The organism is Porphyrobacter sp. THAI-01a, from assembly GCF_056868655.1.
This window is the reverse complement of sequence record NZ_CP180579.1, coordinates 1-54,783: the sequence shown is the minus strand read 5'-3', so window position 1 is coordinate 54,783 and position 54,783 is coordinate 1. Positions and strand designations below refer to the sequence as shown.

Here is a 54,783-nt window from a genome sequence, read left to right as displayed (position 1 = left end):
GGAAGATCATCCCGGTGCAGGCCGCGTAGAGCTGGTCGAGGGCCTCGTCGCTGACCCGGTTGGTCCAGAACAGCCGGCGACCGAACTCCGGATGACCTTCGAGCCGCGCGATGAATTTGTCCATCTTCCAGCCCGCGCTTCCCACCAGCAGAAGCCGCGCCTGCGACCCCTTGGCCCAGAGCATCTCCATCGCTGCAAGACTGTCGGCATGGCCCTTGCGGGGCTCGATCGTTCCGACCTGGAGAAGGACGGGTGCGCCGGTCAATCGTTCCAGAAGCTCCGCAAACCCCTCGGGGAGACCGCGGGACGGACGGCTGCCGGACAGATCCCACCCCATGGGAATGACCACGGCCGGGGGACACGCGGCAATGCCTGCGCGGTGATGCATGACGCCGGGCAATTGCCGGGCGACCGGCGCCGAGACACAGAAGAAGCCGTCCGCCGTTCCGGCCATGATTGCCAACCAGTTGGCGAACCGCAGGACGGTCGGCGCCGAGAACCAGCGCGGCTGTGTGAGGGGCAGGAAATCGTGCACCAGAAACCAGAAGCCGACCCCCTCCTGCCGCATCCGCGCAAGTTCCCCGCGCATCTGCCACAGGGAATCGAGTGCAAAGTCGAGCCCGAGGAACATGTCGCCGGCGCGGTAGTCGATCTTCTCGCCGGTAGAGACATAGCCATCCTCGCCAAGCTCAAGGCGGAAATGGCGACCCTCGGCATACTCGACGAACAGGATCGCAACCGGCGCGGTTTGGCGAAGCTGCGCCAGATGCGACGCGATGGCACGGACCACGCGCTGTATGCCCGTGCCTGCATCGTTCCGGCTGATCACGGACAGGTCGACAATCAACCGGCCGGTGAAGGGTGGCGGAAGCGGCACGGCTTCCCGCAGCCGCACGGCATAGCGTTCGCCGCCCAGAACGCGGAACCAGTGCTTCTGCACCTTGTCCGAGAAGCGTGACACAACGCGACCGGCGCGCCTGACGATGCGTTTCACTCTCGGTAACTCCTTATCTGCCGACCAGGCGCCGAACCCGTCCGGACGCGCGGCGGACGGCAACCACCGCTTTTGCCGCTGCATCGAGCGCCGGCGCGCCCTGCGAGAGGCGCTCGACCAGCACTTCAGCCGGGCAGGGCAGGCCGGTCTCGGGATCGAGGTAGCGCGGGTAGACGAGCAGCGCCGCGGCGACCAGTTCGTCGAGCGTGCGGCGCGCGGTGCGGCGCGGCGGCACGGGGCCGCGGTCGGTCGTCAGGCCCCAGCCGGCGTAGAACGGCACCCCGTGCACCGTCACCTGCTTGCCCCGCATCAGCGCCTCGAACCCGGCGAGCGAGCTGTTGACGTGAAGCTCGTCAACCATCGCGATCAGCGCGGCCATCGGGCTGCCGGTCTCGACCCGGTCGGCGAGCGCGGCGACCTCGCGTTCGGGGATCATGCCACGGCGGTGGCCGGCGAGCACGTCGGGGTGCGGCTTGTAGATGACGTACGCCTCGCTGCCCGCCTCGGCGCGGGCGCGGCGGAGCAGTTCGAGATTGGAGGCGAGCGCGCCGCCGCTGGTCACCGCGCGGTCATCCTCGACCTGCCCGGGCACGAGCACGTGGCGCCGCGCGCCGCCGAAGCGGGGGAGCGCCTCGGTCCTGCCGGTCTCGTATTTCGAGAGCCCGCCCGCGATGATCGCCTCGCGCAGCCGCCGGGCGCGGGCGAGCAGTTCGGGCGGGAAGGCGCCCTCCTGCAACAGGGTCTCGAGTTCGCTCGGTGCGCCGGGCGCAAAGTGGGGGCCCGAGGCATCGGCGATGATCGAGAGCGGCGGCACGCAATCCGCCCCGAGCCCGGCGGAGCGGATGAAGCCGTCCTCGATCTCGATCACCGGCGGATCGCGCTGTTCGAGGGCGCGCTCCTGAGCGGAGGTCAGCCGGGCGCGCCAGATCGCCACCGCACCGCCCTCCGGCAGGTCGTCGAGCGTGCGGCCATAGGGAACCTTCGCCCCCGCCCAAAGCAGCGGGGTCACGGTCGGCTTCTTCCAGTAGGCGATGCCCAGCACCGAATGGATGCGCCGGTTGGCATCGATCAGTCGGCGCCACATGCCGCACAGCGCGATGGCCTCGGCAGGTTCAATGGGCTGGCCGGTGAAGGGGTCGTGCCACTGCCAGCCGGTCAGCCCCGCGACGAGCAGTCGCTCGCAATCGGCCTCGCCCGCTTCCCGCTCCACCCCGTCATCGGCGACGAGCGTAAGCCGCACCCCGGCAGCGAGCGCCAGCAGCCCGCGCGGGTCGCCCTCGGGCAGGCGCACGCAGGCGGCGACATCGAGCGCGGGCCAGGGGTCGCAGGCGCGGTCCCACACGGCGGCATCAGGAAGCGGGGCGGCGGTGCCGTCGAGCACCACGGCCCCGTCCGGCAGGTCCGGCGCGCGGCCCCAGTAGCAGCCGCCGACGCGGTGCTGCGCGAGGGCCGCGAGCAGCGCCGCGCCATCGCTCCCGCCCGCGCCGCCCGCCGCCGCGAAACGCGATGCGCGCGCGCCGGGAAACGGCGGGATGGCAAGGAGCGGTGCGGGCGTCATCTCAACCGAGCGCGGCGATCGCCACGATCCGGGCGAGCAATCCTTCCAGGTGGTCGAGCGGGACCATGTTGGGCCCGTCGGACAGGGCGCTGTCGGGATCGGGGTGGGTTTCCATGAAGAAGCCGTCGACACCGACCGCCGCCGCCGCACGGGCGAGCGGCTCCACGAACTGGCGCTGGCCGAGCGAGCGGTCGCCCCCGCCGCCGGGCAGCTGGACGCTGTGGGTCGCATCGAACACCACCGGCGCGCCAAGCTCGCGCATGATCACGAGGCCGCGCATGTCGACCACGAGGTTGTTGTAGCCGAAGCTCGATCCGCGCTCGCACAGCATGATCTGCGGTTCGGCGATGCCCGCCGCCTCCGCTGCCGCGCGTGCCTTGCCGAGCACGGCGGCCATGTCGGCAGGGGCCATGAACTGGGCCTTCTTGATGTTGACCGGCCGCCCGCTCGCCGCGGCCGCCATGATGAGGTCGGTCTGGCGGGCGAGGAAGGCCGGGGTCTGGATCATGTCGACCACCTCGGCCACGACCGGGACCTGATCGGGCAGGTGCACGTCGGTGAGGACGGGAAGCCCTGTTTCGCTGCGCACCTTCTCGAGCACGCGCAGCCCCGCCTCGACCCCGTGGCCGCGGAAGCCCGTCACCGAGGTGCGGTTGGCCTTGTCGAAGCTCGCCTTGAAGATCACCGGCATTCCGAGCCGCTCGCCGATCGCCTTCAGACGCTCGGCGATGCCGAGGCACAGGGCCTCGCTCTCGATCACGCAGGGGCCGGCGATCAGGAACGGCGGGGCGCCCGGGGCGCGGTGGAAGGTCGGCAGCATCAGGCAGGCTCCGTTTGCGCGCGGCGGACCAGCTCGGCCTCGATCAGCGGAATGTCGCTCGGATTGTTGAGCTCGATCATCTCCCAGGCGGGAGCGGGGCACACCGCCACCCCGACCGGCAGGCCGGCATCGAGGAAGCGCAGCTGTTCGAGCCCTTCCTGCAATTCGAGCGGCACCGGCCCCTGCGCAGCATAGGCGGCAAGCGCGGCGGGTCGATAGGCATAGAGGCCGAGGTGGAGCAGCACCGGCTGCTGCGGCACCGTGCCGGGCGTGACGTGGGGGATGATCGACTTCGAGAAATAGAGCGCGCGTCCGCCGGTGGAGCACACCACAGTGGTCCCGCCGACCCTGCCCGCGGCGGCATCGGTCTGGAGGTGCGCCAGCACGGCCGGGCTCGCCTGGACCGCCGCGGTCGCCATCGCCAGCGCCGGGTCGGACCCGAGCAGCGCGACCACCGCCGCCACCATCGCGGGCGGGGTGAGCGGTGCATCGCCTTGCAGGTTCACCACGATGTCGGGCGCGGCGTCCAGTGCCTCGAGCGCGGCGGCGCAGCGTTCGGTTCCGTTGGCGCAGTCCACCGGCGTCATCACCGCGGCCATGCCCGCAGCCCCGGCAAAATCGGCGATCTGCGCATCGTCGGTCGCGATCACGCAGCGCGCATCGCCGCCCAGCGCACGCGCCGCGGCAAGGCCGGCTTCCCAGGTGTAATGCAGCGCGGGGCGCGCGATTCCGTCAGCGCCGGTCAGGGGCGCGAGGGGTTTGGCCGGGAACCGCGTCGATGCGAGCCTTGCCGGGATGATGATCTGGACGCGGGACATGGCCTCTCAGGGTGCGGCTCCGGGAACGGGCGGCACGGCGATATCATAGATCTGCACGGCACCGAGCGGAATCCGCGGCTGCCGGTCGTCCACCACGAAAAGCACGGTGATCCGGTGCGTGTTCATCAGCTCGAGCGCCTCCTGCACCCGCGCGGTGCGGGCGATGGTGCGCGGGGCGTCGGTCATCACGTCGGCTGCGGTGCCGAACACCACGTTGCGGGCATGGCGCCGCAGGTCCCCGTCGGTGATGATGCCCGCCAGCTGGCCCTCGTCGTCGACCACGCCGGCCACGCCGAGGCGCTTTTCGGTCATGGTCACCAGCACGTCGGGCATCGGCGTCCGCAGGCCGACCAGCGGCAGGCGGTCACCCGAATGCATCACGTCCTCGACGCTGCGCAGGAACAGGCCGATCTCGCCGCCCGGATGCAGCGCCCGGATGTCGGACCCCGACAGGCCGCGCGCACGCATCGCCGCCACCGCGAGCGCATCGCCGAGCGCGAGCATCATCGTCGAGGAGGTGGTGGGCGCGAGGCTCGAGGTGCAGGCTTCCTCGACCTTGGGGAGGAGCAGGCCAAGATCGGCAGTGCGCATCAGCAGCGAGTTGGGATTGCGCGACACGCCGATCACCGGGCAGCCGATGGCCTTGGCATAGATGCACAGCGGCTGCACCTCGACCGTGGCGCCGCTGTTCGAGAAGACGATCAGCACGTCGCCCGAACTGACCATGCCGACATCGCCGTGCGCGGCTTCGGCAGCGTGCACGAAGAGCGCCGGGGTGCCGGTCGCGGCGAGGGTCGCAGCGATCTTGCGCGCGACGTGGCCCGACTTGCCGATCCCCGAGACGATCACGCGCTGGCGGCAGCCGAGGATCATCTCGACCGCGCCGGCAAAGGCGTCACCGATGTGGTCGGCGAGCTGGTGGAGCGCGTCGGCCTCCATCGTGATGACGCTGCGTCCGACCTCGAGATGCCTGTCGCGGGCGGTGGGCGCGGCAAGCGCACCCTCGGCCTCGGCGCGCCGTTCGGAAGATAGATGTTGCAATTACCCCTCCATGAAGTGTCAGAGTGCACGGCGCGACCCGAGGCATCTCAAAAGGCTGGCTTATCGTCCTGTGGTTATCCGGAACATCATTTTCGACCTAGACGGCACGCTGATCGACAGCGCGCGTCTGACCGGAGCGATCGTCGACCGGATGCTGTCCGAACGCGGCGCGTCGGCGCGGGCCGACCGGGCGCTGATCCGGCGCATGGACGCGGTCGGCGGCACGGCGATGATCGCGGCCGCGCTGGGCGCCCATTCGATCGATCCGGCGCGCGAGATCGAGGAGTTCCGGGAAATCCACCGCACCATCGCTGTGCCCGCCGACCTGCCCTTCCCCGGCGTGCCCGAGACGCTGGCAGCGCTGGAGGCGGGCGGCATCGGCATGGCGATCTGCTCCAACAAGCCGCAGTTCCTGTGCGACAGGATCCTGGGCGAGCTCGGCCTTGCGGGGCATTTCGGGGCGATTGTCGGCAGCGCCCCGGAGCGCCCCCGCAAGCCCGACCCGCACAGCGCGATCCTCGCGCTGGAGGGCCTTGGCGGGACGAGCGCCGACACGCTCTACTGCGGGGATTCCGCGATCGACTGCGCCACCGCCCGCGCCGCCGGGCTGGAGCCCGCCCTGGTGGCATGGGGCTACGGAACCGCCGAGGCGCTCGAGCGCGAACCGGGTACGCCGGTTCTCGAAACGATGACGGCCCTGCGTGATGCTGTCCTCGCGCATGGCAGGCTAGGACTTGCGGACCGGTGAGATCCGGGTCGCGAAGATCCGGTCCCAGATCATGCCGGTGATGGCGTAGTTGCCTTCGACCTTGAGATGATGGTGGCGCATGTGATGCGTCTTGAGCATCCGGGCGATGCGGCCCTTCATCGGGAACTGGTGGCAGGCGAAGTGCACCAGGTCATAGGCCACGTAGCCGGTCATGAAGCCGAGCAGGAACCATGTCCCCTGCGGGCCCAGCGCCCAGGCCGACAAGGCCCAGACCGCAAGGCCCACCGGGATGCTCACGACCGGCGGCATGAGGTTGCGCAGCGGATCGTTGGCGTCGGCATGGTGGTTGGCATGGATCACGAAGATCGCCTGCTGCAGCATCGGCGAGCGCGGTTCGAAATGGAAAACATAGCGGTGCAGCGCATATTCGGTGAGGGTCCAGACGATCAGCCCGGCACCGACCAGCGGCGCGGCCCAGAGCGTCGGCGCGACATGGAACCCGACGAGGGCAATCGCGGGGAGCAGCACGGCCCAGACGGCGAGAAAGGCGCCGAGCGGAATGACCGTCAGCTTTTCGAGCCACGGATTGCGGAACAGCCTGAGCCGGTCGGGCGAATTGCGGTCTGACACTTTACTGACCATTTCCATCACCCGCACACGCCGCGACCGGGAGCGGCTGCGACAAAACCGCGGTATCACGATAAGAAGCAAAATGGTTATTCTTTTGCATTCATTTCGGCTCGGTTTTGGAACGGATAATCGCGCGCATTTGTTCCGGCGTCTCCTTCTAACTCAGCAACATACCGCATTTGCGAAACATCATGGTGTGACGGTTCTGTGACAAATTCGGCTTCTCCCTCTGCAGGCGCCCGGGCCCGCGTGCTCGTCACAGGTGCTTCCGGCGCGCTCGGCCGTGCGCTGGCGCTGCGGCTTGCGCGGCCCGGTGCCCGACTGTCCCTGTGGGGACGCGATCCGGCCGCGCTCGACCGCCTTGCCGCGCAGTGCCGCGCGGCCGGGGCCGAGGCCGACGTCTGCGCGCTCGATCTGACAGATACGGATGCCGCTCTCATGGAGTTGCAAACGCGGGACGCGGCCGATCCCTTCGGCATCGCCCTGCTGGTCGCCGGGCGGGGCGACACGCTGCCTCCGGGCGCGCTGGTCGAGCCGCCGGGGCAGATCATCCGGCTGGCGCAGACGAACTTCGTTGCCCCGGCGGCGATGGCCGCGCTGCTGGCGGACCGCATGGCGGCGCGCGGCAGCGGACGGATCGCGCTGGTGGGCACCGCCGCCGCGTCGCATTCCCTGCCCTTCGCGGCGGGCTATGCGGGGAGCAAGGCCGGTCTTGCGCGCTTCGCCGATGCCCTGCGGCTGGCGGTGGCGGGGCGCGGGGTGAGCGTCACGCTGGTCTCCCCCGGCTTCTTCGCCGACGAAGCGGCGCTCTCCCGCCCCGGCGAGATCGCGGCGGGCACGGTGGCGGAGCGGATGATCGCGGCCGTCATGGCCGGCAGGGCCGAGCTGGTGGTGCCCCGCCGCTTTCTGCTGCTGCGCTGGTTCGACCGCTTGCTGCCGCGCCCCTTGCGCGACCGGGTCCTGCTATCCCTCCGCCTCCCCTAGGCGGATCGCATCGAGGATCGCGTGGTGCAGCGCGGCCGGCGCGAGGTCGCGCGCCTCGCCGCTTCCCGCGATCGGCGTGCCGTCGGCGGCAAAGCGCAGTAGGACATAGGGGGTGTGACGCTCCGCCCCGGGCTCGCTCGCGCCGGGGATGCTCGGGCGGTGATCGCCGAAGAAGCACAGCGTCACCGGCCGGCCGAGGCGCGGGAGTTCGTCGAGCAGGCGGGTCAGCATCGCGTCGCTGTGGGCGAGCAGCCTGAGATAGGGCACGATCAGCCGTGCCTCCTCGCCGCGTTCGGCGGGCCAGGGACCGTGGTTCTCGATCGTCACGGCATAGACCAGCCCCGCCCGCGTGCTGTCCTGCGCCAGCGCGAGGATGCGGTCGGTCATCGCCGCATCGGTGACATAGCGCCCCTCGCCGGGCGCGGGCGGCGCGAAGGACTCCTCGCCCACCAGCGCGTCGAAGCCGCTCGCGGGCATGATCCGGTCGCGGCCATAGAAGCGCATGTCGTGGGGGTGGACGAACCAGCGGTCCCACGCGCCGTGGTCGAGCCGGTTGGGCAGCGCCCAACTCGCCTCGCGTGCAGCGGTGAGGAAGGGGTCGAAGCGTCGCATCCCCAGCCGTTTCTCGGGGAGGCCGAACAGGACGCCATATTCGGTCCGCATCGTGTAGGCGCCGAAGCCCGAGACCGCGAGGCGGCCGGCCTGCCACGCCATCGCGCGGGCGCGCTCGAGCCCGGGCAGGGCGAGCGCCGGGTCGCCGAACATCTCGACCGGGTCGGTGAAGCTCTCGCACTGGACGATCACCACCAGCTGGCGCGAATTGCCCGCGAGCGGGGCGGCATCGCAGGGCTGCGGGTCGGGCGAGGCGCGCCAGGCGCGCCAATGCGCGAGCAGGCAGGGCACGAGGCCGAGCCGCGCGACATCGGCCTCGGGATCGGGCACGGTGGCGAACCCCGCGCGGACAAGCCGCGACAGCGCCAGTGCGAGGGCCGTCCCTGCGCCGAGCGCCAGTCCTGCTCCGGCCAGACGGGGCGCGAGCGCCGCGTTCGAGAGCAGCACCAGCGTCACCCCGAGCCCGCCGAGCCCTCCCGCCAGCACCGCCACCTGCCACGGCCTGAGCGCCGAGAGGTAGAACTGGGGATGCTGGAACACCGCGCCCAGCAGCGCGAAATCGCTGAACACCAGCGGCTCGCCGAGCACCCGGCGCTTGATGTTGGAGATCAGCGAGAGCGCCGCGGCCAGGATTCCGACCCCTGCCGCTGCCACCAGCGGCGCGCCGGTGAGGGCCAGCAGCAGGCCAAATCCGCTCAGCGCCGCCAGCAGCAGCGCCGCCCGCCCGCCCGCCCTGCGCCCGCCGGCAAGGCCGGGGCCGCGCGGCGCCGCGAAGGCATCGGCCAGCACCGCCAGCACGGCTGTGAGCAGGAGCGCGAGCATCATGTCGGGCAGCAGCCCGCCCATCATCCTGCCTCTTTCGCAGGGAAGGCCGTGCGCCTGCGGCAAGGCTCCGCCATCCGCCCGGATTGTCCGCTTCTCATACCCGTGCGCTAAAGTCGATTTGTACCCGAAATCAAAACAAAATGTCGTCAGAGCATCGACAAGCCCGCGGCCAAGGGACTAGGGCGGCAGGCAGAAAGACCGTTCACCCGCATGAGCCAGACCCCCGCATGAGCGCCGTTACCGTCCCTCCGCCCGCTGCGGGGCCCGTGCAGGCCGGGCGCCGGGTGATGCTGCTCCAGGGGCTGATGGGGCCCTTCTTCCAGCGACTGGGCAAGGGCCTGCGCAAGGCGGGGCACGAGGTCTTCAAGGTCAATTTCAACGGCGGCGACCGGGCCTATTGGGGCCTGCCGAACGGGATCGACTACAAGGGCACCCTCGCCGATTGGCCCGCGACCTTCGCCGGGCTGCTGACCACGCACCGCATCACCGACGTGATGCTGTTCGGCGACTGCCGCGACCACCACATGGGTGCGGTGGAGATGTGCCGGGCGCACGGCGCGACCGTGTGGGTGTTCGAGGAAGGCTATATCCGGCCCGACTGGGTGACGATGGAGAACGGCGGGGTCAACGGCCACAGCCAGCTCTCGCGCGACCCGCAATGGTATCGCGACCGCGCCGCGCAGCTGCCGCCCGTGCCGCAGCACCGCAAGGTTCCCTCGTCCTTCCGCCGCCGCGCGATCCAGGGGCTGTGGTACAACACCACCGACGTGCTCACCCGCTGGCGCTATCCCGGCTGGGAGACCCACCGCCCGTGGCACCCGCTGGTCGAAGGCGTGGGCTGGGCGCGCAAGCTGATGCGGCGCGACGAGCGCAGGGCGCAGGGCGAGGCGCTGCTTGCGCGCCTGCAGGACGGGCAGGCGGGCTATTTCCTGTTCCCGCTCCAGCTCGATTCCGACGCGCAGATCCGCCTCCATTCGCCCTTTGCCGGGATGATCGAGGCGATCAAGCTGGTGCTCCAGTCCTTCGCCGCGCACGCGCCGGCGGACAGCCGCCTCGTCGTCAAGGAGCATCCGCTCGACAACGGGGTGCGTGACTGGCAGCTCGAGACCGCCGATCTCGCCCGCCGCTTCGGCATCGCCGACCGGGTGGACTACCTCGCCTGGGGCGACATCGAGGCGATCGCCGAGGGCGCGCTGGGGATGGTCACCGTCAACAGCACCAGCGGCACGCTCGCGCTGGCGCGGGGGGTGCCGGTGGTGGTGCTCGGCAAGGCGGTCTACGACCTCGCCGACCTCACCTTCCAGCACGGGCTCGACCGCTTCTGGACCGAGGCCGTCCCGCCCGATGCCGCGACCTTCGCCGCCTTCCAGCGGGTGCTGATCGACCAATGCCTGATCCCCGGCGGCTTCTTCTCCGACGAGGCGCTCGACAAGGTCGTCACCCATGCCATCGCGCGGTTCGAGGGCCGGCCGCTTATGCCGGATTGAGGGCCGGACGATGGACTTCAGCCTGTTCGAGCACGCGCTGGTCGCCGCCATCGTCCAGATCCTCATCGGCCTGCTGACCGGCAAGTGGTGGGCGGGCGGCGCGCTGCCGACCGGCTATTTCATCGGGCGGGAGATGGCGCAGGCGGAATATCGCTGGATCGAGCAGCTGGGCACGGGCCTGCGCGCCGACATGCCATGGAACGCCGCCTTCGACCCGCGGGTGTGGCAGACCGCCGACCAGACCGCCGACTGGCTCGGCCCACTCCTCGTCACCCTCGCCATCGCCCTGATCGCGCCGCGCATCACCGCCCATCGGGGTGGCGGCGCGCTTGACGACACTCCGCATCGCCCATAGCCGCCGGATCAGGCACCGCACAGGAGACCGCCGCGCGTGAGGACCATTCTCGTCACCGGATCGGCCGGGTTCATCGGCTTTCACCTCTCGCAGTTGCTGCTGGAGGAAGGCTTCCGCGTCGTCGGCTATGACGGGATGACGGACTATTACGATGTCCGGATCAAGCAGCGGCGCCACCAGATGCTGCTCCAGCACCCGCACTTCACCTGCACCGAGGGGATGCTCGAGGATTTCGACCGCCTCCACGCGCTCGCGCTGGCGGAGAAGCCCGACGTGATCGTCCACCTCGCCGCGCAGGCGGGGGTGCGCTACAGCCTCGAGAACCCGCGCGCCTATGTCGATGCGAACCTCGTGGGCACCTTCAACGTGATGGAGTGCGCGCGCGAGCTCGGGGTCGATCACCTGCTGATGGCCTCGACCTCGTCGGTCTACGGCGCCAACGAGGACATGCCCTTCACCGAGGTCCAGAAGGTCGACACGCCGCTGACGCTCTACGCCGCCACCAAGAAGGCGAACGAGACGATGGCGCATTCCTACGCGCACCTGTGGACGCTGCCGACCACGATGTTCCGCTTCTTCACTGTCTACGGGCCGTGGGGCCGACCCGACATGGCGCTGTTCAAGTTCACCCGCGGGATCCTCGAAGGCACGCCGATCGACATCTACAACGCCGGCGAGATGTACCGCGATTTCACCTATGTCGCCGATCTGGTGCGCGGCATCCGCCTGCTGATCGACGCCGCCCCGGTGCGGCCCGAAAGCCCGGACGACATCGCCCCGGGCGACAGCCTCTCGCCCGTCGCGCCCTTCCGCGTGGTCAATATCGGCAATGGCGAGAAGGTGCGCCTGATGGACTTCGTGGAAGCCATCGAGGCCGAGTGCGGGCGCGCGGCGGTGAAGAACTTCCTGCCGATCCAGCCGGGCGACGTGCCCGCGACCTGGGCCGATGCCTCGCTGCTGAAGTCGCTCACCGGCTACGCGCCGCAGACCCCGTTCCGCGAAGGGGTCGCGCGGTTCGTGGCGTGGTACCGGGACTATTACGGGGTGTAGGGCCTACTTCGGCGGCGGCGGGAGCTGGCCTTCGCCGGGCAGCTCGGCCTGCCGCTCGCGCTCGAGGCGCTGCATGTATTCGCGCTCGATCATCTCGACCCGCTCCTGCTCGGCGGCGGCCTCGGTGTCGATGGTGGAGAGACGCTCGGCCCGCGCCTTCTCGATCAGCTGGCCGAAGCGCACGCCCTCCGCCTCCTCGCGGTCCTTGGCCCAGGCCTCGACGAACTTCTGGGTGCAACCCGTGAACCCGCCCGCACCCGCCGGCGAGCAGCTCATCGTGCCGAAATCGCCGACATACTTGATCTGGTCGACCTGCCGCGCGAGCGACTGGTTCTTGGGGTTGTCGGAATAGCGCAGGTTGGAGGGGATGCGGTACCGCTCCTCCTCGACGAGGATCTCGCACACCACCACTTCGCCTTCCTTGGCGACGGGGCATTCGGATTCGCTGTAGGCGATCACCATGTTGATCTTCTCGTTCGCGCCCTGCGCGGCAGCGGGGCCGGCCGCGACGAAAGCGGCGAAGGCGGCGACGGGGACGATCAGGTGCTTCATGGCGCGGGGATCCTCTGGCGGTGCGCGAACGGCGCGGACAGACCATTGCCCGCGACCGGGGGCGCTTGTCTAGCCCGCGAGGGCTGAACCGGGCGTGAAGCGGGCGCGTTATGCGTGGTTAGCGAAATCTTGAGGCCTCGCCGCCTATGCCCCCGCGCATGGAAGAGAAAATCGCAGTCGTGGGCCTCGGCTATGTCGGGCTGCCGGTCGCCGTGGCGCTCGCCGAGCGGCTGCGACCCGAGGGCGCGCGCGTCATCGGCTTCGACATTGCCGCCGCCCGCATCGCGCAGCTCAGGGCCGGCGAGGACGCGACCCGCGAGATCGACAGTGCGCGGCTGACGTCATGCGGCCTTGAAGTCTCCGACGATCCCGGGGTGCTCGAAGGCGCGGGGGTGATCATCGTCACCGTCCCCACCCCGATCACCGACGAGCGCCGCCCCGATCTCACCCCGCTCGAACGCGCCTGCGCGACCATCGGCCCGCGCCTGTCGAGGGGCGCGCTGGTGGTGTTCGAATCGACCGTCTTCCCCGGCGTGACCGAGGACATCTGCGGGCCGTGGCTGGCGCAGCATTCGGGCCTGGTGCAGGGCGAGGACTTCGCGCTCGGCTACAGCCCCGAGCGGATCAATCCGGGCGATCACGTCCACCGGCTCGAGACCATCACCAAGATCATCGCCGCCGACAGCCCCTCCGCGCTCGAACGGATGCGCCGCGTCTATGGCGCGATCGTCGATGCCGGGCTGCACGAGGCGCCCTCGATCAAGGTCGCCGAGGCGGCCAAGGTGATCGAGAACACCCAGCGCGATCTCAACATCGCGCTGATGAACGAGATCGCGCTGATCTTCGACCGCATGGGCCTCGCCACGCGCGACGTGCTGGCGGCGGCGGGGACGAAGTGGAACTTCCTGCCCTTCACCCCCGGACTCGTCGGCGGGCACTGCATCGGGGTCGATCCCTTCTACCTGACGGCGGCGGCGGAGCGGCTCGGCTACCGGCCCGAGGTGATCCTCGCCGGGCGGCGGATCAACGATTCGATGGGGCAGGCGATCGCGCAGAAGGTGGTCAAGCTGCTGATCGCGAACGGCGTCTCCCCCTGCCGCGCGCGGGTTGGCGTCATGGGGCTGACCTTCAAGCAGGACGTGCCCGACATCCGCAACTCCAAGGTGCCCGACATCCTCGCGGAGCTGCGCGAATACGCGATCGAGGCGCTGGTGAGCGACCCGCTCGCCGATCCGGCGGCGGCGGCGCACGAATATGGCATCGCCCTCAGCCCGCCAGAGGAGCTTGTGCAGCTCGACGCGCTGGTGCTGGCGGTGAACCACGCGGTCTACCTCGCCGACCCCGCGGACCTCGTCGCCCGCGTGCGCGAGGGGGGCGTGCTGGTCGACGTCAAGAGCGCACTCGACCGGGCGATGCTGCCCGGGGAACTGGTCTACTGGAGCCTCTAGGGCGGCGGCAGGTGTCCGATCCCGCTGGTATCGTTGACCTTCGCACCCGCCCTTCGTAGATGGCGCGGGTGAGTAGTCCTGCATCCCGAGGCCTGATGGCGCGTGCCGGAAGAGTGCTGCTGACGCCGGTCTGGGCGCTGCAACTGGCGACCGGGTACAAGAGCTTCCTCGACAATCCGCTGATCGGATCGCGCCGCCTCAACGGCCTCGGCCTGCACGTCGGTCGGGTGCGGCTGGCGGACGCCATGTGCCGCTGGCGGCGGCGGCGGCTGGCGCGCAAGGTCCGGCCCGAATGGCGCGAGGCCTTCGACCGTGACGGCTTCGTGGCGATCCCCGATATCGTCCCCCCGGCCGAATTCGCCGCCCTGCGCGAGGCGCTGCTCGCCTATCGCGGCCCGGCGCGCGAGATGCGGCAGGGCGATGCGATCACCCGGCGCATGGCGATCGACCCGCCGATGCTCGACGCCGTCCCCGCCCTGCGCCGCCTGCTCGCGCGCGAGGACATCGTCGCCCTGTTCCACTACGTCGCGAGCTACCGCATCGCCCCGCTGCACTACATCCAAACCATCGTCAGCAAGGCGGGCGGGAACGAGCCCGACCCGCAGGAGACGCTGCACGCGGATTCCTTCCACGCCTCGCTCAAGGCGTGGCTGTTCCTCAATCCGGTGAGCGAGGAGGACGGGCCCTTCACCTATGTCCCCGGCTCGCACCGCTTCACGCCCGAAAGGCTCGCCTGGGAACGCGGCCGCAGCCTTGCCGACCCGAAGGCGATCGACCGGCTCTCGGCCCGCGGTTCGCCGCGGATCGGCGAGCGCGACCTCGCGGCGATGAAGCTGCCCGCCGCGCGCGCGCTGGCGGTGCCGGGCAACACGCTGGTGGTGGCCGATACGGTCGGCTTCCACGCTCGCGGCCCGTCGAGCCGCGCGGGCGAGCGGGTGGAGCTGTGGTCCTATGCCCGGCGCAATCCCTTCCTGCCGTGGCTCGGCGGCGATCCGACCAGCCTTCCCGGCATCGCCGAGCGCCGCGTGGCGGTGGTGTGGGCCGCGCGCGACCGGCTCGCCAAGTGGATCGGCCAGCCCTGGCACCCCGTCGGCGAGCGGACCCCCACGGACCAGACCTGAAGAACCGTCCCACGGCCCGCAGGGCCGCGAGCGCACGCGCGCGAGCCGCAGGTGCCCGGGGAGCCGGGCAGAAAATCAGAGTCTTTCGCTGACCTTGATCGCGATACGGCAGCCCAGCCGGATCGCGCCGGCGAGCAAGGGATAGGCGGGCGCCCGCTCGGCGCCATTGGCGAGCGCCGAATCGCGGTGCTCGCGCTCCTCCTCGCGGAATTCCTCGATCATCGCGGCGAGCTCGGGATCCGCGCCGGTCGCCTGAAGGCGATCAAGCTGCTCGGAATAGTGCTTGTCGATCTCGGTCTCGACCGCGGCGGTGCAGGCCATCGCCGCCTCCGGGCCGAGCAGCGCGGTGCCCGCGCCCAGCGCATAGCCCGCCGCCGACCAGAAGGGATGGAGCGCCGTCGGGCGCACCCCGCGCTTGGCGAGCAGCGCATCGAACTTCGCGCGGTGCTCGGCCTCCTGCGCGGCCATGTGGCGGATCTCGGCCGAGTGCGGCCCGCGGTCGCCCATCACGGCAAGCTGGCCTTCATAGATGCGGGTCGCGCCGAATTCCCCGGCCTGGTCGACCCGGATCATGCGGTGGAGTTCGTCCCTGTCCATCATCGGCTCCTTTGCTGGGCGGCCTGTGCTGTGCCCGACCCTACTTCCGATACGCGGCGAGCGCCACAATGGCCGCACCCGCGATGCTCGAAATCAGGAAATTGAAGCCCGCAAGGCTGATGCCCCACAAGGTCCAGGGTGCCACGTCGCAGCGGATCAGCGGCGCCGCTTTGAAATCGAGCACGTCGGTGCCCGAGACCGGCGCGGCGCATCCGGTGATGCCCTGCCACCAGCCATATTCGACCCCGGCGTGGAAGCCGCCGATCAGCCCCGAGGTCAGGATCGCTAGGCCTGCAAGCGCGGTCCACACCTGCGGCGGCTTCGCCACGAAGGCGACCAGTCCCAGCGCCACCGCCGCGAAGTGGGGATAGCGCTGCCACCAGCACATCTCGCAAGGGTAGAGGCCGAAGCCGTATTGCGACACGTAAGCCCCGCCCAGCAGCGCCGCCGGCACCAGCACGGCGAGCGCGCGGGCCACACCCAGTCTGTCCGTCATCGCTGCCTCAGGGCTTGGCCGGAGCCTTGGGTGCCCCGGGGGCCGGACGCAGCGCCACGGTGCTCTTGGTGGTGCGGCGCAGCGTGTCCAGCGCGTAGTTCAGCTGGAAATCCTTGATTCCCTGCTCCTCGAGCTGCGCGGCGGTGAGCTGGAAGCGCGGATCGGCGATCTTGTCCGCCTCCATCTCCTCGTCCTTGATGCCGAGCTCGTTGATGAGGTGGCCGCGCAGGTCGCTCTCGCGGGTCTGGTACTTGGCGCGCAGCGCGTAATCGGGGTCGGAGATCTGCGGCACCGCGATGTCGGGCTTGATCCCGCCCTCCTGCACCGACTTGCCCGCCGGAGTGTAGTAGCGCGCCGTCGTCAGCTTGAGCGCGGCGTCCTTGCCGAGCGGCAGCAGCGACTGGACCGAGCCCTTGCCGAAGCTGCGCTCGCCCATGATCAGCGCGCGGCGGTGATCCTGCAAGGCGCCCGCGACGATCTCGGAGGCCGAGGCCGAGCCCGCGTTGATCAGCACGATCATCGGCACGCCTTCCGCCATGTCGCCGCGATAGACGGTCTCGGCATCGTAGAGCATCGTCTCGCCCCGCGCGCGGCCGCGCTGGCTGACGATCCGGCCATTGCTGAGGAACAGGTCCGACAGCGCCACCGATTCGTCGAGGCTCCCGCCCGGGTTGTTGCGCAGGTCGAGCACCAGCCCGTTCACGCGCCCGCCGGGGGCCTTCTTCCGGATCTCGGCCCAGGCGGCATAGACATCCGCGCCGACATTGGCCGAGAACTCGTTGACGGTGATGACGCCGATATTGCCCGCGGCGAGTTCCGAGGTCACGGGTTCGAGCTCGATCACCCCGCGGGTGACGGCAAGCTCGAGCGGCTCGGTGCGGCCCGGACGGAAGATCGTCAGCGTGATCGAGGTGCCCTTGGGCCCGCGCATCTGCGCCACGGCGTCATCGAGCTTGGTGTCGACGATCAGCTTGCCATCGAGATGCGTGATGAAGTCGCCGGCCTTGATCCCGGCGACCTCCGCCGGGCTGCCGCGGAAGGGCGAGACGACCTTGACCGCGCCGTCCTCCATCACGACCGACAGGCCGAGGCCCGAATATTGCCCGTCGATCATCGTCTCGAGCCGCTGGAGATCGCTGCCGTCGAGATAGGCCGAGTGCGGATCGAGCGCCGCCAGCATCCCGTCGATCGCGCCGCGGATCAGTTTCTCGTCCTCGACCGGCTCGACATAGCTCGCCTTGACCCGCTGGAAGACCGCGAAGAGCTTGGCGAATTCCGGCCCGGCCCGGCCATCGACCTGCGCCATCGTGGCGGTGGTGGCGGGGATCAGCGCGACGGCGGTGACCAGCGCGGCGCTGCGCAGGAGAGCGGCGATGTTCATGAGGCGGGAGGCTCCTTTGTCGCACGAATGTATAGGTTTGCCGAGCTTAACGCCAGATAGACACGCCTCGACGCGTGCATGTGCTCCGGCGAGGGACAGGCAGGCCGCGAAACCTTCCGTGCCCGGCGGGATTAGCGCAGGTATTGCAAGGGGTTGACCGGCTTACCGCCCTGGCGCAGCTCGATCGTCACGGGCTCCTTGCCGCCGCTCGCCCGCCCGAGGGGGCTGCCGCCGATCACCGTGTCGCCGACCGCAACCTCGACCTCGGCGAGCCCGGTGACGAGGCTGGTCCAGCCGCCGGCGTGCTCGATGATGACGATTCGCCCGAAGCCGCGATAGGCCCCCGCAAAGGCGACGCGCCCGCGCGCGGCCGCGACGACCTGCGCGCCCGGGGCGGGGGCGAGCGTGAGGCCGGTCGAGGCGAGGCCGCTCTCCCGCCGCGCGCCGAAGCCGATCAGCGTGCGGCCCTGCACGGGGAGCTGGAAGGCGGCCGGCGGCGGGGCGCTGGCGCTCGGGGCGGGGACGGGCGCCGGGTCGACGGGAAGCGCGGCGGCGAGGTCCGTGGGGCGCAGCACCGGCCCCGGCAGGGCGGCGAGTTCGCTGCGCAGCGCCGCCACCTCGCCGAGCTTGCCGACCAGTCCGTCGAGATCGCGCGCCTCCTCGGCCAGCGCCAGCGCGCGCTCGGCCTCGCGCAGCGCCGCCCCCCGCGCCGTGCGCGAGGCGAGGCGCTGGCGGCTCTCGAGCGCGGCGAGTTCGCTGCGGCGCTGGCGCAGCACGTCCTCGCCCTCGCGCAGCTGGTCGAGCGCGGCGGCGGCCTGACTTTCGAGCGCGCGGCCCCGTTCGAGCTCGCTGCGCAGCGCCGCGGTGCGCCGGCGAATCTGCGGCACCGCGCTCGCCATGACGGCACGGACATGGACGACGTCGGTGAGCGATCCGGGTTGCAGCGCGGCCAGCGCCAGCGGGCGGCGGGCGGCGGTCTGGAGTGCGGCGGCGAGGCGGGCGGTCGGCTCCTGCTTGGCGGCGAGCCTTGCCGTCAGGCGGGCGCGCTGGTCCTTCGCGATGGTCAGGCGGGCGCGCGCGGCCTCGATGTCGGCTTCGGCCTGCTGGATGCGGGCGGCGAGCGCGGCGGCCTCGCTGGCGGTCTTCTGCGCGGCCTCGGTCGCGGCCTCGGCCTCGGCGGTGAGCCGCGCGGCGCGGCCCTCGGCGAGGCGGCTTTCGCGGGTGGCGCGGGCGAGCGCGGCCTCGGCCTCGGCCGGTTCGAGCAGCGCAACCGCCGGCGCGGCCAGCGTCGCGGGCAGCGCGAGGCCCAGCGCCGTGGCCGCGGCGCAGATCGCCGTGAGGGTCAGGAAGTTCGCGCCCCGCATGGCGACGTCATGCCCGATGATAGGGATGGCCTGCAAGGATCGTGGTGGCGCGGTAGAGCTGCTCCATCAGCATCGCCCGGGCCAGCATGTGCGGCCAGGTGGCGGGTCCGAAGGCGATCAGGAGGTCGGCGGCGGCACGTTCGGCGTCCGAATGGCCGTCCGCCGCGCCGATCAGGAAGCGGGTCTCGCGCACGCCCTCATCGCGCCACTTGCCGAGCAGCTGCGCGAAGGCTTCCGACGTCATGGCCTTCCCCCGCTCGTCGAGCAGGACGGTGCGGTGGGGGGTGAGCGGGTCGGCGGCCTTGCCCGCGCCAGTATCGGGCCATTCGGTGAGCTTCACCGGCCATGTCAGGCGCTTGGCATAGCGATCGACCAGCTCGCCCTCCGGCGACCGGCCGATCTTTCCGCGCGCGATGATGTGGAGGAGAATAAAGCCCACCCTCTAACTTGCAGAGCGATTTCGGTCCGCGTGCGGACCGCAAGGGCGAACGCCCGCCCGCAGCGATGCGGCCCTCAGGCCGCGTGAGCGAGGATTTCGCAGCCCGGATGGGCTGCGGAACACAAGGCTCACCGGGGACGGGCGCGCGGAGGCGCCCCCGCAAAGAAAATCAGTTTCTACCCAGCATCGACGTTTCCGACCCCTCGAAGCTCCACATCCGCTCGAGGTTGTAGAAGCTGCGCACCTCGGGGCGGAACAGGTGGATCACCACGTCGCCCGCGTCGATCAGCACCCAGTCGGCGGCCGGAAGCCCCTCGACCCGCGCGTGGCCATAGCCTGCCTGCTTGATCTTCTCGGCGAGCTTCTGCGCCATCGACGCCACCTGGCGGGTCGAACGCCCGCTCGCGATCACCATGTGATCGGCGATCGAGCTCTTGCCCTCGAGCGGGATCGAGACGACGTCCTGCGCCTGATCATCGTCAAGCTGGGCGAGCACGAGCGCGTGCAGCGCGGCCGGGCCCATGTCAGAGCGCGCCAGCGCGTTGGCCGCACCGGCGGCGGCCTGCACGGCCCCCTGCGGCAGGGAGGCGATCAAGGCTTCGGTCATCGGCAATCGGGTATCTCCAGAGTTCGGGGCGATGAAGGCGTCCATCATGCAGGCGGGCCGGGGAGGCTGCCCAAACGCATATGGTGCGCCTCATGCGTCCTCCCAAGACCTGATGCTGCGGAATGTCAGCCGATCGCGCACGGGCGCGTCCTGATCCGGGGTCAGCAAACCTGCGGCCCACCCGGCATTGGCACGGCGGATGGCCGTGGCCGAGCGGTGATCCGGATCGAAACGCAATAACACCAGGGCCGGTGCGCTCCATTGCCCCCGTTTCCGAATGCTGGCGGCGGGCACGATATAGCGCCGGAGCCAGGCCATGGCGGGGCTCGTCATGGCTTGCGCATCATAGCCCGGCCTTGCAACAACCGCAATCGGCATTGTCCGCGCGATCCTCCGCCAGTCGCGCCAGAGGTGGAACTGGGCGAGATTGTCGGTCCCCATCAGCCACACGAAGCGCCGCCGCGGATAGCGCCGGACGAGCTTCCCCAGCGTGTCGACCGTGAAGCGCGTGGCAAGCTGCCGTTCTATCGCCGTGGGCACGATCCGCGCGCGGCGCGCCTGCTGCCGGGCCGAGCGCAGCCGCGCCTCGAGCGGGGCCATGCCCTTGACGGGCTTCAGGGGATTGCCGGGCGAGACCAGCCACCAGGTCTCGTCCAGCCCGAGCGCGTCGGCGGCGAACAGGGTGATGCGCCGGTGCCCGCCATGCGCGGGATTGAAGCTGCCCCCGAGAAGCCCGGTCAGGTAGGGTCGGGACATCGGGGTCAGGGGCGCGTTTGCCCGCTCCCGCGCACCTGCCACTTGTAGGTCGTCAGCCCCTCGAGCGCGACCGGCCCGCGTGCATGGAGCCGCCCCGTGGCGATGCCGATCTCCGCGCCCAGCCCGAACTCGCCCCCGTCGGCGAATTGCGAGGAGGCGTTGTGCATGACGATGGCGCTGTCGACCTCGGCGAGGAAGCGTTCCGCCACGCCCTCGTCGGCGGTCACGATCGCGTCGGTGTGGGCCGAGGAATGGCGGGCGATGTGGGCGAGCGCCTCCTCCAGCCCGTCGACCACCGCGACCGAGAGGATCGCGTCGAGATATTCGGTGTCCCAGTCGTTGGCGCTGGCAGGGATGACCCGCGCATCGAGCGCCTGTGCGCGGGCATCGCCGCGCACCTCGCAGCCCGCATCGATCAGCGCCGCCACCAGCCCGGCGCCATCGGGAAAGGCCGAATCGATCAGCAGCGTCTCCATCGACCCGCAGATCCCGGTGCGGCGCAGCTTGGCGTTGAGCGCGATGCTGCGCGCCATCGCCGGATCGGCGGCGGCGTGGACATAGGTGTGGTTGATCCCGTCGAGATGGGCGAGCACGGGAACGCGCGCATCGGCCTGCACCCGCGCGACGAGGCTCTTGCCCCCGCGCGGCACGATCATGTCGATAAGCCCGCTCGCGGTGAGCATCGCGCCAACGCAGGCGCGGTCCTGCGAGGGGACGAGCTGAACCGCCTCTGCCGGAACCCCGCCCGCCACGAGGCCCTCCACCAGCGCGGCGTGGATCGCGCGGTTGGAATGGACCGCCTCGCTCCCCCCCCGCAGCAGCGCCGCGTTGCCCGCGCGCACGCACAGGGCGGCGGCATCGGCGGTGACGTTGGGGCGGCTTTCGTAGATGATCCCGATGGTGCCGATCGGCACCCGGATGCGCTGGAATTTCAGACCATTGGGCTGTTCGCTACGGTCGATCACCTGACCCACCGGATCGGGCAGGCCGGCAACCGCCGCGACCGCGTCGGCGATCCCCGCGAGCCGCTTCTCGTCGAGCGCCAGCCGGTCGAGCATCGCGCCCGAGAGACCGTTCGCCCGCCCGGCCGCTACGTCCTTCGCATTGGCCTCGAGCACCGCCGGCGCGGCCGCGCGCAGGGCATCGGCGGCGCGGTGCAGCGCGGCGGCGCGGGCCGCGCTCGGCATCGCGGCGAGCGCGCGCTGGGCCTTGCGGGCAGCCCGGGCCAGCCCGGTTACGAGCGCTTCGGGATCGGCGGCGGAAAGGGTGGCGGTCTGCGTCATGAGGGACGGCTCTAGCACCGCCGCGCCCGCCTGTCAGGCCTCTCGCCGCAGGGGCGATTCGCCCAACTTGGGCCGAATCTCCGGGTGCGCGAGAGAGCCGCGCCCCCGCCCCTTTCGCTTCGCCGCGATTCCCTTTCGATTCACCTGCGAGCGCCACATAGGATTCGACCATAGGTGATCGGCTTGATAGCGGCCTCGCCCGGGGCATAGATAGAAAATCGGGGCCGCAATTGTCACACAGGAATAGCGCACAGGCGTGGGGGGACCGGCTGCGACAGTGGTTCCCGGATCGCGAGTTCTTCATGCGCGCCGACGGGCAGGTGCGCTTCATCAAGGTTTCTGCAAAGCTCCAGATGCGCGTCGCCGCCGGCGTCGTGGCGATGGCCTTCCTGTGGCTGGTGGCGCTCGCGGTGATGGCCTGGGGCCAGTATCGCGCCGAATCCGATCTCGCCTCGCTCGCGCTGGAAAAGGCCCGCGTGGCTTCGGCGAGCGAACGGCTCGAAGCCTATGGCGGCGATCTCGACAAGGTGGTGGACGATCTCCAGCAGCGGCAGGAATTCCTCGAGGAAATGGCACGGATGCTGCCCGAGGACATGGTCGCCGAGGGCGCGGCGACCGGCACGGTGAGCGATTCGACCGCCGCAGCGAGCGAGACGGTCAAGAAGGTCAGCGCCCTCATTCCGCAGGCGCGCGGCCTCGCCGAGATCGAGGCCCGCCAGATCGCCTTTGCCGAGCGTCTCACCCGTTTCGCCGATGCCCGCGCCCGCCGCGCCGAGGCCGCGATCCGCAAGCTCAATCTCGATCCCAAGTTCCTCAGCCGCCAGGCCCAGCAGGCGATGGGCGGTCCCTTCGAGGCGATCCTCGACGCCGACGACATCGACCCGCGCTTCGAGCGGCTCGGCCTCAGCCTGGCGCGCATGGCCGTGCTCGAGCGCGCGATGGACGGCATCCCGCAGGTCGTTCCCGCATCGGTCGAGAACATCACCTCGGGCTTCGGCTATCGCCGTGATCCGATCAACGGCCATGCCGCGATGCATTCCGGTATCGACTTCCGCGGCGCGATCGGCTCGCCGATCTTCGCCGCCGCCGAGGGCCGCGTGACCTTCGCCGGGTGGAAATCGGGTTATGGCCAGGCGATCGAGATCACCCATGGTAACGGAATGTTGACCCGCTACGCGCACCTCTCGCGCATCGGCGTGCGGGTCGGGCAGGAGGTTGCTGCCGGGGCCACCATCGGCGGGCTCGGCAACACCGGGCGCTCGACGGGGCCGCACCTGCATTTCGAAGTCCGCATCAATGATCGCGCGGTCAATCCGCGCCCGTTTCTGGAGGCCGCCCCCGATGTTCTCAAGGAAGTCCGCCGAGCCGGATCTGTCCAGCCCGCCGCCCGCGCGGCCCGTTAGCAGGAGCAGCACGATGGCATCGGGTTCGACCTTTTCCGTGATCGGCGCGGACGTGACGATCAAGGGCAACATCGGCGCCTCGGCCGATCTGCACATCGACGGCTCGGTCGAGGGCGACATCACCTGCGCCGCGCTGGTGCAGGGCGAGAAAAGCACCATCAACGGCGCCGTAACCGCCGAGAGCGCCCGGCTTGCGGGGCGCGTCACCGGCTCGATCACCGCGCGCGAGCTGGTGATCCTCAAGAGCGCCCGGATCGAGGGCGATGTCCATTACGACGCCCTGACCATCGAGCAGGGTGCTGAAGTCGACGGCCGCTTCGCTCCCAACGCCCGCCAGCCGGTGAAGGCCGTGCCGAGCGCGCAGGTCGAAGCCGCGGAGTAAGTCCGGGTCAGGCCGCCTGTCCGGTCATGGGCTGGGCGGCTCCGGGGGTGCCGCTGTCATCGCGCGGTCGTGCGATGGTGGTGCGATGGTCGTAGCGAGGCGGTTGCCGCGCCTTTTCCCCGCGTCACCGGCGCTTGCGGCGATGTTTCACGTGAAACATTCGGTGAACGGGAAGGCCTTCAGAGCACCTCGGCCCTCAGGGTCTTGCGGTCGAGCTTCCCGATCATCGTCTTCGGCAGGCTCTCGCGCACCACCACCATGTCGACCCGCTCGTGCTTGCCGATGCGGGAATTGAGCCAGCCCGCCAGCTCCTCGCCCGTGGCGGTCGCGCCCTCGTTCAGGGTGACATAGGCGCGCGGCACCTCGCCGCGATATTCCTCGGGCACGCCGATCACCAGCGCCTCCTTGACCGCCGGATGTTCGAGGATCACGTCCTCGACCACGCTCGGGAAGACCTTGAACCCGCCCACCGCGATCATGTCCTTGATGCGGTCGACGATCTCGAGGAAGCCGTCCGCGTCCACCCGCGCGACATCGCCGGTGCGCAGGTAGCGCTTGCCCTCGATGGTGACGAAGGTCTCCGCGTCGGTCTCGGGCCGGTTCCAGTAGCCGCGCATCACCTGCGGGCCGTGGACCGCCAGCTCCCCCGGCTCGCCCTGGGGTGCGAGCTTCGTCGGGTCCTCCTTGTCGAGCAGGATCACCTCGGTTCCCGGGATAAGCTGGCCGATGGTGCCGCGCTTGCGGGTGCCGTCATAGGGATTGGCCGAAACAACGCCCGCGCTTTCCGTGAGGCCATAACCCTCGCAGATCCGCACCCCCGTCACCGCCTCGAACCGCTCGTGCACCGGCCCCGGCATCGGCGCGCCGCCCGAGATGCAGACCTTGAGGCTGGAAAGGTCGGTCTTGGCGAGGTCGGGGTGGTCGAGGATCGCCTGGAACATCGTCGGCACGCCCGGGAAACCGGTGCAGCGATACCGCTCGATGGTTTCGAGCACCTGCTTGGTCTCGAAGCGCGGCACCATCGCGATCGAGGCGCCGGTGACGCAGGCATGGTTGAGCAGCGCGGTGTTGGCGAAGACGTGGAAGAAGGGCAGCGCGCCCATGAACACCTCGCCCGCCGGATTGCCGAAGGGGTTGAGCGCGGCGACCTGCTGGGCGTTCACCGAAAGCTGGTCATGCCCCAGCATCGCGCCCTTGGGCCGGCCGGTGGTGCCGCCGGTATATTGCAGCAGGGCGAGATCGTCGGGGGTCACCTCGACCGGCGCGGGCGCGCGGTCCGGCGTCATGTCGGCCCAGCTGCGGATCGCGGAACCATAGGCGACCTCGGCGATCTGGCTGCGCTTCAGCAGCTTGAGTGCGAGCCCCTTGTACCACGGCAGCATCTCGGCGAGGCTGCCGACCACCAGCGTCTCCAGCGCGGAGGCTTCCAGCACCTTCGACGCCGTCTTGTAAAGTTCCGGCACGTCGAGCGTCACCAGCACCTTCGTGCCGCTGTCGGCGACCTGCCAGGACAGCTCCTCGACCGAGTAGAGCGGCGAGAAGTTCACCACCACCGCGCCCGCCATCATCGCCCCGTAATAGGCGGCGGCGTAGATCGGCACGTTGGGGAGGAACAGGCCGACCCGGTCGCCCTTGGCGATGCCGAGCGCCTGAAGCCCGGCGGCGAAGCTGCGCGCCTGGTTGTGGATGTGGCTGTAGCTGTAGGTCCGCCCGAGGAAATGCAGGAACGGCGCCTGCGGGTTGCGGTGCAGGGTGCGCTCGAGCATCGCCGGCAGGCTCATCGGCGCGAACCGGCTGTCGAGCGGGACCGGATGGTGATAGGCGGCTTCGGGGCGGGCGATGCTACTGACAGTCATGTCAGTTAGTGTGGCGCACAATGGCTTGGCGCACAAGCGAAACTCGCGGAAAATTCGCGGTTTCCGCCGCCCCGCAAACAGCGTCGCCCCGGATCAGGTCCGGGGCGACGAATTGTTCCTTCGAAGCTCAGCTTCTCAGATGAACCCGCTCTCGGGGTCGATCTTCTGTTCCTCGGCCTCGGCGGCGCGGCGGCGGGCGAGCCAGGCTTCGGCCTCGGCTTCCTGCGCGGCCTCGCTGGCGGCCTTGGCCTGCGCGTCACGCTCGGCACGCAGTTCCTCGATCAGCTTCTCGCGATCGTTGCGCTCCGGCTTGCCGGCGGCGTCGGCGTCCTCGGTGATCCCGGCGCGCTTGGCCGCCTTGGCGACCATCGCGTCGAGTTCGCGCTGCGAGCACAGGCCGAGCGTCACCGGGTCCTTGGGGGTGATGTTCTGGATGTTCCAGTGCGAACGATCGCGGATCGCGCCGATGGTGTTGCGGGTGGTGCCGATCAGCTTGGAGATCTGCGCGTCCGACACCTCGGGGTGGTTGCGCAGGATCCAGGCGATGCCGTCGGGCTTGTCCTGGCGCTTCGACACGGGGGTGTAGCGCGGGCCCTTGGTGCGGGTCACCTCGACCGGGGCCTTGTGCATCTTGAGCACATAGGACGGGTCGTTCTGGCCCTTTTCGATCTCGGCCTGGGTCAACTCGCCCGAGTGGACGGGGTCGCGGCCGGTATACTTGCTGCCCGCAAGGTCATCGGCCATCGCCTGCACTTCGAGGATGTGGAGGCCGCAGAACTCGGCGATCTGCTCGAAGCTGAGCGCGGTGTTGTCCACCAGCCAGGTCGCGGTGGCATGGGGCATCAGCGGCTTGGGCTGATCCTTGGTCGCCATGGGGGAATCTCCGTTGAAAATGAAAGGGCCGCCCCTTTCGGAGCGGCCGTCTTGGAGTCTCAGATAGGCGAAACGGGGCGAAACGGCAAGAAATGGATTCAGAAAGCGGGCATGGCCTGAAGGCTGACTGCCTCTTCCTCCTCGAGCGCCACGAGCCCTGCGAGGAACTGCCGTGTCGCGGCCTCCCACGAGTAGCTTGCCCCGTAGGCGGCGCAGGCGGCGCGGTCGCAGTAGCGGGCGGCGTCGATCGCGCGGGTGAGGTCATCGTGCAGCGCGCCGACCTTGCTCGTCACGATGTCGAGCGGCCCCGGCACCGGGAAGGCGGCGACCGGGGTGCCGCAGGCAAGCGCCTCGATCATGACGAGGCCGAAGGTGTCGGTGCGGCTCGGGAATACGAACACGTCCGCCCCGGCATAGCAGCCCGCGAGCTCGACCCCGCTCTTCTTCCCGAGGAACAGGGCCTGCGGAAACTTCGCCTGCAGGGCCGCGCGCGCCGGGCCGTCACCCACCACCACCTTGGTGCCGGGATAGGGGCAGGCGAGGAAGGCCTCGATGTTCTTCTCCACCGCCACGCGACCGACATAGAGCAGGATCGGCCCTTCGATGCCGGCATATTCCGTCGGGGGCGGCGCGTCGGGCGAGAAGCAGGCGAGGTCCACGCCCCGGCTCCAGTGGGTGAGCTGGGTGAGGCCCTGTTCGCGCAAGCAGGCGCGGATCGTCTCGGTCGCGACCATGATCCGCTGCGCCGGGCGGTGGAACCAGCGGATATAGGGCCAGAAGACGCTCGCCGGAAGGCCGGTGCGGCGCGCGAGGTAATCGGGGAACTGGGTGTGGTAGGCGGTGGTGAAGGGCACCTTGCGACCGAGGCAATAGCGCCGCGCGGCAAAGCCGAGCGGGCCTTCGGTGGCGATGTGCACCGCCTCGGGCGCGATCCGGGCAAGCTGCCGCCCGACCGCACCCGGCGCCGTCAGGGCGAGGCGGATCTCGGGATAGGTCGGCGCGGGGATGGACGGGTAGCCCTCGGGGCTGATCACCGTGACCTGGTGCCCCCAGCCGCGCAGCACCTCGCAGGTGGTCGACAGCGTGCGGACGACCCCGTTGGTCTGGGGATGCCAAGCGTCGGTGACGATGGCGATCGAGGCCGGGACGGGTCCTCCCGGCTCGGCGCCGTCAGGAAGAATCGTCGTCAGGCGGTTCACGCCGCCTCCCGGGCCGGGCGCAGAGGCGCCTCGACCTCGACTGCGGCTTCCCCGTCGCGGCGCTTCATCTCTTCGGGCCAGTGCAGGATTTCCATGCGCCCGTCGTGATGCTCGACGAGGGCATTGCATCCTTCGACCCAGTCGCCGTCGTTCCAGTATTCGATCGGCCTGCCGTTGTGCTGGAAGGTGCGGAATTCGGCGGTGTGGATGTGCCCGCACACCACCCCGTCGACCCCCCGCTCGCCGGCGGCGCGGGCGACGACTTCCTCGTATTTGCCGATGAACTCGACCGCGTTCTTGACCTTGTGCTTGGCCGCCTTGGAGAGCGACCAGTAGGGCTTGCCCATCCAGCGGCGCACGGTGTTGACCGCGAGATTGCACTTCATCATCAGGTGGTAGGCATGATCGCCCACGAAGGCGAGCCAGCGGTGCGAGAGCATCACCGCGTCGAACTCGTCGCCGTGGAGCACCATCAGGCGGCGGCCATCGGCGGTGTCGTGAAAGGCGGCGCGGCGGATCTCGATCCCGCCGAAGTTCAATCCGGTGAACTGGCGGAACATCTCGTCGTGGTTGCCGGGGATGTAGACCACCCGCGTGCCGCGCCGGGCGCGCTTCATGATGCGCCACACGATGTCGTTGTGCGCGGCGGGCCAGTAGAACTTCTTCTTGAGACGCCAGCCGTCGATGATGTCGCCGACGAGGTACATTGTCTCGCTGTCGACGGAGTCAAGGAAGTCGATCAGCAGGTCGGCATTGCAACCCTTGGTGCCGAGGTGGACGTCACTGATCCAGACCGTGCGATAGGACCGCCGCGCGCGTCCCTCGGGTTCGGGGGTGCGCGGGCCGCCGAGCGGGAAGCTGGCGATGTTGTCGCTGATCAGGTCGTTGATTTCGGCACCGGTCATGAAGATCCCTCGCGTGTGATCTCTCGCGTCCCCTCCCCCATGACAGCGAAATGTTACAGCGGACTCACAAGCAAATGACGGTTTCGCGTCACTTTCCGAAAGGCAAAGGCGTCGAAGATGACCCTGTGCAACCTGCTGGCGACCAGCTTATGACCGCCGTGCGACAAATCAAGACGCTCGCACGCGGGTCTGCCGCAGCGCGGGGTCAGTCCATCGGGACGAAGCCGGGAAGCCCCTCGATCCGCGCGATCCAGCCGGTGACGTGCCGGTAATCGCCCAGGGCGAAGCCACCCTCGTCGGCGACATGGGTGTAGGCGAACAGCGCGATGTCGGCCAGCGTCGGGGCCGCGCCGCAGAAGAAGGCGTTGTCGGCAAGGTGCCGGTCCATCAGCGCAAGCGCCGCCTCCCCCGCCTCGTGCTTGTAGGGCAGGATGCGGCGCTGGTCGTCGGTGAGGTTCGCCTCGCCCAGGATGCTCATCCAGAAGCGCAGCGTCGCGACGTTGGGTTCGTGATTGTACTGCTCGAAGAACATCCACCGCAGCATATCGGCCTGCGCGATGCGCTCGGCCGGGATCAGCTCGGAGCCATGGGCGAGATACCAGCAGGCGGCGTTGCTTTCCGGGAGAAAGCGCGCTTCCGGGCCCTCCCCGATCTGGAGCACCGGAATGCGCCCGTTGGCGTTGATGTTCGCGAGGAAATCGGGCGTCCGCGTCTCGCCGCTGGTGATGTCGTACTGCCGGGTCGCCAGCGGCACCCCGAGCAGAGCGGCAGTGAGCTTGATCTTGTAGCAGTTCCCGCTGCGGGGATCTTCGTGAAGGGTCAGGGGGGCCATGCGGTGCTCTCCGGTGGTTGTGCTCGGGACAGTCTGTTGCTTCGGGCAGGCCATCGTGACAATTGGCCGGATTGCCATTCACAAAAAGGATTCTGCCAATGCACGCGCCAGCGCCCGGTGGGCCGATGGTTGTCGCACTCGGCTTCGACGGCGCGCCGATGTTCGAGCTCAGCCTGCCGGCCGAGATCTTCGGACTGCGGCGGCCGGAATTCGGTGCGGAATGGTACCGCTTCGCCCTCGCCTCGGTCGACGGTCAGCCGATCCGCACCTCGCAGGGCTGGAACCTCTCGGTCGATGGCGACCTGGCGCTGGTCGAAGCGGCGGACCTGATCGTCATACCGGGGTGGAAACCCGCCGACCCGTCCGTCCCCGAAAGCCTCCGCGATGCCCTGCTCGCCGCCCATGCCCGCGGGGCGCGTTTCGCCTCGATCTGCTCGGGCGCCTTCCTGCTCGCTGAGCTCGGTCTGCTCGATGGCAAGCGCGCGACGACGCACTGGCTCCACGCACCCCTGCTGGCGCGGCGCTATCCGCAGGTCACGGTGGCGTCGGACATTCTCTACGCCGATGGCGGCGCGGTGCTGACCTCGGCCGGATCGGCGGCGGGGATCGATCTGCTGCTGCACATCGTCCGGCAGGATTACGGCGTGGCGCGCGCCAACGCAGTCGCCAAGCGGCTGGTGCTCCCGGCACAGCGCGAAGGCGACCAGCGCCAGTTCGACGATTCGATGCGCGCGCCGCAGCAGACGGACCGGCTGGCGGCGCTGATGGCGCAGATCCTGTCGCGCCCTGCGGAGCACTGGCCCGTCAGCCGGCTCGCCGCAGAAGCGGGGATGAGCCTGCGGACCCTGGCGCGGGCCTTCTCCGCCCGGGCCGGCTGCGCGCCCGGCACCTATGTGCTGCGCGCCAGGATCGCCCGTGCGCGCGAGCTGCTCGAGACCTCGAGGCTGCCGGTGGAACGGATCGCGGAGCTATCGGGCTTCGGGTCGGCGACCAGCCTCCAGCAGAACTTCCGCAGGCAGCTTGGGTGCTCGCCGACAGCATACCGGCGCAACTTCGCGCCGGCCGAGGCTCACGCCTGATCGCCCGCGACCTCCAGCACGATCTTGCCGACATGTTCGCCCGCCTCCATCCGGGCATGGGCAGCGGCGGCCTCGGCGAGCGGGAAGGTCGTGTCCATCACCGGCGCAAGCTCCCCGTCGGCGAAGAGCGGCCAGGCGTTGTCGGCGATCTCGTCGGCGAGCGCGGCCTTGAAGGCATCGGAACGCGGGCGCAGGGTCGATCCGGTCAGGGTCAGCCGCTTCATCATCACCAGCGCCATGCTTAGTTCCGCTTTTGCGCCGCCCAGCACCGCGATGGTCACATGGCGGCCATCCTCGGCGAGGCACTTGAGGTTGCGCGCGACATAATCGCCCGACACCATGTCGAGCACCACGTTCACGCCCTTGCCCTCCGTGTGCGCCATCACCGCCTCGACGAAGTCCGTCTCGCGGTAGTTGATCGCGAGGTCCGCGCCGATGCGGGAGGCGGCAGCGCACTTGGCGGTGTCGCCACAGGTGACGATCACCTCCATCCCGAAGGCCTTGGCGAGCAGGATCGCCGTCGTCCCGATCCCGCTCGTGCCACCGTGGACCAGCACACGCTCCCCGTCGCGCGCGAGGCCGCGCTCGAACAGGTTGTGCCACACGGTGAACAGGGTCTCGGGCAGCGCGGCGGCCTCCGAGAGCATCATGCCCTCGGGTACCGGCAGGGTGTGCTGCCAGTGGGCGGCGCAATATTCGGCATAGCCCCCGCCCGGGGTGAGCGCGGCGACATATTGCCCGATCATCTCGCGCGGGACCTCGTTGCCGACCGCGACGACCTCGCCTGCAACCTCCAGCCCGAGCAGCGGCGAGGCGCCGGGAGGGGCGGGATACATGCCGGCACGCTGGAGGCAGTCGGGGCGGTTGACCCCGGCATAGGCAACGCGGATCAGCACGTCGTCCGGGCGCAGGCGCGGCAGGGGCGAGGTCTGGAGCTTCAACACCTCGGGGCCCCCGGGTGCGTCGAAGCCAATCGATTGCATGACCTCGGGCAGTTCCGCCCCGTTGCTCGCGACCATCAGCTGCGCCCCCAACCCCACAATTTAACCATCTTGCAGCTGCGAATAACCCTCTCGCCGATTGACAGCAAGCCGCTTGGGGCGGATGCTGCGGGCGCAATGGAAGAACCCGATCGCCCGCGGCCTGTCGGAGATGCAGCGAGTCGCCTCGCACGCGAGGACCTCGGCCCCTATTCGCAAGCCGAGCTGGACGAGCGGATCGCGCTGCTCGAAGCGGAGATCGCGCGGGTCAGGGCGCACAGTGCCAAGGCCGCCGCCCACCGCGCCGCTGCCGATGCGCTGTTCGCGAAGGGGCCGGGATGATCCGGACAGGGGCTTCCTTCGTATTGCCACACGGGGATTCGCAATTCCTGTCCGTCCCCCCATATTGTCGGAAAATGGCTCTCACCGTCCGCTCGCCACGGGCATCCTCTCTCCGCTGAAAAGGCCTCCCCCATGCCCAGCTTCGCCCAGAACCTCGAACGCACGCTGCACAACGCGCTCGGCAACGCGTCGGAACGGCGGCACGAATACGCCACGCTCGAGCACCTGCTGCTCGCGCTGATCGACGATGAGGACGCGGCGCAGGTGATGGCCGCCTGCGGGGTCGACCTTGCCGAACTGGGCGAGGTCGTGAAGCAGTATCTCGATCAGGAATACCAGAGCCTCAAGACCGAGGACGGCGCCGATCCGCAGCCGACCGCCGGCTTCCAGCGGGTGATCCAGCGCGCGATCCTGCATGTGCAGTCCTCCGGGAAGGATACCGTGACCGGCGCCAACGTGCTGGTCGCTCTGTTCTCCGAGCGTGATTCCTACGCGGTCTATTTCCTCCAGCAGCAGGACATGAGCCGTCTGGATGCGGTGAGCTACATCAGCCACGGCATCGGCAAGGGCGGCCGCCAGATCGAGAGCAAGACGCCGCAGGGCACCGACAAGGCCGAGGAAGCCGCACAGACCAAGGAGACGGGCGGCAACAAGAAGGAAACCGCCCTCGACCAGTTCACGGTCAACCTCAACGCCAAGGCGGAAAGCGGCAAGATCGATCCGCTGATCGGCCGCGGGCCCGAGGTCGACCGGACGATCCAGATCCTGTGCCGCCGTTCCAAGAACAACCCGCTCTATGTGGGCGATCCGGGCGTCGGCAAGACGGCGATCGCCGAGGGCCTCGCGCGCAAGATCGTCGAGGGCGATGTGCCCGAGGTGCTCGCCGAGGCGGTGATCTACTCGCTCGACATGGGTGCGCTGCTTGCGGGCACGCGCTATCGCGGCGACTTCGAGGAGCGGCTGAAGCAGGTCGTCACCGAACTCGAGGCGATGCCGAACGCGGTGCTGTTCATCGACGAGATCCACACCGTGATCGGCGCAGGCGCGACCAGCGGCGGGGCGATGGACGCCTCGAACCTGCTGAAGCCCGCGCTGTCGAGCGGCGCGATCCGCTGCATCGGCTCGACCACCTACAAGGAGTTCCGCAACCACTTCGAGAAGGACCGCGCCCTGCTGCGCCGCTTCCAGAAGATCGACGTGAACGAGCCGACCATCGAGGACACGATCAAGATCCTCAAGGGCCTCAGGACCGCCTTCGAGGATCACCACAAGGTCAAGTACACCCCCGACGCGATCAAGACCGCTGTCGAGCTCTCGGCTCGCTACATCAACGACCGCAAGCTCCCCGACAAGGCGATCGACGTGATCGACGAGGTCGGCGCGATGCAGATGCTCGTGCCGCCCAGCCGCCGCAAGAAGACCATCACCGCGCGCGAGATCGAACAGGTCATCGCGACGATGGCGCGCATCCCCCCCAAGTCGGTCAGCAAGGACGACAAGAAGGCGCTCGAGAACCTCGAACGCGATCTCAAGCACGTCGTCTTCGGGCAGGACGAGGCGATCACCCGCCTCGCCACCGCCATGAAGCTGAGCCGCGCAGGCCTGCGCGATCCGGACAAGCCGATCGGCTCGTTCCTGTTCAGCGGGCCCACCGGCGTCGGCAAGACCGAGGTCGCCCGCCAGCTCGCCACGATCATGGGGATCGAGCTCAAGCGCTTCGACATGTCCGAATACATGGAGCGCCACTCGGTCAGCCGCCTGATCGGTGCGCCTCCGGGCTATGTCGGCTATGATCAGGGCGGCCTCCTCACCGATGCCGTCGACCAGAACCCGCATTGCGTGCTGCTGCTCGACGAGATCGAGAAGGCCCACCCCGACCTCTACAACATCCTGTTGCAGGTGATGGACAACGGCCGCCTGACCGATCACCACGGCAAGACGGTCGATTTCCGCAACGTGGTCCTGATCATGACCACCAACGCGGGCGCGGCCGACATGGCGCGGCAGGGTATCGGCTTCGGCGACGTGTCGAAGGAGGATGCGGGCGACGAGGCGGTGAAGAAGATGTTCACCCCCGAATTCCGCAACCGCCTCGATGCGATCGTGCCCTTCGCCTACCTCGGCAAGAGCACCGTGGCGCGGGTGGTCGACAAGTTCATCCTCCAGCTGGAACTCCAGCTGGCCGAACAGAACGTCCACATCCAGTTCGACAGCGACGCGCGCGGCTGGCTCGCCGACAAGGGCTACGACAAGCTCTACGGCGCCCGCCCGATGGCCCGCCTGATCCAGGAGAAGATCAAGCAGCCGCTCGCCGAGGAACTGCTGTTCGGCAAGCTGTCCGAAGGCGGCGAGGTCCATGTCAGCATCAAGGACGGCAAGCCCGCCTTCGAGATGACCCCGGCCCCGCCCAAGGTGAAGCCGGTCAAGAAGGCGGCGGCGAAGAAGAAGCCCGCAGCCAAGAATCCCGCCGCCGAGACCGACGAGGGCTGAGGCAGGCCGCACGACATTCGGGGCGCGGGAGAGGAACCTCTTCCGCGCCCTTTCTGTTTAGACCACGATGAGCTCCCCCTTCTCCTGGATCCGGCCCGAGCCGTGGGGCATCCATGTCGTCCCCGCCGATATCTGGGTCGACCCCTCGCGTCCCGTGACGCGCGCGCTGGTGACGCACGGCCATGCCGATCACGCGCGCGGCGGGCACGGGGAGACCATCGCCACCCCGGCGACGCTGGCGATCATGAAGTTGCGCTACGCGACTTCGCAAGGCGCGGTGCCGGTGGAATATGGCGAGACGATCCCCCTCGGCGGCGGTGTCTCGGCGACCTTCCTGCCCGCGGGGCACGTGCTCGGCTCTGCGCAGATCCTGCTCGAGCACGCGGGCGAGCGGGTGGTGATCACCGGCGACTACAAGCGCGCCGCCGATCCGACCTGCGCGCCCTTCGAAGTCACCCCCTGCGACATCTTCATCACCGAGGCGACCTTCGGCCTGCCGGTCTTCACCCATCCCCCCATCGCCGAGGAGATCGGCAAGCTGCTCGAGGCGCGCGCGGAAAACCCCGATTCTTGCATCCTCGTCGGCGCCTATGCGCTCGGGAAGGCGCAGCGGGTGATCGCGGAACTGCGGCGGGCGGGCCACAGCGACACGATCTGGCTCCACGGCGCGATGGAGGCGATGTGCAATCTCTACGAGGAGCACGGCGTGGCGCTGGGCGACCTGCGGCTCGTCAGCGATGCAACCAAGGACCAGATGCGCGGCAGCATCGTAATGGCGCCGCCCTCCGCGCTCAACGACCGCTGGAGCCGCCGCCTGCCCGAACCCGTCACCGCCATGGCGAGCGGATGGATGCGCGTGCGCCAGCGCGCCCGCCAGCGCGGGGTCGAGCTGCCGCTGGTCATCTCCGACCATGCCGACTGGGGCGAACTCACCCGCACCATCGCGGAGGTGAACCCGCAGGAAACCTGGATCACCCACGGTCGCGAGGAGGCGCTGCTGCGCTGGTGCGATCTCTCCCAGCGCCGCGCCCGCGCGCTGGCGCTGGTGGGCTACGAGGACGAGGATGACTAGCACCCCCGCCCTCGCACACGGCTTACTTAATGGCGGTCAGATCGGCGTCGATCTTGGCGAGCATCTCGTCGGTGATCAGCCCCTGCGAGAAGGGCGCGAGGGTCTTGAGGCTCAGCGCCTTGAACTGGTCGTAGGCGGGGTGCTGGTCGATGCCGGGCAGGTGCTTGGCGAGCACGGCCTTGGCGCGCTCGTCGGCCATCAGCGCCTCGATCGGGGTGTCGATCGAGAACAGCGAGGCCGGGGCGGGCGCAGTCGGCGCCGGGTCCTGCGCAAGCGCGGCGGCGGGCACCGCAACAGCGGCGAGGGCAAGACCGAAGGCAGCGAGAGGCGAGAACGTCATGCAGGCGGTTCCTTGTTGAAGACGCAAGGCAAAGGCGCGTCGGTCACGCTATCTAGCGCATCCGTATGTCGGCGCAATGAACCGGTTGGTCGCACCTGATGGAGGAATTCGCCGCCCTGCTGGATGCACTGGTCTACACCACCAGCCGCAACCGCAAGCTCGCCCTGATCGCCGCCTATCTGCGCGAGAGCCCCGATCCCGACCGCGGCTGGGCGCTCGCGGCGCTGACCGACGGGCTCGACTTTCCGGCGGTGAAGTCCTCGACGGTGCGCAATCTGATGATGGAGCGGGTCGATCCGGTGCTGTGGGCGCTCTCCCGCGATTTCGTGGGCGACACGGCCGAGACCGCAAGCCTGCTGTGGCCCGAGCCGGACGATCCGGCCCCGCATCCCGACCTGTCGCTCGCCGAGGTGGTCGAGCGCCTGTCCGCCCTCACCCGCGCCAGCGCGCCGCGCGAATTGCCCGGCTTGCTCGACAGGCTCGATGCCAAGGGCCGCTACGCCCTCATCAAGCTCGCCACCGGCGGGATGCGGGTGGGCGTTTCGGCGCGCCTCGCCAAGACCGCCTTTGCGCTGGCCTTCGATGTCCCGGTGGAGGAGGTCGAGGAATACTGGCACGCCCTCGGCCCGCCCTATACCGAACTTTTCGCATGGGCCGCGGACGGCGCTCCCGCCCCCGACCTCGCCGGCGTGCCGCGTTTCCGCCCCTTCATGCTCGCCCACCCGCTCGAGGACGGGGAGGTGGATCTCGCGGACTATGCCGCCGAGTGGAAGTGGGACGGCATAAGGGTGCAGCTGGTCCGGGCGGGCGGAGAGACGCGGGTCTATTCGCGCTCGGGCGACGACATATCGACGACATTCCCCGAACTGCTCGATGTCCTGCCGATGGACGCGGTACTGGATGGCGAATTGCTGGTGCGCGGCTCCGCGCAGGGCGGCGAGGCGGGCGGCGCGGCGAGTTTCAACGCGCTCCAGCAAAGGCTTGGGCGCAAGACCGTCTCCAGGGCGATGCTCCGCGAATATCCGGCCTTCGTGCGGCTCTACGACGTGCTGCTGCTCGAAGGCCACGATTGGCGCGAGGCTCCGTGGGAGTCGCGCCGCGCAACTCTGGAGGCGCTGATGCCGCGCCTGCCGGAAAGCCACTTCGATCTCTCGCAACTGGTCGAGGCCGAAGACTTCGCCGCCCTCGCCGCGATCCGCGACACCGCGCGCGACGAGGCTATCGAGGGGCTGATGCTCAAGCACCGCACCAGCCCCTACGTGGCGGGCCGCAAGGTCGCCCTGTGGTACAAGTGGAAGCGCGATCCGCTGCTGATCGACTGCGTGCTGATGTATGCCCAGCGCGGCAGCGGCAAGCGGTCGAGCTTCTATTCGGACTACACCTTCGGCTGCTGGGACGGCGATCCCGATGCAGGCGCGGAATTGCTCCCGGTCGGCAAGGCCTATTCGGGCTTCACCGACGAGGAGCTGAAGAAGCTCGACCGCTTCGTGCGGCAGAACACCCTCAACAAGTTCGGCCCGGTGCGCGAGGTGGAGCGCAAGCTGGTGTTCGAGGTCGCCTTCGATTCGGTGCACGCCAGCAAGCGCCACAAGTCCGGCCTCGCCATGCGCTTCCCCCGCATCCACCGCATCCGCTGGGACAAGCCTGCGCACGAGGCGGACCGGGTGGAGGGGCTGAGGGCGCTGATAAAGGATTGACGGGAGCCGCGCGGCGCATGACAAGTTGCAAATCGCAACCGGAGAGTACCATGTCCTACGCCACCGCAGCCCTTGCCACCTGTGCCAACATGCTCGGCACACTCGATCACCTCGTCACCAAGGCCGAAGGCCACGAGAAGGGCGAAGCGCTGCTTCAGGCGCGGCTCGCCGAAGACATGTTCCCGCTACACACCCAGATCCGATTCGCCATCGATCAGGTGGTAACCGCCCTGAAGCGGCTCGGAGCGTCGGAGCTTGCCGCGGACGACAGCGAGATCGCCAGTTTCGCCGAAGCCCACACCCGCATCGCGGCTGTCCAGGCGCTGGTTGCGGAAACAGATCCGGCGACCTGGCCCGCGAGCGCCGACGTCGTGGAGTTCGACCTGCCCAACGGCATGGGCTTCAGGATGCAGGCGCATGAATATTGCCGGGACTGGGCGATCCCCCAGCTCTATTTCCATGTCATGGCCGCCTACGCGATCCTGCGTGCAGAAGGGCTCGCCGTCGGCAAGGCCGATTATGTCGGCTACATGATGAAGTACCTGAAGCAGCCCGTCTCGGGTTAGCCGAGCGCGGCCGCCACCGCGGCGGCGTGGTGCTTCGCGTTCTCGGCATAGTGCATCACGCCCACGCGCATTCCGGCGATGGCGGCGTCGTTCAGTTCCTTCATCTTCACCGCCGGCCGCCCGGCCCACAGCTCGCGCTCGCCCATGACCTTGCGCTCGGTGAGCATCGCGCCCGCTGCCAGCATCGCATCGGAGCCGATCACCGCCTTGTTCATGACGATCGCGCCGAGGCCGACAAAGCCCCGGTCGTGGATCGTGCAGCCGTGCACCATCGCCATGTGGCCGATCAGCACGTCGTCGCCGATCACCAGCGGGCAGCCGTCGGGGTCGCCGGGGCGCGGCGGGTCGCAGTGGAGGACGCTCCCGTCCTGGACATTGGTGCGCTCGCCGATGCGGATGCTGAAGACGTCGGCGCGCAGCACGCAATTGTACCAGATCGAGGAGCCCGCCCCGATCACGACATCGCCGATGATCGTGCAGCCGGGGGCGATGAAGGCGGTCTCGTGGATCTGCGGGGTCTTGCCGTGGATCGGCACGATGTTGACGCCGGGGCGTGTGGTCATGGCAGGGATTCCCATTCTGCGCGGGTGATCGCGTATTGGATGGTCGGGTTTTCTTCGGGCGGGTCGGCGGGGTTGTGGAAGGCGAGGTCGTCGCGCCGGCGCATACCGAGCTTCTCCATCAGCCGCCAGCTTCCCTCGTTCGCGTGACAGGTCATGGCGACGATGTGCGGCGCGCGATGCACCGCGAAACCCCAGTCCATCACCGCGCGCATCGCCTCGAAGGCATAGCCGCGGCGCCAGCGGTCCTCGCGCACCAGCCAGCCGATCTCGTGATCGCCGGGGTTGGGGGCGAGCGGATGGATGATCCGGCGCAGCCCGCAATGGCCGACGAACTCGCCAGTGGCGCGCTCCTCCATGATCATGAAACCGAAGCCCTCGGCGGCGAACCCCGCGCGCGATGCGTCATGCTTGGCGGCGATCACCGCGCGCGGCTGCACGCCGCCGAGCCAGCGCATCACCGCAGGGGTGTTGAGCAGGGTCATGTGCGGATCGAGGTCGTCCTCGCCGATCTGCCGCAGGATCAGCCGTTCGGTGGTCAGAACAGGTGCCGTCACGCCGCCTCCCATGTCTCGCGCGCGATGGCATAGGCGATGATGCGCGGGTTGGCGGGATCGAAATCCGGGCTGTCGAAGTCGAGGCCCTCGCGCCGCTGCATCCCGAGGCGGATCATCAGGCCCCAGCTCGCCGCGTTGTTCTGCACGGTGAGCGCGATCACCTCGTCCGCACCGAAGCGGTGGAAGGCGAGGTCAATCGCGGCAGCGGCGGCCTCTTTCGCGTAGCCCTGCCCCCAGGCATCCTCGCGCAGCCGCCAGCCCACTTCCATCATCCCCTGCGGCCCGCCCGCCTGGTTCGAGCGTTTTAGACCGCAGAAACCGAGCAGCGCGCCATCCTCGCGGCGTTCGATCACCCAGAACGTGTGGCCGTGGTCGGCGCGGTAGCTCTCGACCCGCGCCTGCGCCGCCGCGCGTCCGCTCTCGTCCTGCACCCCGCCGAGCCAGCGCATGACGGCGGGCGTGTTGGTCACGCGCCAGAACTCGGGCCAGTCCGCCTCGCGCCAGTCGCGCAGGGTGAGCCGGGCGGTGTCGTGACGGAATTCACCCATTCAGCAAGCGGGCAACGTGGGCGGCGTGGTAGGTCAGCACCCCGCTGCACCCAGCGCGCTTGAAGGCGATCAGCTTCTCCATCACCAGCGCGTCGCGGTCTCCGATGCCGGCGGCCTGCGCGGCCTCGATCATCGCGTATTCGCCGGAGACCTGGTAGGCGAACACGGGCACGTCGAAGCGCTGCTTCACCCGGTAGATGATGTCGAGATAGGCGAGCCCCGGCTTCACCATCACGCTGTCGGCCCCTTCCGCGATGTCCATCGCCACCTCCCGCAGCGCCTCGTCGGCATTGGCGGGGTCCATCTGGTAGGCCTTCTTGTCCCCCTTGAGCAGCCCACCGCTCCCCACCGCATCGCGGAACGGGCCGTAGAAGGCGCTCGCATATTTGGCGGCGTAGGACATGATCTGGACATTGGGATGCCCGTTCATCTCCAGCGCCATGCGGATCGCATGGATGCGGCCGTCCATCATGTCCGAGGGCGCGATGATGTCCGCGCCCGCATTGGCCTGGTTCACCGCCTGATCGACCAGCACCGCCACGGTCGCATCGTTCACGACATAGCCGGTCTCGTCGACCAGCCCGTCCTGCCCGTGCGAGGTATAGGGATCGAGCGCGACGTCGGTCAGCACCCCGATGTCGTTGCCGCAGGCGTCCTTGATCGCGCGGATCGCCTGGCACATCAGGTTGTCGGGATTGTGCGCCTCGGCCCCGTCGTCGGTGCGCAGCTCGCGCGGCGTGTTGGGGAACAGCGCGATCACCGGAATGCCGAGCGCCACCGCCTCCTTGGCGCGGGCCACGATCCCGTCGACCGACCAGCGCGAGACGCCCGGCAGCGTCGCCACCGGCTCCTCGACGCCCTTGCCCGAGGTCACGAACAGCGGCCAGATCAGGTCCGCCGGCGTGACGGTGGTCTCGCGGTGCAGCGCGCGGCTCCAGCCGTGGGCGCGGGTGCGGCGCAAGCGGGTGTTGGGGAAATGTCCGGTCATGGCCGCGAGGATTACGCGCAATCGCGGCTGGACGACAAGTGCTCGTTACAGTTTGCGTGCAGCCGGGGTCGGACCGGCGATCTTCTCGATCTCGCGCACCGGCTCCTTCACTTCGTCCGGTTCGGGCGCGAGGTCCTTGAGCGCGGCGCCGACCTCGATTTCCTTGAGCCGGATGAGCTGGCGGCGGAAATCGATCAGCTCGGTGCCCGAAAGCAGCGCGCGGCTGACGAACTGGACGGTGGCCGGATTGATCACCCGCCCGCCGCGATACATCTCGTAGTGGAGGTGCGGCCCGGTCGAGAGGCCGGTCGAGCCGACATAGCCGATCACCTGCCCGCGCCGCACCGACATCCCGGCGTTCACCGCCATGCGGCTCATGTGGCAATAGCGCGTCGAGAGGCCCCCGCCGTGCTCCAGCCGCACCTGGATGCCGCAGCCGCCCGAACGGCCGGCGCTCGACACGCGGCCATCGCTGACGGCGACGATCGGGGTGCCGTATTGCGCCTTGAAGTCGACCCCGGCGTGCATCCGCATGTAGCCGAGGATCGGGTGGCGCCGCATCCCGAAGTTCGAGGTGACCGCCCCCGGCACCGGCGCCAGCAGGCCGCGGCGCTGCTCGCCCACGCCCGAGGCCTCGTAGAAGCGGCCCTCGCCGCCCCAGCGCATCAGCTGGGTGCGCGGCTTGCCGTCGCGGTCGACGCCGGCATAGAGCAGCTGGCCCGCCTGCCGCTCGCCCGTCGCGGCGCGGCGATAGGCGATGATGATGTCGAATTCGTCCGAGGAACGCACCTCGCGGTCCATGTCGATCTGGGCATCGAGGGCCTTGAGGTATTCCTGCACCGCGCTCGCGGGAACGCCGGCCTGGCGCATCGAGCGGTAGAGGCTGCTGCCGACCATGCCGCGCACGCGCAGCGGGGTCTCGTCGACGCGGATCACGTTGCGCTTCAGCGCCAGTGGGCCGGAAGGGATGACGGGCGTTCCGTCCGGCGACACCTCGCCGACGCCGGGGCGGGTCAGCTGGAGCTCCAGATCGAAGCGCGCGCGGAAGGCGAGGCTGTCGAGCGGGCGCGGCTCGCCCGGCGCGGGGCGGCGGCCGAGCACGAGGTCCATCTGCGTGCCGGGCTGGATGTCGCCCACCGCCACCGCCTGCCCGACCAGCGCCGCGGCGCGATCGATATCGCCCGCCGCCACGCCCGCACGGCGCAGCATCGAGGCGAAGCTGTCGCCCGGGGCAAGGGTGACGAGCATCTGGATCTGCGGCCGCTCGGGCGCGCTCTTGAGGGGGATCACCGCCTGGGTCGGCCCCATGCGCCGCCCGCTGTCGGCGCCCAGCGCCAGCGGCAGGATCATCTGGCTGCGCAGCTCGCTTTCGACCGCATCGGACTGCGGCAGGGCCGGGCGCGCTTCGAGCGGGGTGAGATCCGGCCAGAAGGCGAGGGCCACCGCGCCCAGCCCCACCATCGTTCCCAGCCCGCGCAGCCAGCGGCGGCTGCCGATGTCCTCGGCCAGATCAGGGGCGAGGTCGAGCCGGTCGAACCACCGCGAGGCGGCAAGACGCCATTCCTCGTAGCTTGCGCCAAACCCGGACGCCCCCAGCCGCAGCCTGCCGCGCAGACGCTGCGCTTTCGTCGGTTCGGCCAGTGCGCGGGCATTGCGGAAATAGGCGGCAAGTTCGCGCGCGGTTTCCGGATCCACGGGCGGCGGCACGGGCGGCACGACCGCAAGCGCGCGCGAACGGTCAGGCGCCTCGCCGCCCGGCGATGCCTCGTCCGGATCGCCTCCGTCATTCAGTTGTCGCGCGTGATCCAACTTCTCTGCCCCGGAAGCGGTGCCCTCGCGGGGCAGGCCAGGCCCATTCGTTCCGGCCGACCTTTGTCGCATTTCTCTGCCAGAACAAAGTAAATCCCGTCTTAACCAGCGACCAGCCGCGCCCCACACACGATAAGGTGATGTGCGTAGCGGTGCCCGGCCCTCACCCATGGCCTTGCCCCCCGGCGGCAAGCCTGACAGAACCCCCGCGTCGTGACCCTGACCCCACCTTCCCGCCCCGGCGAAGAGCGCCGCGTGCGCGCCGTGCTCGGGCCGACCAACACCGGCAAGACCCACCTCGCGATCGAACGGATGTGCGGCCATTCGAGCGGCATGATGGGCTTCCCCCTCCGTCTGCTCGCGAGGGAGGTCTACGACCGGGTACGCGCGATCAAGGGGGACAAGCAGGTCGCGCTGATCACCGGCGAGGAGCGGATCGAGCCGCCGGACGCGCGCTATTTCCTCTGCACCGCCGAAGCCATGCCGCGCACCATGGGCGAGGTCGCCTTCGTCGCGCTCGACGAGGCGCAGCTGGGGGCGGACCCCGAACGGGGGCACATCTTCACCGACCGCCTGCTCCACGCCCGCGGGCGCGAGGAGACGATGATCCTCGGCAGCGCCACGCTCGAACCGATGGTCAAGGCGCTGATCCCCAAGGCGGAAGTGACCAGCCGCCCGCGCTTCTCGACCCTTTCCCACGCCGGCATCTGCAAACTCTCGCGCCTGCCCAAGCGCAGCGCCGTCGTCGCCTTCTCGGTCGAGCAGGTTTACGCGATGGCCGAGGCCCTGCGGCGCTTCCGCGGTGGGGCAGCGGTGGTGATGGGCGCGCTCTCGCCCGAGACACGCAACAAGCAGGTCGCCATGTTCCAGTCGGGCGAGGTCGACTACATCGTCGCCACCGACGCGATCGGGATGGGCCTCAATCTCGATCTCGACCACGTCGCCTTCGCCGCACTCAGCAAGTTCGACGGGCGCAGGAAGCGCCGCCTCACGCCGTCGGAAATGGCCCAGATCGCCGGCCGCGCCGGGCGGCACCAGCGCGACGGGACCTTCGGCACCCTTTCCGGCACCGGCAAGGGCGACGGCGAGCCGCTCGCCTTCACCGACGAGGAGGTCTACGCGATCGAGGAGCACCGCTTCGCGCCTCTCACCCACCTGTTCTGGCGCGAGGCCGATCCCCGTTGCGATTCGCTCGAGCGGCTGATCGCCGATCTGGAAGCGCGGCCCGACAATGCCGTCCTCAAACCCGCGCCCGAGGCGATCGACCTTGCCGTGCTGAAGCGACTGGCTTCGGACCCCATCGCCGACACGGTGCGCGGGGCGGGGAGCGTACGGCGGTTCTGGGAGGCCTGCTCCCTTCCCGACTTCCGCAATCTCGGGGTCGAACCCCACGCGCGCTTCGTCGCCCGCCTGTGGGACGACCTGCGCGGCGGCTATCTCGGCGCCGATTTCGTCGCCGCACGCATCGCCGAGCTTGACCGGATGCAGGGCGACATCGACACGCTGCAAGGGCGGATCGCGGCGATTCGCAGCTGGGCTTATATCTGCCAGCGGCCCGACTGGGTGCTGGCGCGGGACGAAATGGCGGCGCGGGCACGCGCGGTCGAGGCGAAGCTTTCTGATGCGCTGCACGCGCGGCTCACCGAAAGGTTCGTCAACCGGAGGACGACACTCTTGATGAAATCGCTGGGCCAGGACGCGACTGCGCTGCCCGTCACCCTCGAACCCGACGGTCACCTTACCGTGGAGGGCGAGAGCATCGGCCGCCTCGAAGGCTTCCGCTTCCACGTCGACCCTTCCGCAGGCGTCGCCGACCGCCGGATGCTGCTGGCGGCGGGGGAGAAGGCATTGCCCGCACTGCTCGCGGAACGCGCCGAGTGGCTGCTGTCGCAGGGCATCGCCGAGCTCGAGATCAGCGGCGGCGCGATCCGCTGGCAGGGTCGCGCTTTGGCCGAGATTGCTTTCCCCGGCCACCCCGGCTCGGGCAATTTCGGCACCCCGCGCCTGACCCTGACCTGCGACGTCGCGCTGCTGCCCGATGCGGCGAAGGCCTCCCTCGAGGCGGGGCTTTCCGCATGGCTGGAGAAGCAGCTCGAACCGCTCGAACCCCTGCGCAAGCTGGCCGAGGCCGCGCGCGATCCCGCGGCCGGATCGCAGGCCCGCGCGCTGGTCATCACCCTGATCGAGGCGCGCGGCGTCATCAGCCGCGAGGAAGCGGGGCTCGAGAACCTGCCCAAGGAGATGCGGCCCTATCTGCGGAAGCTGGGCATCACCTTCGGCGCGCTCGACATCTTCGATGCGCCGCTCCTCAAGCCCGCCCCGCGCCGGCTGCTGCACGCACTGGGGCTGGACACCCGCGCAGTGCAGGAGGCGATGCTGCCGGTGCTGGCGGAAGGGAGCTGGGCCAAGGGCCGCCTGCCCGCCGGCTACCGCTACGCCGGGTCGCAGGCGATCCGCGTCGATCTCGCCGAGAAGATCTTCCGCGCGGCCTTCGAGGCGCGGGGCGCGGTGGTCGCGGCGCATCCCAAGGAGCGCAACCGCCCGTTCCGGGTCGATCTGGCACTCGCCGTGTCGGTCGGGCTCGAGGCCGACAATGCCCGCCGCCTGCTCGGCAGCGCCGGCTTCCGTGTCGAGCGCGCGCGGGCCCTGCCCGAAGGCGCGCAGGGTGCCCCCGCGCCCGACCGCTGGTACTGGCGTCCGCGCCGTCCCGACGAGAAGCGCGGCGGGGAACGCCGCCCGGCGCGCAAGGACGCACGCCCGCAGGACGCGCGCGAGAACCGCGGCCAGCCCAAAGGCAAGGGTCAGCAGGGTCGCGGAAAGCCCCCGCGTGAGGGTGGCAAGCGCGGTCCCGACACCCGCCAGAACCCGTCCAGACCTCCCGTGGACACCGGCCCGGCGCGGGCCGGCGGGGCCTTCGACAAGCTGGCGGACCTGCTCAAGGGATGAGCCCCGGCAGCACGGGAGAATCGCTCAGGATCGACCGGCTGCTGGTCTACCTGCGCTTCGCCCGTACCCGCTCGGCGGCGCTGGCCCTGATCGAAAGCCGTGCCCTGCGCCGCAACCGGCAGCACGTCCTGCGCCCGTCGGAGCCGGTCCGCACCGGCGATGTGCTGACGATTGCGCTGGGCGGCACGGTGCGGGTGATCGAGCTTCTCGCCCTGCCCGAACGGCGCGGTTCGCCCGCCGCGGCGCGTTCGCATTATCGTGAGGTTGACGAAGACGGACTTGACCCTAAAGCGCAAATCACCATAGCAGCGTCGCCTTCCGGGGCATCACGCCCGCCCGACGATCCCGAAGACTTCTCTTGAAAGAGCCGCAATGACTTACGTCGTCACCGAAGACTGCATCAAGTGCAAGTACACCGACTGCGTGGAAGTGTGCCCGGTCGACTGCTTCTACGAAGGCGAGAACATGCTGGTGATCAACCCCAGCGAGTGCATCGATTGCGGCGTGTGCGAACCGGAATGCCCGGCCGAGGCGATTCTTCCCGATACCGAGGACGGGCTGGAGAAGTGGCTTGAGCTCAACACGAAATATTCCGCTGTCTGGCCCAACATCACCAGCCAGAAGTCCCCGCCCGAGGATGCCGACGCGCACAAGGGCGAAAAGGACAAGTTCGAGAAATACTTCAGCGACGCGCCGGGCGACGGGGACTGAGCCCGGTCTTCCTGCCGGTCTGCATGGCTTTGCAGGCCTGCACAAAATCGCTGACTCGCAATTTTGTTGCAGACGTGTTATATGATGCCGCAACCGCGCGTGGCCAGGCCCGCGCAGGCGTTGAAACCAGGAAGGCCCGACACCAGCAAACCCCCTCCGGATGATCCACACCCGGCGCTCGCCCCGCGAGGGGCAAGGTCGCGCCGCCGGGCGGATCGTCCCTCTCCCGTTGCCGGGTCGGCCCACAGAAAGGAACTTGCATGGCAAGCACCGCGAACGCATTCACCGTCGGCGATTATGTTGTCTACCCCAAGCACGGCGTGGGCCGGGTGGTCGAACTCCAGAAGGAGGAGATCGCCGGGATGCAGCTCGAACTCTACGTGCTGCGGTTCGAGAAGGAGCGCATGACGCTCCGCGTGCCGGTCAACAAGGTCGAAGCCATCGGGATGCGCAAGCTGTCTTCCGACAAGACCCTCAAGCAGGCGATGGAAACCCTCAAGGGCAAGCCCAAGGTCAAGCGTACCATGTGGTCGCGCCGCGCGCAGGAATACGAAGCCAAGATCAACTCGGGCGACCTCGTGTCGATCGCCGAGGTGACCCGCGACCTGTTCCGCCCCGAAGACCAGCCCGAGCAGTCCTATTCGGAGCGCCAGATCTTCGAAGCGGCGTCCTCGCGCCTCGCCCGCGAACTGGCGGCGATGGAGGAAACCGACGAGCAGACCGCGCTCGGCAAGATCCTCGACGTCCTGCGCGAACACGCTCCGCAGTATTACGACAACGCCGAAGAAGCCTGAGTCTTCTCCTGCCGCGACAAAGCATCAAGGGCTGCCCTTGCGGGCGGCCCTTTTTGCTGTTGCGAGGCATGCTCTTGCGCGGGACGGCATGGTGTATTACATCCGCAATACGCCATACGGCCATCGGGAGAGACACAGCATGACCCACGCCCTGCCCCGGCACCTCGCCTCCGCCGCGCTCGTCGCCGGCGGCCTCGCGCTCGCGGCCTGTGACGGCGCCGAGATCGAGATCAACGGCCAGAAGGGCGTGCCGCTCTCCGAGATCGAAATCGCCGGCGCACCGCCCTCGAAGGTCTTCCTCGCCTCGGGCGACACCGTGATCGTCACCGAGGGCGATACCTTCGCGATCGCGGTCGAGGGCGCGGACACCGAAAGCCTGCGCTTCGTGCGCGACAGCGAGATCATCGGCATCACCCGCGAGAATGGCTGGAAGGGCGAGAGCAACGCCACCATCCGCATCACCATGCCCCCGCCCAGGGAAGTGATTATCGGCGGCGCGGGGACCGTGAAGCTCCCGACCCTCGCCAGCGAGGCCGACATCAATATCGGCGGCAGCGGGCTGGTCGAATTCGGCACCATCGCGGCCCAGAAGCTCGGCATCAACATCGGCGGCAGCGGCACGGTGCGCGGGGCCGGCACGGTCAGGTCGCTCGAGATCCTGATCGGCGGCAGCGGCGATGTCGAAATGGCAGGTCTGAAGGCCGACACGGCCGAGGTCACCATCGGCGGCGCGGGCGATGTCGCCTTCGCCTCGGACGGGACAGTGGAAGCCAATATCGCAGGCGCGGGCGACATCAACGTGACCGGCACCGCCAAGTGCACCGTCCAGGCGATGGGCTCGGGCACGCTCAACTGCGCGCCGGGCGGCAGCGGCGGGGCGAGCGCGGCGATCCCGGCACCTGCGGCAAAACCCGCAGAATAGCGGTTGCCTGAGGGCAAGCATCGCGCGAATACACGCGCATGATGCACGCGCTCAAGCTCTCGGCTCTCGCCCTTGCCGCCCTCGCCCTGCAGGGCTGCCTCGCCAAGGCGGCCGTCACTGCCGTGACCTTGCCGGTCAAGGCCGCCAGCCGGGGCGTCGATCTCGCCACGGAAAGCCAGTCCGAGGCTGACGAGAAGCGCGGCCGCGAAATCCGCAAGCGCGAGGAACGCCTCGGCAAGCTCGAACGCGACTACGACAAGGCAATGCAACGCTGCGGCGATGGCGACGACACGGCCTGCGAGGCCGCCCAGGCGATCCGCGCCGAGATGAAGGCGATCATGCCCGGCGTCCCCGTCGAGCCGGACGACCGCTAGGCCGCAGCCCGCCGCAGCCGGTCGTTGATCGCGCGGCCCACGCCCTCCTCGGGCACCGGAGCGACCGCAATCCGGGGCTGCGGGGCGCGGGCGGCTTCGTGAAGGCAGGCATAAAGCCGCGCGGCGGCTTCATCGATGTCACCGCGCGCTGACAGCGTGACATCACCCGTCACCGGTCCGAAGCCGATCAGGAACTCGTCCGCGCCTGCCTGCGTGACGCCGAGACGCACCGGCTTGCCGGGCGCGTAGTGGCTGGCGAGCTGTCCGGGGGCCTCGATTGCCTCGCCCGCCGCCTGCGATGCGATCTGGAGCGGGCCGGGGCGCAGTTCCTCCACGCTCCCATCGGCGCGCACCGCGACGATGGTCGATTCCACGCCGGCCATGGTCGCCCCGCCATCCAGCACCAGGTCGATCCGCCCGTCGAGCGAGGCGAGCACGTGGTCTGCGCAAGTCGGGCTGATGAAGCCGCTGCGGTTGGCCGACGGCGCCGCAAGGGGAAAGTCCACCGCCCCGAGCAGGGCGCGCATCGCCGGGTGGGCCGGCGCGCGCAGGGCGATGGTCGGAAGGCCCGCCGTTACGGCCTCGGCCAGTGCGGCATCCCTGCGGCGCGGCAGGACCAGCGTCAGCGGCCCGGGCCAATGCGCCTGTGCCAGGGCTCGGGCCTCGGGCGAGAATTCGGCGTAGGCCTCCGCCTGCGCCAGACCGGTCACATGCACGATCAGCGGGTTGAAGTCCGGGCGGCCCTTGGCGGCATAGATCCGCGCCACCGCCTCGGCGCTGTCGGCACGCGCCGCGAGGCCGTAAACCGTCTCGGTTGGCACCGCCACCAGCCCGCCCGATTCGAGGATTCGCGCGGCTTTCGCGATCCCCTCGGGCCCTGCAGGCACCACTTCCGTAACGTTCTTGCCGCTCATGCCCGGGCGCTATATTCGTTTGCCCGCCCTGCCAAGTGCGCGGGCCATTCTCCACACCCGAAGGACGCCCCCGAAGTGACCCCGTTTACCCCGCCGACCGCCGACCAGCTGCTCGCCATCCGCGTCAACGCAGGGATCGAGGAGCTGGCCCAAAGCGAACGTTTCGCCCATGCCGAGCCCGATCTGGTCGAGGCGATCGTGGAAGGTGTCGGCCAGTTCGCGGCGGGCGAATTCGCGCCGCTCAACCGCGTCGGCGACCTCGAGGGCGCGAAGCTCGAGAACGGTGTCGTGCGCCTGCCCGACGGGTTCGAGGCCGCGTACAAGGCCTATGTCGAGCAAGGCTGGAACGCCATCGCTTCGCCGGTCGCGCACGGCGGGCAGGGCCTGCCCTTCACCCTCGCCTGCAACGTGCTGGAGAACCTCGGCGCGGCGAACATGGCCTTCACCCTGCTACCGATGCTCTCGGTCGGCGCCATCGAGGCGCTCGAGCATCACGGCTCGCCGGCCCAGCAGGCGATGTACCTCCCCAAGCTGGTGAGCGGCGCGTGGTCCGGCACCATGAACCTCACCGAACCCGCCGCCGGGAGCGATGTCGGCGCGCTGCGTTCGACCGCGGAACCCATCGAGAGCGGCGAACACGCGGGCAAGTACCGGATCACCGGCCAGAAGATCTACATCACCTGGGGCGAGCATGACCTCGCCGAGAACATCATCCACCTCGTGCTGGCGCGGCTCCCCGGCGCGCCCGAGGGATCGCGCGGCATCTCGCTCTTCGTGGTGCCGAAGTATCACGTGAACGCCGACGGCAGCCTCGGCCCGAAGAACGATCTTCGCTGCGTCAGCCTCGAACACAAGCTCGGCATCAACGCCTCGCCGACCTGCGTGATGAGCTACGGCGATAACGGCGAGTGCATCGGCGAGCTGGTCGGCCAGCCCAACAAGGGGCTCGCCGCGATGTTCACGATGATGAACAACGCGCGCATCAATGTCGGCAACCAGGGCGCGCAGATCGCCGAGCGGGCGACCCAGCAGGCGCTCGCCTATGCCCGCGACCGCATCCAGTCCGCCCGCGCCGGATCGCCCGACAAGACCCCGGTGGCGATCATCGAGCACCCCGACGTGCGCCGCATGATTCTGCGCATGAAGGCGCTCACCGAAGGGGTGCGGGCGCTGCTCTACTACTGCGCGGGGCAGGTCGACCGCGGCAACCTCGGCGACGAGGCGGCGCGGGCGCGGGGCGAGATCGTCGTGCCGCTGATCAAGGCCTGGGGCACGGATGTCGGCGTCGAGGTCTCCGGCCTCGGCATCCAGATCCACGGCGGCATGGGCTTCGTCGAGGAGACCGGCGCGGCCCAGCACTGGCGCGATTCACGCATCGCCCCGATCTACGAGGGCACCAACGGCATTCAGGCCGCCGACCTTGTCACCCGCAAGCTCGGGCTCGAGGGTGGAGAGGCGATGATCGCGCTGTTCGACACCATCGCCCGCGAGACTACCGATGAATTCGCCCTCTCCGCCCTCGCGCGGGACTGCGGCAATGTCGCGCGGTGGATGCGGGACGACGCCAGCCTCGATGATCGTCTGGCCGGCAGCGTGCCCTTCTGCACGATGGCGGCGGTGTGCGTGGCGGGGTGGCAGCTGACGAAGCAGGCGGCGGCGGTCAAGGCCGGCGCGGCGCCTGAACTCGCCGCGACCAAGCCGGTGACGGTGCGCTTCTTCCTCGACCGGATCGTGCCCGAGGCTGCGGGCCTCAAGGCCGGCGCGGTGGCGGGCGCCGACCTGCTCTACGCGCTCCCCGCAGAGGCGCTGGTCGGCTGACATGGCCGAGGGGGGCGACGCGCTGGACCGGATCGCCGCCGCGCTCGAGCGGCTCGCCCCGCCGCCCCCGCCGCCGGCCGACTGGCTCGCCCATCCCGCCTATGTCTGGGACGGCACGCGGGCGCAGGCGGTGCCGGAGCCCGATGCCCTGCCCCTCGATGCCCTGCACGGGATCGATGCCCAGAAAGTCGCGCTGCGCAACAATTGCGCCCGCCTCGCCTCGGGCGCGGCGGCGCATGACGTGCTTTTGTGGGGCGCGCGGGGCATGGGCAAGTCGGCGCTCGTGCGCGCCTGTATGGCCGACGTGCAGCGGGAGAGCCTGCAGGCGCTCGCCCTCGTCCAGCTTGCCCCGGGCAGCCTGCCGACCTTCCCCGCGCTGATCGCCGAACTGGCAGGCGTGGACCGCGCCTTCCTGCTGTTCATCGACGATCTCGGTTTCGGCGCCGAGGGGCGGGCGGAGATGCTGGCCCTCAGGAGCCTGCTCGACGGCGGGGTCGCCCCGCGACCGGCGCAGATCCGCCTTGCGGTGACCGCCAACCGCCGCGCCATCGTCGAGCGGGAGGACACCTCGGGCGCGCTCCACGAACGCGACGAGCGTGACGATGCCTTGGCGCTCGCCGACCGCTTCGGGCTTACGCTGGGCTTCCACCCGGCGGACAAGGACACCTATCTCGCGATCCTCGCAGGCTACCTTGCGCCGCTCGGCCTCGGTTTCGATCCCGAGGAGGCGATGGCCTTCGCGATCCAGCGCGGCAACCGCTCGGGCCGCACCGCGCTGCAATTCGCGACCGAGCTGGCCGGACGGGCGGGGCTCCGGCTCTAGTTGACCTTCTGCCCGGCCTGCCTGCGCAGGTAATCGGCCTCGAAATCGGCCCGCGGATCGCGCAGCGCGCGGGGCGGGAGCGAGGCGCCCTCTAGCCGCGCGATCGGCGCGGCCGGCGCAGCGGTGGGCGAGCGCACGCGCCAGACGATCCCCGCCGTGTCGTCCGAGACGAGCAACGAACCGTCACCCGCCCATTCGACCCAGGTCGGCCGCCCGCGGGTGGTGCCGTCCGCCTTGAGGAAGCCGGTCAGTACCGGCCTGGGCTTGCCGACCGGATTGCCGCGCGCGTCGAAGTCGACGAACACCACATCATAGCCCGAGGGCGGCTTCCTGTTCCACGAACCGTGCCGCGCGATGAAGGCCCCGCCCGCGAAGTTCTCGCCCATCCGGTCGCCCTCCTTCGAGAACACCAGCCCCAGCGCCGCGACATGCGGGCCCAGCGCGAATTCGGGCTTGCGGACATATTCCATCAGGAAGCGCGGCATCGGCGCATCGACGCGGCGGTCGCGGTTGTTCTTGTAGTAGATCCAGGGCCAGCCGTACTGCGCGCCGACCGGCACGTTGGTGAGGTAATCGGGCACGAGGTCCGACCCGAGCATGTCGCGCTCGTTGACCGTGGTCCACAGCTCGCCCGTCCAGGGACTGAAATCCATGCCGTTGGGGTTGCGCAGCCCGGCGCCGAACTGGCGCGGGCGGCCCTTGGCGAGATCAAATTCCCAGATCATCGCCCGGCCCTGCTCGATGTCCATGCCGCTCTCGCCGATATTGCTGACCGAGCCGACCGCCACATAGAGGCGCTCGCCATCGGGAGAGAGCTCGAGGTTGCGCATCCAGTGCCCGCCACCGGGCGCGAGGTCCATCAGCTTGCGCGGGCTGCCGGTCACCTTGGTGCTGCCAAGCGCATAGGGATAGGCCAGCACGGCGTTGTGGTTGGCGACGAACAGCGTCCCGTCCTTCCATGCCATGCCCGAGGGCGAATCGAGGCCTTCGAGGATCACCTGCCGCGTCTCGGCGCTGCCGTTGCCATCGGCATCGCGCAGCAGCACGATTTGATTGGGCGATTCGCCGGTGGCACCGGCCTTGCTCAGCAGCTTGTCGGCAATCCAGCCCTTGATCGCGTCCATGATCCCGCCGCCCGCATTCTCGACCTTGGGCGCGCGGGTCAGGGCGACGAGGATATCGCCATTGGGCAGCGCGAACAGCGTGCGCGGATGCTCCAGCCCCTCGGCAAAGCGCGTCACCTCGAGCCCCTCGGCCGGAGTCGGCGCCTCGCCCGCCTGCCAGCCCACAGGCTTGGCGATCTGCACCGTGGGGAAGGTCTGCGCCTCGCCTTCCTGCAACACGGGATCGGTGCCGGTGACCTCCTCGACCGAAAGATCGGCAGTGTCGCCGCGGGTCAGGAGAAACAGCGCGATCCCCACGATCACGACAAGAACGACGAGAGCGATTGCGATTTTGCGGAAAATGGCCATGTGGCGGGGATAAAGCCCGCCTGCGCTGGCGGCAACCTCCCAAGCGACGAAAGACGAACAGCCCCATGTACGACTTCAAGCCCGCCGCGCCGCTCGACACGGAAGCCCTCTACCGCGAGCTTCTCGCCGCCGCCGAGGCGCTCACGGCGGACGAGCCGGACGGTGTGGCCAACATGGCCAATGTCGCCGCGCTCCTGTGGGAGTTCCTGCCCGATCTCAACTGGGCGGGGTTCTACCGCGTCGCCCCGGCCAAGGGCGGCGGGGCCGAGGAACTCGTGCTGGGGCCCTTCGTCGGCCGGCCCGCCTGCATCCGCATCCCCTTCGGGTGCGGGGTGTGCGGGGCCGCGGCGCGGGAGGGCGCGACGCAGCTTGTCGCCGATGTCCACGCCTTCCCCGGCCACATCGCCTGCGACGCCGCCAGCGCGAGCGAACTGGTCGTGCCCGTGCTGCGCGAGGGCGCGGTGGTCGCGGTGATCGATCTCGACAGCCCGTCCCCCGCCCGCTTCACCGCCGAGGATGCCGCAGGCATCGAGGCGCTCGCGGCGCTGCTCGCCGACCGGGTCTGATCCTTCCCGAAACGGGACAGCGCCGACTCCTCCGCTTGGGCGGCGGGCGCGTGCGGTGGTAAGCCTTTGCTAACCATCAGCCGTCCGGGCTGACCAAGGGGGATTTGTTCATGCCCAAGCTTCCGTCGACCCTCCCGCTCGCCGCGCTGGCGCTCGCCCTTCCGGCGGCGGCCCAGGCGCAGAACTACGCCGACCTGCCGCCGCTCGCGCCGATGGCCGAGGCCGAGGTCCGCACCCTCCCCGCCGACATGCGCAGCGCGCCGGTGATGATGCAGCCGACCGAGACCGTGACGAACGTCAACGGCGTCGAGACCATCACCCGCACGCGCCGGATCGATGCACCGCGCCCGATGCCGGCCGCGCCGATGCATCAGGGCTACGCGCCCCACGGCTATGCCGCGCCGGTCGCCTATGGCCCCGCGCCCGTCGTGTTCGAGCGCCAGCAGTGGATCGACGAATGCCGCCGCCGCACGCGGGGGCAGGACAAGGACAGCACCGGCGCGATCATCGGCGGCCTGCTCGGCGCGATCGCCGGGGGCTTTGCCGGTTACGAGATCGCCGGAGTGGGCGACCGCGTGCTCGGCACCGTCCTGGGCGTCGGCGGCGTGGGGCTGATCGGCGGCCTCCTCGGCAGCCTGTTCGACGGCGACGACGACGACCGCTACGACTGCGAAGCCGCGCTCGACGCCTATCTCTCGCAATACGGCACGCCTGGCCCGCGCATCGCCAGCCGCGAAATCGCCTATCCGGCTTACGCGCAGTCCTATGCCTATCCGGCCTATTCCTACGGCTACAGCTATGCCCCGCCGCCGCAGATGGTGCTGGTGCCGGTGCGCAGCGAGGTGCAGCAGCAGGTCGTGGTGCGCGAAACCGAGCGTTACGAGACCTACACCGTGCCCGGTGCCTCGCGCGTCATCCCCGCGCCGCGCCCCTCGCCCAAGATGATCAAGAACCGCTAGGTCTCTCCCCTTCGGGGGAACAAAGAAAGCCCCGCGGAGTCAGGCGACCCGCGGGGCTTTTTCGTGCCGAGTAGGGGTG

55 protein-coding genes (1 of these 55 only partly in view) are annotated in these 54,783 nt (G+C 69.5%); 25 read left to right on the top strand and 30 right to left on the bottom strand.

Translation table 11 applies throughout. The features are described 5' to 3' along the window. The 5 genes in view from ACMX37_RS00275 to ACMX37_RS00255 are tightly spaced (at most 13 nt apart) and all read right to left on the bottom strand, a layout consistent with a single transcriptional unit that may run on beyond the window. Positions 1–994: the 5' portion of a glycosyltransferase family 4 protein gene (locus ACMX37_RS00275; protein WP_483146981.1), read on the bottom strand. The gene continues 347 nt to the left of window position 1, outside the view; the window shows 994 of its 1,341 coding nt (coding positions 1–994); its start codon is at positions 992–994; its stop codon lies off the left edge, out of view. A 13-nt stretch (positions 995–1,007) separates the two neighbouring features. Next, positions 1,008–2,552: a capsular polysaccharide export protein, LipB/KpsS family gene (locus tag ACMX37_RS00270; protein ID WP_483146980.1), complete on the bottom strand. Its 1,545-nt coding sequence runs from the start codon at positions 2,550–2,552 to the stop codon at positions 1,008–1,010. A 1-nt stretch (position 2,553) separates the two neighbouring features. Continuing rightward, positions 2,554–3,372, bottom strand: coding sequence for a 3-deoxy-8-phosphooctulonate synthase (kdsA, locus tag ACMX37_RS00265; RefSeq protein WP_483146979.1), 819 nt, complete (start codon positions 3,370–3,372; stop codon positions 2,554–2,556). Then, positions 3,372–4,190, bottom strand: coding sequence for a 3-deoxy-manno-octulosonate cytidylyltransferase (kdsB, locus tag ACMX37_RS00260; protein ID WP_483146978.1), 819 nt, complete (start codon positions 4,188–4,190; stop codon positions 3,372–3,374). The genes kdsA and kdsB overlap by 1 nt, the downstream gene beginning before the upstream one ends. A 6-nt stretch (positions 4,191–4,196) precedes the next feature. Beyond that, positions 4,197–5,231 carry a KpsF/GutQ family sugar-phosphate isomerase gene (locus ACMX37_RS00255; protein WP_483146977.1) on the bottom strand — a complete coding sequence of 345 codons (1,035 nt, stop codon included), beginning with the start codon at positions 5,229–5,231 and terminating at the stop codon, positions 4,197–4,199. A gap of 70 nt (positions 5,232–5,301) precedes the next feature. Between ACMX37_RS00255 and ACMX37_RS00250 the strand changes: the two genes are divergently transcribed. Next, on the top strand, positions 5,302–5,979 hold the full coding sequence (locus tag ACMX37_RS00250; RefSeq protein ID WP_483146976.1) for an HAD family hydrolase: 678 nt from the start codon (positions 5,302–5,304) through the stop codon (positions 5,977–5,979). Here ACMX37_RS00250 and ACMX37_RS00245 read toward each other — a convergent pair. Beyond that, positions 5,959–6,588: a sterol desaturase family protein gene (locus tag ACMX37_RS00245; RefSeq protein ID WP_483146975.1), complete on the bottom strand. Its 630-nt coding sequence runs from the start codon at positions 6,586–6,588 to the stop codon at positions 5,959–5,961. The two genes, ACMX37_RS00250 and ACMX37_RS00245, sit on opposite strands and share 21 nt — an antisense overlap. Before the next feature lie 231 nt (positions 6,589–6,819). On the opposite strand from ACMX37_RS00245, the gene ACMX37_RS00240 reads away from it, so the two are divergent. After that, a complete protein-coding gene (locus ACMX37_RS00240; RefSeq protein WP_483146974.1) occupies positions 6,820–7,554 on the top strand; it encodes an SDR family NAD(P)-dependent oxidoreductase in 735 nt (244 codons plus the stop codon). On the opposite strand, the gene ACMX37_RS00235 is transcribed toward ACMX37_RS00240, so the two are convergent. Next, positions 7,534–9,015 carry an LTA synthase family protein gene (locus ACMX37_RS00235; RefSeq protein ID WP_483146973.1) on the bottom strand — a complete coding sequence of 494 codons (1,482 nt, stop codon included), beginning with the start codon at positions 9,013–9,015 and terminating at the stop codon, positions 7,534–7,536. The genes ACMX37_RS00240 and ACMX37_RS00235 overlap by 21 nt on opposite strands. Positions 9,016–9,218: 203 nt before the next feature. On the opposite strand from ACMX37_RS00235, the gene ACMX37_RS00230 reads away from it, so the two are divergent. Genes ACMX37_RS00230 through ACMX37_RS00220 form a run of 3 tightly spaced genes read left to right on the top strand, consistent with a single transcriptional unit; the run spans position 9,219 to position 11,883 of the window. Further along, positions 9,219–10,478 carry a capsule biosynthesis protein gene (locus tag ACMX37_RS00230; RefSeq protein ID WP_483146972.1) on the top strand — a complete coding sequence of 420 codons (1,260 nt, stop codon included), beginning with the start codon at positions 9,219–9,221 and terminating at the stop codon, positions 10,476–10,478. 10 nt (positions 10,479–10,488) lie between these two features. Then, entirely contained in the window at positions 10,489–10,833 is a 345-nt protein-coding gene (locus tag ACMX37_RS00225; RefSeq protein WP_483146971.1) for a hypothetical protein, read from the top strand. A gap of 36 nt (positions 10,834–10,869) precedes the next feature. Next, complete coding sequence (locus ACMX37_RS00220; protein WP_483146970.1) at positions 10,870–11,883, top strand: NAD-dependent epimerase/dehydratase family protein; 1,014 nt, start codon at positions 10,870–10,872, stop codon at positions 11,881–11,883. A gap of 3 nt (positions 11,884–11,886) precedes the next feature. Here the strand turns inward: ACMX37_RS00220 and ACMX37_RS00215 are convergent, their stop codons facing one another. Further along, a complete protein-coding gene (locus ACMX37_RS00215) occupies positions 11,887–12,435 on the bottom strand; it encodes a hypothetical protein (protein WP_483146969.1) in 549 nt (182 codons plus the stop codon). 158 nt (positions 12,436–12,593) lie between these two features. On the opposite strand from ACMX37_RS00215, the gene ACMX37_RS00210 reads away from it, so the two are divergent. Together ACMX37_RS00210 and ACMX37_RS00205 are read left to right on the top strand one after the other, a co-directional pair. Further along, on the top strand, positions 12,594–13,883 hold the full coding sequence (locus ACMX37_RS00210) for a nucleotide sugar dehydrogenase (protein WP_483146968.1): 1,290 nt from the start codon (positions 12,594–12,596) through the stop codon (positions 13,881–13,883). A 95-nt stretch (positions 13,884–13,978) separates the two neighbouring features. Then, positions 13,979–15,004 carry a phytanoyl-CoA dioxygenase family protein gene (locus ACMX37_RS00205; RefSeq protein WP_483146967.1) on the top strand — a complete coding sequence of 342 codons (1,026 nt, stop codon included), beginning with the start codon at positions 13,979–13,981 and terminating at the stop codon, positions 15,002–15,004. A gap of 75 nt (positions 15,005–15,079) precedes the next feature. Here the strand turns inward: ACMX37_RS00205 and ACMX37_RS00200 are convergent, their stop codons facing one another. The 8 genes from ACMX37_RS00200 to ACMX37_RS00165 form a co-directional block, all read right to left on the bottom strand. After that, on the bottom strand, positions 15,080–15,601 hold the full coding sequence (locus ACMX37_RS00200; protein ID WP_088912827.1) for a demethoxyubiquinone hydroxylase family protein: 522 nt from the start codon (positions 15,599–15,601) through the stop codon (positions 15,080–15,082). Positions 15,602–15,641: 40 nt separating this feature from the next. Continuing rightward, positions 15,642–16,097, bottom strand: coding sequence for a disulfide bond formation protein B (locus tag ACMX37_RS00195; protein WP_483146966.1), 456 nt, complete (start codon positions 16,095–16,097; stop codon positions 15,642–15,644). 7 nt (positions 16,098–16,104) lie between these two features. Next, complete coding sequence (locus ACMX37_RS00190) at positions 16,105–17,478, bottom strand: S41 family peptidase (RefSeq protein WP_483146965.1); 1,374 nt, start codon at positions 17,476–17,478, stop codon at positions 16,105–16,107. Between the two features lie 131 nt (positions 17,479–17,609). Then, the gene (locus ACMX37_RS00185; protein WP_483146964.1) at positions 17,610–18,842 is read right to left on the bottom strand and encodes a murein hydrolase activator EnvC family protein; all 1,233 of its coding nucleotides are present in this window, start codon (positions 18,840–18,842) and stop codon (positions 17,610–17,612) included. A gap of 7 nt (positions 18,843–18,849) precedes the next feature. After that, positions 18,850–19,272, bottom strand: a complete 423-nt coding sequence (locus tag ACMX37_RS00180; RefSeq protein ID WP_483148433.1) for a 23S rRNA (pseudouridine(1915)-N(3))-methyltransferase RlmH — start codon at positions 19,270–19,272, stop codon at positions 18,850–18,852. A 178-nt stretch (positions 19,273–19,450) separates the two neighbouring features. Next, a complete protein-coding gene (gene rsfS, locus ACMX37_RS00175) occupies positions 19,451–19,804 on the bottom strand; it encodes a ribosome silencing factor (RefSeq protein ID WP_483148432.1) in 354 nt (117 codons plus the stop codon). 174 nt (positions 19,805–19,978) lie between these two features. After that, on the bottom strand, positions 19,979–20,644 hold the full coding sequence (locus tag ACMX37_RS00170) for a nicotinate-nucleotide adenylyltransferase (RefSeq protein ID WP_483146963.1): 666 nt from the start codon (positions 20,642–20,644) through the stop codon (positions 19,979–19,981). Positions 20,645–20,649: 5 nt separating this feature from the next. Beyond that, a complete protein-coding gene (locus ACMX37_RS00165) occupies positions 20,650–21,945 on the bottom strand; it encodes a glutamate-5-semialdehyde dehydrogenase (protein ID WP_483146962.1) in 1,296 nt (431 codons plus the stop codon). Between the two features lie 284 nt (positions 21,946–22,229). On the opposite strand from ACMX37_RS00165, the gene ACMX37_RS00160 reads away from it, so the two are divergent. Together ACMX37_RS00160 and ACMX37_RS00155 are read left to right on the top strand one after the other, a co-directional pair. Continuing rightward, the gene (locus ACMX37_RS00160; RefSeq protein WP_483146961.1) at positions 22,230–23,330 is read left to right on the top strand and encodes a peptidoglycan DD-metalloendopeptidase family protein; all 1,101 of its coding nucleotides are present in this window, start codon (positions 22,230–22,232) and stop codon (positions 23,328–23,330) included. A gap of 13 nt (positions 23,331–23,343) precedes the next feature. Continuing rightward, on the top strand, positions 23,344–23,712 hold the full coding sequence (locus ACMX37_RS00155; RefSeq protein ID WP_088912834.1) for a bactofilin family protein: 369 nt from the start codon (positions 23,344–23,346) through the stop codon (positions 23,710–23,712). 179 nt (positions 23,713–23,891) lie between these two features. Here the strand turns inward: ACMX37_RS00155 and ACMX37_RS00150 are convergent, their stop codons facing one another. The 5 genes from ACMX37_RS00150 to ACMX37_RS00130 all read right to left on the bottom strand — a co-directional run bounded on the left by ACMX37_RS00150 (position 23,892) and on the right by ACMX37_RS00130 (position 29,377). Next, a complete protein-coding gene (locus tag ACMX37_RS00150; protein ID WP_483146960.1) occupies positions 23,892–25,568 on the bottom strand; it encodes an AMP-binding protein in 1,677 nt (558 codons plus the stop codon). 135 nt (positions 25,569–25,703) lie between these two features. After that, a complete protein-coding gene (locus ACMX37_RS00145; protein WP_088912836.1) occupies positions 25,704–26,441 on the bottom strand; it encodes a DUF1013 domain-containing protein in 738 nt (245 codons plus the stop codon). A 98-nt stretch (positions 26,442–26,539) separates the two neighbouring features. Next, the gene (locus ACMX37_RS00140) at positions 26,540–27,631 is read right to left on the bottom strand and encodes a glycosyltransferase family 4 protein (RefSeq protein ID WP_483148431.1); all 1,092 of its coding nucleotides are present in this window, start codon (positions 27,629–27,631) and stop codon (positions 26,540–26,542) included. A gap of 5 nt (positions 27,632–27,636) precedes the next feature. Further along, positions 27,637–28,545 carry a UDP-2,3-diacylglucosamine diphosphatase gene (locus ACMX37_RS00135; protein WP_483146959.1) on the bottom strand — a complete coding sequence of 303 codons (909 nt, stop codon included), beginning with the start codon at positions 28,543–28,545 and terminating at the stop codon, positions 27,637–27,639. A gap of 205 nt (positions 28,546–28,750) precedes the next feature. Beyond that, complete coding sequence (locus ACMX37_RS00130; RefSeq protein ID WP_483146958.1) at positions 28,751–29,377, bottom strand: glutathione S-transferase family protein; 627 nt, start codon at positions 29,375–29,377, stop codon at positions 28,751–28,753. Between the two features lie 98 nt (positions 29,378–29,475). Here ACMX37_RS00130 and ACMX37_RS00125 point away from each other — a divergent pair, with 98 nt between their 5' ends. Then, the gene (locus ACMX37_RS00125; RefSeq protein WP_483146957.1) at positions 29,476–30,456 is read left to right on the top strand and encodes a helix-turn-helix domain-containing protein; all 981 of its coding nucleotides are present in this window, start codon (positions 29,476–29,478) and stop codon (positions 30,454–30,456) included. Here the strand turns inward: ACMX37_RS00125 and ACMX37_RS00120 are convergent. Continuing rightward, entirely contained in the window at positions 30,447–31,475 is a 1,029-nt protein-coding gene (locus ACMX37_RS00120) for an NAD(P)H-quinone oxidoreductase (protein WP_483146956.1), read from the bottom strand. The two genes, ACMX37_RS00125 and ACMX37_RS00120, sit on opposite strands and share 10 nt — an antisense overlap. A gap of 99 nt (positions 31,476–31,574) precedes the next feature. Between ACMX37_RS00120 and ACMX37_RS00115 the strand changes: the two genes are divergently transcribed. The 3 genes from ACMX37_RS00115 (at position 31,575) to ACMX37_RS00105 (ending at position 35,340) form a co-directional block, all read left to right on the top strand. Then, a complete protein-coding gene (locus ACMX37_RS00115) occupies positions 31,575–31,778 on the top strand; it encodes a DUF1192 family protein (protein ID WP_088912840.1) in 204 nt (67 codons plus the stop codon). A 132-nt stretch (positions 31,779–31,910) separates the two neighbouring features. Further along, the gene (gene clpA, locus ACMX37_RS00110) at positions 31,911–34,268 is read left to right on the top strand and encodes an ATP-dependent Clp protease ATP-binding subunit ClpA (protein ID WP_088912841.1); all 2,358 of its coding nucleotides are present in this window, start codon (positions 31,911–31,913) and stop codon (positions 34,266–34,268) included. A gap of 67 nt (positions 34,269–34,335) precedes the next feature. Further along, entirely contained in the window at positions 34,336–35,340 is a 1,005-nt protein-coding gene (locus tag ACMX37_RS00105; protein ID WP_483146955.1) for a ligase-associated DNA damage response exonuclease, read from the top strand. Positions 35,341–35,362: 22 nt separating this feature from the next. Here ACMX37_RS00105 and ACMX37_RS00100 read toward each other — a convergent pair whose 3' ends face one another. After that, the gene (locus ACMX37_RS00100; protein WP_483146954.1) at positions 35,363–35,680 is read right to left on the bottom strand and encodes a hypothetical protein; all 318 of its coding nucleotides are present in this window, start codon (positions 35,678–35,680) and stop codon (positions 35,363–35,365) included. 98 nt (positions 35,681–35,778) lie between these two features. On the opposite strand from ACMX37_RS00100, the gene ACMX37_RS00095 reads away from it, so the two are divergent. Both ACMX37_RS00095 and ACMX37_RS00090 read left to right on the top strand, forming a co-directional pair. Continuing rightward, positions 35,779–37,377 carry a cisplatin damage response ATP-dependent DNA ligase gene (locus ACMX37_RS00095; RefSeq protein ID WP_483146953.1) on the top strand — a complete coding sequence of 533 codons (1,599 nt, stop codon included), beginning with the start codon at positions 35,779–35,781 and terminating at the stop codon, positions 37,375–37,377. A gap of 50 nt (positions 37,378–37,427) precedes the next feature. After that, positions 37,428–37,943: a DUF1993 domain-containing protein gene (locus ACMX37_RS00090; RefSeq protein ID WP_483146952.1), complete on the top strand. Its 516-nt coding sequence runs from the start codon at positions 37,428–37,430 to the stop codon at positions 37,941–37,943. On the opposite strand, the gene ACMX37_RS00085 is transcribed toward ACMX37_RS00090, so the two are convergent. The 5 genes from ACMX37_RS00085 to ACMX37_RS00065 are packed head-to-tail and all read right to left on the bottom strand — an operon-like array spanning position 37,940 to position 42,405. Further along, complete coding sequence (locus ACMX37_RS00085; RefSeq protein ID WP_483146951.1) at positions 37,940–38,506, bottom strand: gamma carbonic anhydrase family protein; 567 nt, start codon at positions 38,504–38,506, stop codon at positions 37,940–37,942. The genes ACMX37_RS00090 and ACMX37_RS00085 overlap by 4 nt on opposite strands. Next, on the bottom strand, positions 38,503–39,060 hold the full coding sequence (locus ACMX37_RS00080) for a GNAT family N-acetyltransferase (protein ID WP_483146950.1): 558 nt from the start codon (positions 39,058–39,060) through the stop codon (positions 38,503–38,505). Before ACMX37_RS00080 ends, ACMX37_RS00085 begins: the two co-directional genes overlap by 4 nt. Continuing rightward, a complete protein-coding gene (locus ACMX37_RS00075) occupies positions 39,057–39,608 on the bottom strand; it encodes a GNAT family N-acetyltransferase (protein ID WP_483146949.1) in 552 nt (183 codons plus the stop codon). Before ACMX37_RS00075 ends, ACMX37_RS00080 begins: the two co-directional genes overlap by 4 nt. Next, positions 39,601–40,596, bottom strand: coding sequence for a porphobilinogen synthase (gene hemB / locus ACMX37_RS00070; protein WP_088912848.1), 996 nt, complete (start codon positions 40,594–40,596; stop codon positions 39,601–39,603). The genes ACMX37_RS00075 and hemB overlap by 8 nt, the downstream gene beginning before the upstream one ends. Before the next feature lie 45 nt (positions 40,597–40,641). Then, on the bottom strand, positions 40,642–42,405 hold the full coding sequence (locus tag ACMX37_RS00065) for a peptidoglycan DD-metalloendopeptidase family protein (protein ID WP_483146948.1): 1,764 nt from the start codon (positions 42,403–42,405) through the stop codon (positions 40,642–40,644). 213 nt (positions 42,406–42,618) lie between these two features. On the opposite strand from ACMX37_RS00065, the gene ACMX37_RS00060 reads away from it, so the two are divergent. From ACMX37_RS00060 to ACMX37_RS00035, 6 genes are all read left to right on the top strand, one after another. Further along, positions 42,619–45,351, top strand: a complete 2,733-nt coding sequence (locus ACMX37_RS00060) for a helicase-related protein (protein WP_483146947.1) — start codon at positions 42,619–42,621, stop codon at positions 45,349–45,351. Beyond that, a complete protein-coding gene (locus ACMX37_RS00055; protein ID WP_483146946.1) occupies positions 45,348–45,713 on the top strand; it encodes a S4 domain-containing protein in 366 nt (121 codons plus the stop codon). The genes ACMX37_RS00060 and ACMX37_RS00055 overlap by 4 nt, the downstream gene beginning before the upstream one ends. Before the next feature lie 10 nt (positions 45,714–45,723). Next, a complete protein-coding gene (gene fdxA / locus ACMX37_RS00050) occupies positions 45,724–46,062 on the top strand; it encodes a ferredoxin FdxA (RefSeq protein ID WP_483146945.1) in 339 nt (112 codons plus the stop codon). Positions 46,063–46,322: 260 nt separating this feature from the next. Then, positions 46,323–46,856, top strand: a complete 534-nt coding sequence (locus ACMX37_RS00045; RefSeq protein ID WP_088912852.1) for a CarD family transcriptional regulator — start codon at positions 46,323–46,325, stop codon at positions 46,854–46,856. Positions 46,857–46,995: 139 nt separating this feature from the next. After that, entirely contained in the window at positions 46,996–47,778 is a 783-nt protein-coding gene (locus ACMX37_RS00040; RefSeq protein ID WP_483146944.1) for a GIN domain-containing protein, read from the top strand. A gap of 38 nt (positions 47,779–47,816) precedes the next feature. Further along, positions 47,817–48,152, top strand: a complete 336-nt coding sequence (locus ACMX37_RS00035; protein WP_483146943.1) for a hypothetical protein — start codon at positions 47,817–47,819, stop codon at positions 48,150–48,152. On the opposite strand, the gene ACMX37_RS00030 is transcribed toward ACMX37_RS00035, so the two are convergent. Further along, positions 48,149–49,066 carry an L-threonylcarbamoyladenylate synthase gene (locus ACMX37_RS00030; RefSeq protein WP_483146942.1) on the bottom strand — a complete coding sequence of 306 codons (918 nt, stop codon included), beginning with the start codon at positions 49,064–49,066 and terminating at the stop codon, positions 48,149–48,151. The two genes, ACMX37_RS00035 and ACMX37_RS00030, sit on opposite strands and share 4 nt — an antisense overlap. A gap of 75 nt (positions 49,067–49,141) precedes the next feature. Here ACMX37_RS00030 and ACMX37_RS00025 point away from each other — a divergent pair, with 75 nt between their 5' ends. Together ACMX37_RS00025 and ACMX37_RS00020 are read left to right on the top strand one after the other, a co-directional pair. Next, the gene (locus ACMX37_RS00025) at positions 49,142–50,884 is read left to right on the top strand and encodes an acyl-CoA dehydrogenase family protein (RefSeq protein ID WP_483146941.1); all 1,743 of its coding nucleotides are present in this window, start codon (positions 49,142–49,144) and stop codon (positions 50,882–50,884) included. 1 nt (position 50,885) lies between these two features. Continuing rightward, the gene (locus ACMX37_RS00020; RefSeq protein WP_483146940.1) at positions 50,886–51,707 is read left to right on the top strand and encodes a DUF815 domain-containing protein; all 822 of its coding nucleotides are present in this window, start codon (positions 50,886–50,888) and stop codon (positions 51,705–51,707) included. Here ACMX37_RS00020 and ACMX37_RS00015 read toward each other — a convergent pair. Further along, positions 51,704–53,179, bottom strand: coding sequence for a PQQ-dependent sugar dehydrogenase (locus ACMX37_RS00015; protein ID WP_483146939.1), 1,476 nt, complete (start codon positions 53,177–53,179; stop codon positions 51,704–51,706). The two genes, ACMX37_RS00020 and ACMX37_RS00015, sit on opposite strands and share 4 nt — an antisense overlap. A gap of 65 nt (positions 53,180–53,244) precedes the next feature. Here ACMX37_RS00015 and ACMX37_RS00010 point away from each other — a divergent pair, with 65 nt between their 5' ends. Next, positions 53,245–53,745, top strand: coding sequence for a GAF domain-containing protein (locus tag ACMX37_RS00010; protein ID WP_483146938.1), 501 nt, complete (start codon positions 53,245–53,247; stop codon positions 53,743–53,745). Positions 53,746–53,855: 110 nt separating this feature from the next. Further along, positions 53,856–54,704, top strand: a complete 849-nt coding sequence (locus ACMX37_RS00005; RefSeq protein ID WP_483146937.1) for a hypothetical protein — start codon at positions 53,856–53,858, stop codon at positions 54,702–54,704. The last annotated feature ends 79 nt before the right edge of the window (positions 54,705–54,783 follow it).

What these genes read in the sequence shown, in the direction of transcription:
- ACMX37_RS00200 (WP_088912827.1), bottom strand. Translation starts at nt 15,601, where the DNA reads ATGGACAGGGACGAACTCCACCGCATGATCCGGGTCGACCAGGCCGGG.
- ACMX37_RS00185 (WP_483146964.1), bottom strand. Translation starts at nt 18,842, where the DNA reads ATGCGGGGCGCGAACTTCCTGACCCTCACGGCGATCTGCGCCGCGGCC.
- ACMX37_RS00115 (WP_088912840.1), top strand. Translation starts at nt 31,575, where the DNA reads ATGGAAGAACCCGATCGCCCGCGGCCTGTCGGAGATGCAGCGAGTCGC.
- ACMX37_RS00095 (WP_483146953.1), top strand. Translation starts at nt 35,779, where the DNA reads ATGGAGGAATTCGCCGCCCTGCTGGATGCACTGGTCTACACCACCAGC.
- ACMX37_RS00150 (WP_483146960.1), bottom strand. Translation starts at nt 25,568, where the DNA reads ATGACTGTCAGTAGCATCGCCCGCCCCGAAGCCGCCTATCACCATCCG.
- ACMX37_RS00205 (WP_483146967.1), top strand. Translation starts at nt 13,979, where the DNA reads ATGGCGCGTGCCGGAAGAGTGCTGCTGACGCCGGTCTGGGCGCTGCAA.
- ACMX37_RS00195 (WP_483146966.1), bottom strand. Translation starts at nt 16,097, where the DNA reads ATGACGGACAGACTGGGTGTGGCCCGCGCGCTCGCCGTGCTGGTGCCG.
- ACMX37_RS00135 (WP_483146959.1), bottom strand. Translation starts at nt 28,545, where the DNA reads ATGACCGGTGCCGAAATCAACGACCTGATCAGCGACAACATCGCCAGC.
- ACMX37_RS00160 (WP_483146961.1), top strand. Translation starts at nt 22,230, where the DNA reads ATGCGCGCCGACGGGCAGGTGCGCTTCATCAAGGTTTCTGCAAAGCTC.
- clpA (WP_088912841.1), top strand. Translation starts at nt 31,911, where the DNA reads ATGCCCAGCTTCGCCCAGAACCTCGAACGCACGCTGCACAACGCGCTC.
- ACMX37_RS00090 (WP_483146952.1), top strand. Translation starts at nt 37,428, where the DNA reads ATGTCCTACGCCACCGCAGCCCTTGCCACCTGTGCCAACATGCTCGGC.
- ACMX37_RS00030 (WP_483146942.1), bottom strand. Translation starts at nt 49,066, where the DNA reads ATGAGCGGCAAGAACGTTACGGAAGTGGTGCCTGCAGGGCCCGAGGGG.
- ACMX37_RS00005 (WP_483146937.1), top strand. Translation starts at nt 53,856, where the DNA reads ATGCCCAAGCTTCCGTCGACCCTCCCGCTCGCCGCGCTGGCGCTCGCC.
- ACMX37_RS00155 (WP_088912834.1), top strand. Translation starts at nt 23,344, where the DNA reads ATGGCATCGGGTTCGACCTTTTCCGTGATCGGCGCGGACGTGACGATC.
- ACMX37_RS00010 (WP_483146938.1), top strand. Translation starts at nt 53,245, where the DNA reads ATGTACGACTTCAAGCCCGCCGCGCCGCTCGACACGGAAGCCCTCTAC.
- ACMX37_RS00245 (WP_483146975.1), bottom strand. Translation starts at nt 6,588, where the DNA reads ATGGAAATGGTCAGTAAAGTGTCAGACCGCAATTCGCCCGACCGGCTC.
- ACMX37_RS00120 (WP_483146956.1), bottom strand. Translation starts at nt 31,475, where the DNA reads ATGGTCGCGAGCAACGGGGCGGAACTGCCCGAGGTCATGCAATCGATT.
- hemB (WP_088912848.1), bottom strand. Translation starts at nt 40,596, where the DNA reads ATGACCGGACATTTCCCCAACACCCGCTTGCGCCGCACCCGCGCCCAC.
- ACMX37_RS00100 (WP_483146954.1), bottom strand. Translation starts at nt 35,680, where the DNA reads ATGACGTTCTCGCCTCTCGCTGCCTTCGGTCTTGCCCTCGCCGCTGTT.
- ACMX37_RS00075 (WP_483146949.1), bottom strand. Translation starts at nt 39,608, where the DNA reads ATGGGTGAATTCCGTCACGACACCGCCCGGCTCACCCTGCGCGACTGG.
- ACMX37_RS00040 (WP_483146944.1), top strand. Translation starts at nt 46,996, where the DNA reads ATGACCCACGCCCTGCCCCGGCACCTCGCCTCCGCCGCGCTCGTCGCC.
- ACMX37_RS00210 (WP_483146968.1), top strand. Translation starts at nt 12,594, where the DNA reads ATGGAAGAGAAAATCGCAGTCGTGGGCCTCGGCTATGTCGGGCTGCCG.
- ACMX37_RS00015 (WP_483146939.1), bottom strand. Translation starts at nt 53,179, where the DNA reads ATGGCCATTTTCCGCAAAATCGCAATCGCTCTCGTCGTTCTTGTCGTG.
- ACMX37_RS00190 (WP_483146965.1), bottom strand. Translation starts at nt 17,478, where the DNA reads ATGAACATCGCCGCTCTCCTGCGCAGCGCCGCGCTGGTCACCGCCGTC.
- ACMX37_RS00225 (WP_483146971.1), top strand. Translation starts at nt 10,489, where the DNA reads ATGGACTTCAGCCTGTTCGAGCACGCGCTGGTCGCCGCCATCGTCCAG.
- ACMX37_RS00170 (WP_483146963.1), bottom strand. Translation starts at nt 20,644, where the DNA reads ATGTCCCGACCCTACCTGACCGGGCTTCTCGGGGGCAGCTTCAATCCC.
- kdsA (WP_483146979.1), bottom strand. Translation starts at nt 3,372, where the DNA reads ATGCTGCCGACCTTCCACCGCGCCCCGGGCGCCCCGCCGTTCCTGATC.
- ACMX37_RS00215 (WP_483146969.1), bottom strand. Translation starts at nt 12,435, where the DNA reads ATGAAGCACCTGATCGTCCCCGTCGCCGCCTTCGCCGCTTTCGTCGCG.
- ACMX37_RS00145 (WP_088912836.1), bottom strand. Translation starts at nt 26,441, where the DNA reads ATGGCGACCAAGGATCAGCCCAAGCCGCTGATGCCCCATGCCACCGCG.
- fdxA (WP_483146945.1), top strand. Translation starts at nt 45,724, where the DNA reads ATGACTTACGTCGTCACCGAAGACTGCATCAAGTGCAAGTACACCGAC.
- ACMX37_RS00105 (WP_483146955.1), top strand. Translation starts at nt 34,336, where the DNA reads ATGAGCTCCCCCTTCTCCTGGATCCGGCCCGAGCCGTGGGGCATCCAT.
- kdsB (WP_483146978.1), bottom strand. Translation starts at nt 4,190, where the DNA reads ATGTCCCGCGTCCAGATCATCATCCCGGCAAGGCTCGCATCGACGCGG.
- ACMX37_RS00055 (WP_483146946.1), top strand. Translation starts at nt 45,348, where the DNA reads ATGAGCCCCGGCAGCACGGGAGAATCGCTCAGGATCGACCGGCTGCTG.
- ACMX37_RS00230 (WP_483146972.1), top strand. Translation starts at nt 9,219, where the DNA reads ATGAGCGCCGTTACCGTCCCTCCGCCCGCTGCGGGGCCCGTGCAGGCC.
- ACMX37_RS00045 (WP_088912852.1), top strand. Translation starts at nt 46,323, where the DNA reads ATGGCAAGCACCGCGAACGCATTCACCGTCGGCGATTATGTTGTCTAC.
- ACMX37_RS00270 (WP_483146980.1), bottom strand. Translation starts at nt 2,552, where the DNA reads ATGACGCCCGCACCGCTCCTTGCCATCCCGCCGTTTCCCGGCGCGCGC.
- ACMX37_RS00130 (WP_483146958.1), bottom strand. Translation starts at nt 29,377, where the DNA reads ATGGCCCCCCTGACCCTTCACGAAGATCCCCGCAGCGGGAACTGCTAC.
- rsfS (WP_483148432.1), bottom strand. Translation starts at nt 19,804, where the DNA reads ATGGGCCCGGCCGCGCTGCACGCGCTCGTGCTCGCCCAGCTTGACGAT.
- ACMX37_RS00035 (WP_483146943.1), top strand. Translation starts at nt 47,817, where the DNA reads ATGATGCACGCGCTCAAGCTCTCGGCTCTCGCCCTTGCCGCCCTCGCC.
- ACMX37_RS00020 (WP_483146940.1), top strand. Translation starts at nt 50,886, where the DNA reads ATGGCCGAGGGGGGCGACGCGCTGGACCGGATCGCCGCCGCGCTCGAG.
- ACMX37_RS00125 (WP_483146957.1), top strand. Translation starts at nt 29,476, where the DNA reads ATGCACGCGCCAGCGCCCGGTGGGCCGATGGTTGTCGCACTCGGCTTC.
- ACMX37_RS00235 (WP_483146973.1), bottom strand. Translation starts at nt 9,015, where the DNA reads ATGATGGGCGGGCTGCTGCCCGACATGATGCTCGCGCTCCTGCTCACA.
- ACMX37_RS00085 (WP_483146951.1), bottom strand. Translation starts at nt 38,506, where the DNA reads ATGACCACACGCCCCGGCGTCAACATCGTGCCGATCCACGGCAAGACC.